Genomic DNA, 54,855 nt, shown 5'->3' with positions numbered 1-54,855 from the left:
CGTGCCGCCGCAGATCCGGATCGACGAAACTCTTGAGCACCGTGTCGGCGATCCCGCGGACCAGGGGCCGCAAGGCCCAGGGACTCTGCGGAGCCAAGCGACCGAAGACCAACTTCAGCAGCAGCGGCGGCATGGCCGAGCCCTCGGCGTAGTGCAGCCAATAGGTGTAGCACGCGCGTTCGGGCGTTCCCGGAGCGGGCACCAGGGCGCCGCCGGCCCGGTCGGTCAGGTAGGTGACGATGGCGCCGGTCTCGGCCACCACCGTTTCGTCCTCCGTGATGATCGGCGCCTTGCCCAGGGGATGGATAGCGATGAGGTCCGGGGGCGCCCGCATGGTTTGCGGATCCCGATCGTACCGCTTCACCGTATAGGGGAGGGCAAGTTCCTCCAGCAGCCACAGCACGCGCTGCGAACGGCTGTTCTCGAGGTGGTGGACCGTGATCATCGTGGAGGCTCCGTGGCGGGTGCCAACGCGCCGCGCCGCCGCCCGTGCCACGGCGGGTATGCGCCATGAGCATCGCCGTCGACGTCCAGCTCCGGCGGGGCGCCTTCGCGCTCGATGCGGCGTTCACGGCGGGCCCGGGACTGACCGCTTTGTTCGGGCGCTCGGGATCGGGGAAGACGACGCTGATCGACCTGATCGCCGGGCTGGCCCGGCCGGATCGCGGCCGGATCGACGCCGGCGGGGCGACGCTGGTCGATACCGCGGCGGGCATCTTCCTGCCGCCCCACCGGCGGCGGGTCGGTGTGGTGTTCCAGGACGCGCGGCTGTTCCCGCATCTCAGCGTGCGGAGCAATCTCGGCTACGGTCGCGTGTTCGGGCGCCGGCCCGCCGACCCGGCCGGCTTCGCGGCGGTGACCGAGATGCTGGGGATCGGCCACCTCCTCGACCGCCGCCCCGCCGGCCTGTCGGGGGGCGAGCGCCAGCGGGTGGCGATCGGGCGGGCGCTGCTCGCCAAGCCGCGCTTGCTGCTGATGGACGAACCACTGGCGGCCCTCGATGAGGCCCGGAAGGCCGAGATCCTCCCGTATATCGAGCGCCTGCGTGACGAGGCCGGCGTGCCGGTCGTCTACGTCAGCCACGCGGTGGCCGAGGTGGCACGGCTCGCGACCACGGTGATCGTGCTGGAGGAGGGGAGCGTGGCCGCGTCCGGTCCCGCCGAGGCGATTCTGCGCCGGGCCGATCTGGTGCCTGTCCACGAGGCGGAAGCCGGCGCGCTCCTCGACATGGTCGTAGAGGGGACTGATCCGGAGACCGGGCTGACCCGCCTGACCGGCACGGCCGGTCAGCTGCTGGTACCCGGCCTGGCGGCGCGCCCGCCCGGAACGCGGCTGCGCGTGCGGATCCCGGCCCGTGACGTGCTGGTGGCGACCGAGCGGCCCCGGGGCCTGAGCGCCCGCAATATCCTCCCCGGCCAGGTCGCGACCGTGACCCTGAGCGGCGCCGAGGTCGCGGTGGAGATCGATTGCAACGGCGCACTGGTGGCCGCGCGGGTCACCGCGGCGGCATACCGCGAACTGGGGTTAACCCCCGGACGCCCCGTTCACGTCGTGATCAAGAGTGCAGCGTTCGACCCGTCGGGAATTGGAACGCTGCGACCGACGGTAGAAATCTAATCGACCGTATTCGCCTGGAAACACTGGAATTCGGATGGTGATCACAACCTTTGATTAGAGGATCGATGCCACCATGGGTTGTGCAGCCGCCGCGGCGGCTCGGCACCCGGAGGGCGTTTCGATGGGCTGGGTCCAGAGGCTTCGGTGTGGCGGTCGGCCCGGTCTGGCCTGCCGGAGCGGCAGTTCGGCGGTGGAGTTCGCGCTCGTCGCGCCGCTGCTGCTGATGCTGTTTGCCGGCATTACTGCCTTCGGCATTTGTCTGGGCGCCATCCACAACCTGCGCCAGATTGCGGCCGAGGCGGCCCGCGCCTCCATCGCGGGCGTCACAGACGTCGAGCGCGCGACCCTGGCGCAGACCATGGTGAACCGCAGCCTCAGCGGCGGCGCGATGTTCCGACCTGAGACCATCAAGGTCCTGGTCGGCCCCGATCCGAGCGATGCCACGCTCTACACGGTCACCGTCACGCTGGACGCCAACGCACTGGGGATCAACGTCTTCTCCAAGCTGATCCCGATGCTGCCCAGCGTCCTGCGCAGCAGCATCAGCGTCCGGAAGGGCGGCCTGTGAACCGATGGCGCGCGGCCATCTGGGCGCGGCGCTTCGGCCGGGCCCGAGGCGGCAACGTGGTGATCCTGGTGGCGCTCGGCAGTTCCCTGCTGATGGGGGCCGGCGCCGTCGGTATCGATCTGGGTCAGGTGTTCCAGGCCCGTCGTAAGGCACAGGGTGCGGCCGACATCGCCGCGATGCTCGCCGCCGTGGACCCGGCCAAGGCGGACACGGTGGCGCGCCGCTCGCTGGGCGATAACGGCTATGCCACCGCGCAGGCGACGGTGGCGACCGGCGGTTACGACGCCAGCGCGCCCAATGTCGCGCCCGGCAGCCGGTTCAACCCCGGCGTGAGCCCGGCCAACGCCGTGCGGGTCGGGCTCGCGACCACGGTCCCGGTGACCTTCGGCCGGGCGATCGGGCTGCCCGGCAGCGTGCCGATCCGGGTCACCGGCACGGCGGCCAGCGCGCAATTCGCGGCCTTCACGATTGGCTCGGGCACCGTGGGCCTCAGCGGCGGGATCGCCAACGCCGTCCTCGGAGCCCTGCTCGGGGCCAAGCTGACGCTGGGCGTGAGCGATTACAACGCGTTGGCCAGCGCCAAGGTCGACGGCCTGCGCGTCCTCGACGCACTGGCGGCAAGCCTCAACCTGCAGGCGGCCAACTACACCGATATCGTGAAGGCCAACGCCAGCGTCGGGCAGATCCTGATGGCGATCCGGGTTGCCGCGCAGGGCAGTTCCGCCACCGTGGCGGCCCTCTCGAGCATCCTCAACGCGCTGCCGAACGCCGGCAACCTCGTGCCGCTCGGCCAAGTCGATGCGCTGGGCGACGTGGCGGCCCTCGCCCCCGGACGCGGCTTGGCCGGCCCGTCCTTGCAGGTGATGGACATCCTGGCCGCCACCGCGTCCCTGGCCAACGGCCAGAACCAGGTGGCGATCGATCTCGGCGCCACCGTGCCGGGGCTGCTCTCGACCCGGCTGACCCTGGCGATCGGCGAACGCCGCCGCAGCTCCGGCTGGGTCCGGCCGGGAAGCCCGAACGTCACGGTAAAGACGGCCCAGACCCGGCTGCTTATCGAGGCCACGGTCTCGGCCCCGCTCGGTCTCGGAACCGTCTATCTGCCGGTCTATGCCGAGGTTGCGTCCGCCCAGGGGACGCTGCGCACGCTCACCTGCTCGGGAGCCAACGGCGGACGCCAGGCCACCATCGAGGTGCAGACCGGCGTCGCGACCCTTGCGATCGCGGCGGTGAACCGGGCTTCGATCAACGGGGGCACCACAAGCCCGGACCTGTCGCAGCCGGCCGTGCTGATTGGGCTGCCGCTGATCAATATCGGCGGCCGGACAGTCACCAATATCGGCGCGACGACTCAGACGCTGACCTTCACGGAGGCCGATATCGCTAACAACACCGTACGCACCGTGTCGTCCGGCAATATCGCGCAATCGCTGACCGGCAGCCTGCTGAGCAATCTCAGCCTGAACCTGAACGGCTTCGGCCTGACCCCGCTGCTCCAGACCTCGCTGGCCACGACGCTCAGCCTCGCCGCTGCGCCCCTCGATCTGGTGCTCGATCAGGTCCTGCGCAGCCTCGGCGTGCGGATCGGCTACGCGGATGTCGAGATGGACGGTACCATCTGCAGCCAGGCCGTACTGGTGCAGTGACGATCAGGAGTGACGGCGAACCGCGTAGCGGTAGCGGCGCCCCTGCTCATCGAGCAGTTCGCTGTCCGAGCCTTCCTGCCAGACGACCTCGTCCTCCGGCGCCTTGGCGTTCGTGAGTGTCGCGCCGCGGACGATGTCGAGGTTCAGGCCGAAGCCGTAATTGGTCGCCGCGGCCTCGGTGATCGCGGCCGAGATGTCGGCCTCGTCGGGCAGGCAGGCGAACAGCACGCCGTCGGCAATCGCGAGGGTATAGGTTTGCACGGAGGGGCTCCGGGGATCGACACGAGTGGGGGCCGGCACGCGAGCGCTCCAACCTAGGAGGCCCGCTCGGAACGAGAAGCGCGTTCTCTGAAATGCTGCATTGCAACATGGGGAGAGCGTTGCTCACCACAAGGTGCCGAGCCCCGGGCTCTCAGCGGGCCAGATGCGCGTCCGGGAGCCGGGCCATCGCGCCGATCATCGTCTTGGCTTCCGGAGCACCCGGGGCCGTGAGGTGCTGGGCTTGCAACGTGCCGTCGATCCGCTGAAGACCGGCCTCGATCCCGGCTGCACGCATTCCGCGGTGACGGCGTAGGCTTCCGCAAGCCCGGAAAAATTCCCTCATCTTCCCCTAAATCATCACACCGTTGCCCGGGGCAGGGAGGCCGGGCATTCCGGCTCCACGACGACGGTGGCCGGCACGGTTCCGTCGCCGACCAAGGCATCCGCCACGGCGTCGGGCGAGATCGCGGCCTCGGTGGTGGTTCCGCCGGGCTCGGCGGTGATCCTTGCGGTCTCGCGGCGCGGTGGGGTGTCGGCGCCGGCATGCTCGTCGGCGACCCGGGCGACCGCGTCCGCGGTGATCAGCCCAATCCCGGCCGCGTGCTCCGCCATGGCGACGCTGTCGGCGGCGAGCACGAGGCTGGAGCCCGCCCGGGCCACGGCGCCGGCCAGCCGGACGATCTCCTCGACCCGGGTGGCACCGTTGGAGACGTTGCGGATGTAGACCGCCAGCACCCGCCCGGGATGCTCCTCGACGATCTGCGCATAGACCTCCGGATCGTGCTGGCCGCTGTCGCCGATCAGCACGAAAGGCAGGTCGCGGTAGAGCGACAGCATGTGCCGGATCAGCGCCTGTTTGTGGTCGGTGGCCCGGCGCGGCAGCGGGTGCGTCCAGGACAGGCCCCATTCCCGCAGGAACAGCACCGGGCCAACCGGGATGCCGTGCCGCTGGAAGAACTCCGACAGCATCTCGTAGAGGCCCCAGGGCGCACGGGAGACGTAGAGCATCGGGTTGCCCTCGGCTCCGCCGGCACCCGCGTGCAGGGCCCGGTACAGGGCGGCGACACCCGGGAACGCAACCCGGCTGTCGGCATCCTCCACAAACAGCCGCCAGAGCATCTTCAGCTTGTTGGCGACGCCGGTGTGCATCACCGTGTCGTCGATGTCGCTGATCACCACGCAGCGGCAGCCGTCTGGCGGGATGAACACCGCGCCCTCGGCGGGGATCGGTGTCGTATCTTCGAGGACGAGGTCCACCGGATGCCATGCGCCAGGCTGCCCCGGCAGGTCGCGCGGTTGGAGACGCAGGCGGAAATAGCCATCGCGGTCAGTCTCGACCCGGGTCGCGTCCCCGCCGAACCGGGCCGTGATCGCAGCGCCCGCCACCGTGCGCCGGGCGATGCGGCGGCGTAGGTCGCGCCACTGGGCCCTGAAGGAATCCGGGTCCTCTCCGGGGATGCCGGGCGATTGCCGGAACACCCGGCCGATCAGGAAGATCTCATCGCGCGAGCCGTAGCCGCGATAAGGCTCGACCACGAGCCCGCCGAGGCCGGAGCCGCCGTGCCCCTGGGCGCGACGGACCGGGCGGGTGAGGACCCGCAGCGCCTTGGTGGCGCCGCGGCGAACCCGTGAAGCCATGGGGCCGGTCTCCGTCGAGCGGCTCAGGCTTGCGGCAATTCGGGGGTCAGCCCCATCGCGTCGAGGCCCTCCTCCAGGAGGTCGCCGGCATCGGGCGCTCCCAGCAATTCCTTCACGGCGCCTTCGCCCGCGGCCTCACGCTCGCGGGCGAAGCGGACCGCCTCGCCCCACTCCTCCGGCTCCATGTCGCCGCGGCCGACATACAGGAGGGCGAGCAGTTCGGCCCGGGCGTCGTCGTCGAGGCCCGCGATGGCGCCGCGGACCTCGGATTCCGTTGCGTCGTCGGTGCCCGAGATAAGTACGTCGGTGGAGCCGTCGTCGATCGGGTTCGAGCCCGAATCCGGATCGGTGTTGCCCTCCTTCACCTCGATGGCGCGCAGCCGCAGAACGATGTCGGTGACGGTCTCGACGGCGATATCCATGCGCTGGTCTCCGGACGCTGACTGGGTCGGACGTTTCCGCCCTCAAGCCGCGACAACGGGCGAGTGGCCGCCGGGTTCGCCTCGCCGAACGCGACAGGTGCGACGCCGGCCCCGGCATGCGTGGTCCACGCCACTTTCCGCTTGCCGGACCATAGGCTAGAGGCTGCCGATCCTTTCCAACAACCCGAACGACAGCGGCGATAGACGTGACATCTTTGAACGCCGCCGCGACGACGCCTGCCGATACCGTCGATTGTCAGTCTAACAACCACGACAAGCCCTGGTGTTTGCCGTCGCGGACCGCGGCGCTGCTCGGTGCCCTGGTGCTCGGCTTCGTCGCAGCACCGCCTCCGGCCGAGGCTCGGGCCGCCGAGGCCAGCGCGCCGAGCTGCTACGTAACCGGGGGCGGCGGCCTGGAGATCTGCCGCGACGGGACCGAGGCAGAGGGCGTGCTGATCGCGCCGGCGCCCTGCGCATTCGTGCGCGGCGTCCAGATCCTGCGGCTGCCGCGCGCGGAGACGCCGGGGCCGCTGCAGATGATCTTTCAGGGCCAGAGCCCGCTGGCGTCGCGCCGGCGGGACGAGCCCTGCCCGGAGCGGCGCGCCACCGACAGCCGCGACGGTGGGTCCCTTCGCACCGGGCGCAGCCCGGAGGCGCTGGCCACGACGCTGCCGCCCTCGGCCGACCGGTTCTGGGTCGATCTCCCCGAGGAGCGTGCGCGGGGCCGCGGCTGGTCCGAGCCGCTTCCGACCGCCGAGGGTATCGGCCCCCGCGACCCGATCGCGGTCTCGGGCCGCGATTGGGCCGGGGAGGCCTACAGCTACGTCTTCCTGCTCGGGCAGGAGCGGGTGAATGTCGGCGGCGACCCGGAACCCGAGTCGGCGGGCCGGCGGCGCGGGCGCCGCAAGTCCGCGCGGGACGAGGCCGCCGACCAGCCGGCCGACATCAGGCGACGGGTGCAGATCGCGGCCCGCACCCTCGACTTCCAGACCTTCGAGATCCGCACGCGCAGCCCGGACGGCTACGGGCTTGCCTGGACGCCGTTCACCCCCGGCGGTCGCGGCACGCCGCCGACCCCCGCCCCGGTGGCCGACGAGGCCGGCAAGCCGATCGCCTCGTCCTGCCCGGCGCCGGCCTTCGAGACCCACGGGCTCGCGGGCTCGATTAGCGTGGTCGACCGCACCTACCACTACGTCTACACGGACGTAGTGCCCGAGGATTGCGGGCTCGCCCCCGAGAAGCGCCGCACAGCGCTCTACCTGCGCACCTCGAAGGACCTCTCGGCCGCGAAGGTTTGGTCGGCGGCGAAAAGTCTCGCCGGGCCGCTGCCGCCCGGGAGCATCGTCCGGGTAGCGCGCGCCAAGGGCATGCAGCGCTGGGCGGTGTCCTACACCTGCCAACGCCCGGCCAACGCCCCGGGGGGGCCCGTGGCCGATATCTGCCTGCAATACACGCCCGACATGAACCTCGACGGGATCGGGGCACTCACCCTCTACGCTGACCCGATGGCGGCCGGCCGCTCGCCGGCTTATCTCGGGCTCCGCTCAGGGGGCGACGGCACCGGCCGCTACGACCGCAGCGCGCATTTCTGGATGACGGATGCGCAGGGCAATCTCGACACCCCTGCGATCTATCCGGGCAAGGCCGGGTTCCTGACTTGGCTCGACCGGCTGGCACCGACGGCCTCAGGGCGCGACGCCTCGACCCTGTACGGGCGGCCGGTCTACTGGGCGACGTGGACGGTGCGCCGGATCGGCGCGCAATAACCCGAACGAGACGCTATATGGGCGGCCTTCCTGCCGCCCGAGTCGTGCCTCTTGGAACCGATGGACACCCATATCGACCTGTGGTTCGCCGCGAGCATCGTGGTGATCTCACTGCTGCTCTCGGCCTTCTTTGCGGGCGCCGAGACCGCTTTCACGGCCGCCTCCCGGGCGCGGATGCACGCCCTCGAACAGTCGGGCGACCCGCGGGCGGCGATCGTCAACCGCATCCTGGCGATCCGGGAGCGCTTCATCGGCGCGATGCTGATCGGCTACAACATCGTGGCGATCGGCGCCTCGGCCTTCACCACCAGCGTGCTCACCGCCCTGTTCGGCAAGAACGGCGTGATCTACGCGACCGTCGGCATGTCGGTGCTGGTCATCGTCTTCGCCGAGGTACTGCCGAAGACGCTGGCCATCTCCAAGCCCGACAAGGCGGCCCTGCTGATGGCCCGGCCGGTAGCCTTCGCGGTCGCCATCATGGGCCCGGCGGCGATCTCCATCGAGCACTTGGTTCGGCTGATGCTGAAGCCGTTCGGCATCACCATCGGCGAGCACCAGTCGATCCTCACCGCCTCCGAGGAGCTGCGTGGGCAGGTGGCGCTGATGCACCGGGAGGGTGGCGTCGCCAAGGCCGAGCGCGACATGCTCGGCGGTCTGCTCGACCTATCGAACCTGTCGGTCTCGGACGTGATGGTCCACCGCACCAAGATGCGGGCGATCGACGCCGACCAGCCCTCCGAGGACATCGTCCGGGCGGTGCTGGCCTCGCCCTATACCCGCATGCCCCTCTGGCGCGGCACGCTCGAAAACATCGTGGGCGTGCTCCACGCCAAGGATCTGCTGCGGGCCCTCGACGCGGCGGGCGGCGACGCCTCGGGGCTGAAGGTCGAGGCCCTGGCGCTGGAGACCTGGTTCGTGCCGGGAACGACGTCGCTGCGCGCCCAGCTCAAGGCGTTCCTGACCAAGAAGACCCACTTCGCCCTGGTGGTCGACGAGTACGGCGAGGTCATGGGCCTCGTGACCCTGGAGGACATCCTGGAGGAGATCGTCGGAGAGATCGCCGACGAGCACGATGTCACCGTCTCGGGCGTGCGCCCGCAGGGCGACGGATCGGTCAATGTCGATGGCGGCGTCCCGATTCGCGACCTCAACCGGGCGATGGACTGGAACCTGCCCGACGACGAGGCCACCACCATCGCGGGCCTGGTCATCCACGAAGCCCGGACCATCCCCGACCAGGGCACCGCCTTCAACTTTCACGGATTCCGCTTCCAAGTGATCCGAAAGGCCAAGAACCGGATCACCACCCTGCGGATCACGCCGTTGACCGCCACGGGCATCCAGACCACCGCGCAGGCGGAGGCTCAGCGCGACCCGGTGTGAGGGGTCGTCGGAGGCATTCGATGAACACGCCTCCGCCGACAGCGGGGGAATCGAACGAACGACCAAGCCGTTGCCGCGTCATCCCGGGCCCGCCTGCGGCGCCCCGGGATGACGCGGCGGGTCACGGAAGCGCCGCTGCGAGGATCCCGGCGTCGCACGACAAGCGGGACAGGTCGCGCCAAACACCTCGATAAGGCTCGGTTCAGACCCTTAGCCTACCGCCTCCAGCCCCTCGGAGCGGATCCAGTCGCGGGTGCGGTCGAGCGCCCGGCCGAGCCGGTCGAACAGCGCGTCGATCTCGTCGGGGCTGATGATCAGCGGCGGGCAGACGGCGACCCGGTCGCCGGTGAGCGCCCGCACGATCAGGCCCTCGGCCTGCGCGAAGGCGACGCAGCGGGCGGCCACACCGGCCTTAGGCTCGTACTGGCGCTTGCTGGCCTTGTCGGCGACGATCTCCAGCCCGCCGATCAGCCCGATGCCGCCGGCCTCGCCGACGATGTCGTGCTCGGCCAGCGCCGAGAGCCGGCGCTGGAAGTGCGGCGCCTTCTCGGCCGCGCCCTCGATCACCCGGTCGCGCCGGTAGATCTCGATCGCCTTCAGCGCCACCGCGGCCGCGACGGGATGTCCGGAATAGGTGGTGCCGTGCCCGAAGGTGCCGAGCTTCTCGCTCTGGCCGATCATCGCCTCGTAGAGCGGCTCGTCGATGCTGACGCCGCCGAGCGGCATGTAGGCGGAGGTCAGTGCCTTGGCGAAGGAGATCGAATCGGGCCGGATCCCCAGCGCCTCGCTGCCGAACCATGTGCCGAGCCGGCCGAAGCCGCAGATCACCTCGTCGGCGATGAGCCGGACCTCGTATTTCGCCAGCACCGCCTGGATCGCCGCAAAGTAGCCGCGCGGCGGCACGATCGCCCCGCCGGCGCCCATCACCGGCTCGGCTATGAAGGCCGCGACCGTCTCGGGGCCCTCGCGCAGGATCGTCTGCTCCAACTCGTCGGCGAGGCGGGCCGAGTAAGCGTCCTCGGTCTCGCCCAGCTGGGCGCCCCGGTAGAAATGCGGGCAAGCGACGTGCAGGAAACCGGGCAGCGGCAGGTCCCAGTCGGCGTGGTTCGCCGTGAGGCCAGTCATCGAGGCGCTGGCGACGGTGACGCCGTGATAGCCCTTCTGCCGCGCGATGATCTTCTTCTTCTGCGGCCGGCCCACCGCGTTGTTGTAGTACCAGGTCAGCTTCACCTGCGTGTCGTTCGCTTCCGACCCGGACGATGTGAAAAAGATCTTCGAGGTCGGGACCGGCATCAGCTCCTTGAGGGTCTCGGCCAACTCGATCCCCGGATCGTGGCTGCGACCGGAGAACAGGTGGGTGAAGGGCAGCCGGCCCATCTGGACCCGGGCCGCCTCCACCAGTTCCGCATTCGAGTAGCCCAGCGCGGTGCACCACAGCCCCGACATGCCCTCGATGTAGGACCGGCCCTCCGTGTCGTAGACGTGGACGCCGTCGCCGCGCTCCAGGACCAGCGGGCCGGTATGTCGGTGAGCCGACAGGTTGGTGTAGGGGTGGAGCAGGGTTTCTACGTCGCGGGTCGCGAGATTCGAGAGCATCGTTTGCACCGTCCTCATGCCCAGGGGATCCGCCACACTACCGACCCGATGCCCGTGCAGGTAGTCCCGCGGCCCTGCGCCCGGCCTTTGCCGGATGCATGCCCCCGTGTTTGACCCGCGCGACGCACGATTCATGCTCACTTCCGGTCCTTCACCCGTCCTCGCGCCCGAAACCTTCGTGGCGCAGCCGGCCCCAGGCCGCGCCTGCGGCGCCTGCACCCTGTGCTGCAAGGTTTACGACGTGCCGGCGGTGGAGAGCGTCGCGGGCCAGTGGTGCCGCCATACCAAGGCCGGCCAGGGCTGCGCGATCCACGCGACGCGCCCCGACCATTGCCGGGCGTTCCACTGCCTCTGGATGACCGAGAGCTGGCTGGGCCCGGAATGGAAGCCCGACCGCGCCAAGATGGTGCTCACCCTGGACCCCCTGTCCCGCAACATGAACGTGCAGGTCGATCCCGGCCAAGCGAACGTCTGGCGGCGGGAGCCCTATTACGGCCAGCTCAAGCGCTGGGCAGCGGCCTCGGTGCCCCTCCGGCGCCACGTGCTGGTGCACGTCAACAAGACCACCACGGTCGTCCTGCCCGACCGCGACGTCAGCCTCGGGGTGGTAGGGCCGGACGAGCGGATCGTCTCGCACGATCGGATGACCCCGCAAGGTCCGAGCTTCGACGTGCAGAAGGTGAAGGCCGCGTAACACCCTTGCGGCATCCGGCCATTTGCCCGACTGATCGGGCATGACGACGATCCACGATTTCACCGTGCCGGCGGCGGACGGCAGCCCTTATCCCCTCGCGCAACATCGCGGCGAGGTACTGCTCATCGTCAACACCGCGTCGCGCTGCGGCTTCACCCCGCAATATGCCGGGCTGGAGGCCCTGTGGCGGGCCCATCGCGCCGAGGGTCTGACGGTATTGGGCTTCCCCTGCAACCAGTTCGGCGCCCAGGAGCCGGGAGACGCGGCCGAGATCGCGAGCTTCTGCGCGCTGACCTATGACGTCAGCTTCCCGGTGCTCGGCAAGGTCGCGGTGAACGGGACTGACGCCGACCCGCTGTTCGACCACCTGAAGCGGGCACGCTCGGGGCTGTTCGGCACCAGGGCGATCAAGTGGAACTTTACGAAATTCCTGATCGCGCGGAACGGCGAGGTGGTCGCCCGGTTCGCGCCGTCGGCCAAGCCCGCCTCGCTTGAGGGGAAGGTCCGGGCAGCGCTGGCGCAGCCGGCGGGGTGAGGATTTTCGAGACCGTTGCCGCTTTTCCGGGGTCTCGTCTCAAACCCGTATCCCGACGATATCTGCGTCCCTCACTCTGTCATCCCGAGTCGCTTCAGGCGAGCCCGAGATCCAAAGCCGCCTGTATTACAAAGGCTTGAGCCGTCGGCGGCTATCAACTTCGAGCTCCGTTTCGCGGCCCCGGGATGACAAGGGGGGTATCGAACACCTGGGACACTCTAAGATCCCAAGGCGCCTTGCATGTCTCCGGGATGGCGCAGCGGCCGGATTTGAACCCGGCCTCAGGCCGGGTCGGCCTCCGCGAGTGGTCGGGTCTCCCCCGCCAGCCGCAGCAGGCTCCGCAGGGGCGCGATCCGCGACGGGCGCATCGCATCGCGCAGGATACCGACCAGGAATCGGGCCTCGGCGATCTTGTGCAGAGTGGTATCCGCGGCGCCGGCGATCAGGGCCTGCCGCTCCAGCCGTGACAGGGCCGCGAACAGCGCCTCGCGCACCGACGCGTCGTCGGAAGACTGCTTGTCGGAAAGCAGCGCCGTCAGTTCGCCTTCGAAACGACTGTCTTGGCAAGGATCGACGCGCATGGATGGTCCGAAGGCTGGAATATCCGGACTCTAAGTCACTCTTCGCAGCCTGTCAGCCGGTTCTGCGCCCTGGTGGCAGCGAGTCCGGGCATGTTGCGCAAGCGCATCTGCGCAATCCACCCGGGCCCTCCCTCAGACGCTGGCGATCAGTTCGGCTGCGGCCTCGAACTCCGCCCGGCGGATCGCCAGCCGCGCCTCGGCCTCAGCATCCCGGCCCCAGACGGCGGCTTGATAGGTCTCGTCCACGTGGGCAGCATCCCAGGCCTCGGCCGGGCTGAGGCGGCCGCGCAGGACCGCGAGCGCGATCAGCAGCGAGCCGGTCAGCGTGGTCAGCGTGTGCAGGCCGGCCAGCCGGAACGGGCTCTCCACCGCGGCGACCGCCTCAGATAGCGACCGGACCGTGTCGGGCGGCTGCTCGACATGCATCACGCCCTCGCTGAGGATCACGCGGGCGCCGAAGGTGTCCCGAGCCCAGTCGAGCACAGGGTCCCACGCGGCGGCCTGAGCCGAAACCAGACGCTCCGGATCTCCGGCGCGATACGCGATCAGGTCGGTGCCCGCATAGGCGCAGAGATCCTCCACCACGGCCGCGTGCCGCGGGGCGACACCGTCGATGCTGGTATTGGCGATCCGAGTCAGCGGCATCTTGGCCGGATCAATCACCGTGTCCTGCGCCGCCCATTCGGCCGCGACCTTCTCAGCCAGCGCCCGCGTGGGCAGACTCAGCGGATTGCGGGCGGGCGTGTTGGCCGGACGGCCGTCGAGGGTCAACCGGAACCCGTCCGGCCCTTCCGCGAAGCCGGCCTCCTTGTAGAACCGGCGGGGGAGGGCGGGCTTGGCATGGCCGCGGGCCGCACGCACCGGGTCGGGACGTTCCCCATCGCCCGGTTCGCCGAGCCACTCGTTCGTCACATCGCTCATGGATGCCAGATAGGATCTTTCCGGTGCGTCTGCGAGCCTCGTTGCAAGGCTAGGTCTCACCCCTGGAGAACAACCCCTCCAGCGCGCCCGCGCTCGACACGACCGTGACCGCCCCGGCCCCGTAAAGGGCGCCGGCCGGGTGGTAGCCCCAGCCGACCCCGATCGCCACGGCACCGGCCGCGACGCCCATGCCGATGTCGAAGGTCGTATCGCCGACCATGATGGTGGCGTCCGGGGTGCAGCCGGCCTCCGCCATCGCCTGCTGCAGCATGGTCGGGTCGGGCTTGGAGGGGGCGTCGTCCGCGCTCTGCGTGGTGGCGAACCAATCGGCCCAACCGTGATGGGCGATCAGGCGATCGACCCCGCGCCGGGACTTGCCGGTTGCGAGGCCGATCAGCACGTCGTCGCGGGCATGAAGCCGCGCCAGCAGATCGCCCATCCCGGGAAACAGCGGCTCCTCGTAGGCGGGGTCGATCCGAAGGCGGTTATAGGCCTGCTTGTAGCTCTCGGAGAGGTCCGCGATCGGCCCGTCCTCACCGACGAGGCGCCGGAACGCCTGCGGCAGCGACAGCCCGACCACCGAGAGCGCCTCGCGCCGTCCCGGGGCAGGCAGGCCGTTCTCCGCGAAGGCGAGCCCCTGGGCGGCGACGATCAGGTGCTGGCTGTCGACCAAGGTGCCGTCGACGTCGAACACGATGAGCTTCATCGCCGTGTCACGTCCGGCACGGGACGACCGGTCACGGCTTCCGGCCCGGCTGTACCGGTTGGCCGGGATTCTGCTGCGCCGGCTGGCCGTGCGTGCGCTCGTAGCCGAGCCGGCAGCGGATCAGGAACCGTCGGCGCTTGCCGCCGCGTAGGCCGCGCTGGTGGGAGGCGCGGTTGCAGGCCGCATAGGACCGCCGGCGGCGCTCGGCCCGGGCGCTCGAGGCCGGGCGCTGGGCGGCCTGCGGCGTGGTTGCGGATGGGGCGGCCGAAGGGGACATCGAAGGGGACAATGGAGGAGCGGCCGGAGGCGCCGGCTGTGGGGCCTCGCCCACCGGCGCGGGCTGCGCCGACTTCGGCACGCTGGCCGCTGGGGCTGGGCTCGCCGGGACGGCCGGCTTGGGCGGATCGCCCGGCGCGGCGTAGGCGGCCGGCCCGACCAGGCAGAGGACAGCGAGGCAGGCCAGCGTCGCGAGCTTCATGCGTCAGGGTCTCGAACCGCGGGAAATCGGCCCCGCGGCGGAACGGCGGGTCGCGGATCAGCATATGAGGCGAGGCGGCCAATTGCCAAGGCGTGCCGGTCGGGAGACTTTCAGGCTGCGGTCCGCGCTTCACCGGGGAGGCGCGCGCCGCATCTCGAAAGAGGGGCGCCGCTCGGACACCGACGATGCGCCGGGCCACCGAGGATCACGACCGCGCCATGCCCCTCGTTCTGCTTCCCGGCTTCATGACCGATCCGGACCTGTGGGCCGACATGGCCCCGAGCCTCGCGCCGTTCGGGCCGATCCTGCACGGCGATCTGGGCCGGGACGACAGCATCGCGGCGATGGCGCGGCGGGTCGTCGAGGAGGCGCCGGACCGTTTCGCCCTCATCGGCTTCTCGATGGGCGGCTACGTGGCGCGCGAGATGGCCCGCATCACACCGGAGCGGGTCGGAGCGCTCGTATTGATCGCCACCTCGGCGCGGGCGGACACACCCGCCCAGGCGCGCCGGAAGGATGCGGCCGTCGGGCACGTGCGCCGCCATAGTTTCACCGGGCTCAGCCGGTCCGCAATCCGTGGATCGGTGCATCCGGACCGGGCCGGTGACGACGCCCTGATCGCCCGCATCTGCCGCATGGGCGACCGGCTCGGGGGCGACGTGTTCCTGCGCCAGGCCGGACAGACGCGGGCGAGCGACCGGGACAGGCTCGGCGCGATCGCCTGCCCGACCCTTGTGGTGGCAGCAGCCCAGGACGGCCTGCGCAGCCTCGACGAGGCGCGGGAGCTGCGAGACGGCATCCCCGGCGCCGCCCTGATAGTGATCGACGGCTCCGGCCACATGCTTCCGATGGAGGCCCCCGAGGCGCTGGCAGAGGCCATCGTACCGTGGCTGCGCGATCAGCTCTCCGGCGCCTCGACGATCGGATCGTAGCGGGAGGCGTCGAAGCCCAGCAGGTTCCAGCTCTGGGCCATGTGCTGCGGCAGCGGCGCGCTGACATCCACGGGCCGGCCGGTGCGCGGATGCGGGATCACGATCCGCCGGGCGAGCAGGTGGAGCCGGTTCTGGATCCCGCCCGGAAGCTCCCAGTTCTCCACGGAAAAGTATTTCGGATCGCCGACGATGGGGTGGCCGATATGGGCCGCGTGAGCACGCAGCTGATGGGTCCGCCCGGTGACGGGCTTGAACGACAGCCACGACAGCTTCTGGGCGGCCTGATCGACCATCGCGTAATAGGTCAGCGCGTGGCTGGCGCCCTCGTCGCCATGCTTGGCCACCCGCATCCGCGCATCGGCGTCGGTGGGCTCGTCCTTGGCCAGGTAGGTCGAGACCCGCCCCTGCCGCACCCGCGGCACGCCCGCGGTGAGCGCCCAGTAGATCTTGCGCGCCGCCCGCGAGCGGAAGCTCTTCGCCAGCGTCGCGGCCGCCAACCGGGTCTTGGCGATGATCAAGCAGCCGGCCGTGTCCTTGTCGAGACGGTGGACGAGGCGCGGCTTCTGGCCGTCCGGGCCGGTCAGCGCGGCGAGCAGCCCGTCGACGTGGCGGACGGTGCCCGACCCGCCCTGGACCGCAAGGCCGAACGGCTTGTTGAGCACCATCATGTCGGCATCCTCGTAGAGGATCAGCGAGCGCAGGAACTCGGCATCGTCCTGCTCCCGCGCGGCGCTGCGCGGGCGCTCGGTCGGCTGGTCGAGGCGCAGCGGCGGTACGCGCACGCTCATGCCCGGCTCCAGCCGGTCATTCGGCTTGGCGCGCTTGCCGTCGACCCGTAGCTCGCCCTTACGGACGATGCTCTGCACCCGTGTGAAGGGCAGGAGTGGAAAGCGCGCGGTGAGGAAGCGGTCGATGCGCATGCCGGCCTCGTCCGCCTCGACCGTCAGGGTCTGCACACCGGAGGCGAGGGTCGCGGAGGCGGCAGCGCGCTGCTCGCGCCTTGTCGGGCCGGCCGGCGGGGCGGGGGCGAAGGCTGGGCAGCCGGCCGCGTCTCGACGGGTTTGGCATACGCCTTCGCGGCCGGCCTGGCGCTCGGCCGGGGCGGGCCTTGCGCGGGGCGCGGCATCGTCGCGCTCGACCCGGCAGGCCGCGGCCTCGGTTTCGCGGCGGCAGCGGCGGCGGCCGCAGCCGCAGCCGCCACAGCGTGGGGCGTGCCCGGTGCGGTCCAGGGATCGCGCGCGCCGGCATCGTCGCCGCGGTTGCGGGCCGCGCGCTCGGCCGCGTCGCGGGCGCTGGTGCGCGGGCCTGTGCGGGCGCGATCGCCATACGGCTGAAACTTACCGGACGGGGGCTTGCGTCCCTTCGGGCCGCCGCGGGGAGGTGGTCGTGTCGTCATGATTCCGCCAGCACCCGTCTCCGCTTCGGACGGAACGTCCGGGCGCATCGGCCGCGGCGTCGCGGAGGACCCGGACCGATGGGGTCACCCGGCTCTAGCATCGCGGGGGCGCAGCGGCAAAGGCGGCGATGGCCGACGCCACAACCATCAGTATTTGAGGCCGCTGTCGCACAGCACCGTCACGGCGACCGCGTCTGCCGGCAGGCGACCGGAAATGAGCAGGGCGGCGGCGACGCAGACATTGGCGGCGGCCGAGTAGCCGACATGCAGACCCTCCCGCGTCGCCAGCAACCGGCGCCATCGCACGACCTCGTCGTCGGTCACCGCGACGGCCAGATCCATGAGCCCGGGATCCCAATGCGGCGGCACGCTGCCGTACCCCGTCCCCTGCAGGACATGACGCGGCTTGGTGACAAGCTCGCCCGCCAGCGGCCGGCAGCCGTCGGGCTCCACAGCCACACAGACGACGCGCGGATCGCGCGCCCGGAGCGCTGCAGCGACACCCAAAAACGTCGCGCCCGTCCCGACCGAGGCGACCCAGGCATGACCCGCCCCTCGGATTGCGCCCAGACCTCCGGCCCGGTCGTATCCCGGTGGATCGCGACGCCCTCCGGGGCATGGAACTGATCGACATAGAAGCCGCCGCGTTTACCCGCCAGGCGTTGCGCCGACTCGACGGCAGCCGCGACATCGGCCCCGGTCACCTGCCCCGGCACCCCATCGACCTGCGGCACCAGCACGACCTCCGCGCCGAGCGCCTCCAGCATCCGTGCCCGCTGCGGGCTGTTCCCCGCCGACAGGGTGACGAGCAGCGGATGACCGAGCGCCGCGCAGGCCAAGGCGAGGCCGGCCCCCATATTGCCGCTCGACATCTCCACCACCGGGGCCGCCGGTGCCAAACGGCCGTCCGCCCGCGCGGCGAGCAGGATGGCGCGGGCGGCACGATCCTTCACACTCCCGCCGGGCTGCATGAATTCGGCCTTGGCCAGGATGCGGCCCGGCCCGGGATGGACGCGATCGAGGGCGATCAACGGCGTGCCGCCGATCAGATCGAGGGCGGACGCGGCGATGGGGTAGGGCACGGACGCGGGCTCGGCGTGGGTGATTCCACCGCCGTCGTTTAGCAGCCGCACCGTGCGCCCGGCAGGGAAAGCGCCCTTCGGCACAGGTACGCGCGCCTACGATCGCCGCTCGGCCAATAGCCGCGCCTTCAGTCCGACCGGGTACAACGCGGGACCGCCGTCGCGATCGAGGACGTCCAGATCGTACCAGCGGGCGACGCACGGCGTGCCGCAATCCTCGTGGAAGACGACGCATTCCCGCGTATCGAGCGGGCCCGGCGGCAGGCCAACCGGGAACAGAAACAGCACCTCGTGGCCCGGGCTGCCCTCGTGGGTGTAGAGGTTCTCCGTCACGAACGGGACGCCGAGGATCCGCACCGTGAGACCAAGCTCGTCCCGGAATTCCCGAACGAGCGCCGCCTCGGCCGGCTCAACAAATTCGACGCTGCCCCCGAGCTGCCGCACGCCCTTGAGGCGCCCGTCGTCGATATAGACCTCGGCGACGAGCAGCTGGCGCCCGCGCCAGGCCAAGCCCAGCGCCTTCACGCGAATCTCTGGTGGGGGGCGCTAAACATTCATGCGGCCTGGTATGCTGCGGCTCGTAAACCGACAACGGCCCGGGGTGCAGGGTCCGTGACTCCCGGCGGCGGCGCGCAACGCCTCGTTGTCGGCCGTACACTCTACAAGATGGGTCCAACGTGCCGAAAGCTTCGTCGAGCGGGTGTTCTATTTCACCGCTGCTTCATCGAACGCCGACGCAGCGGGCGTCGCGAGCCCTTGGACCCCCTCCGGGCCTACCCGGGCCTATCGGCTGCTCGGACTATTCTGTCGAACAAGTGGAGGCTTTGCAGGGCGAGCATACAGTCCCGCCCTCGGCTGCGACAGCTTCGGTCTCCATGATCCCTAGATCTGCTCCCGAACACGTTGCGATCGGGAGCAGTTCTAAAGCCTTGATTTAACGCGCTCGCGTATGCCGAACCCGCCTCCGACTTCGGCGGCGATCGCTCGAGCCGAGATCCGATAGGTGCAAACGTTAGGCGAAAGCGTGCTTCCGTTCGGACGTATGAGCCCGTGTCTGCGCAACCTGGAGCCGTGTCGCGGCGACCTGGGACCAGGCCTTGGACATTGACTCGTTTCGAACATTCCGCTCGCGCCTGCGCACGGCGGCGATGTCGAACTGCTTCTGCATCTCCATCATCATTTCCATGCTGTACCCGAACGCCTGCTCGATCTGGAAAGCCAGATCGGCTGTCAAAGGCGTCTTCTCGGTGAGAAAGTCGGTGAGCGCGTGACGCGTGACGCCCAGAAGACCGGCAGCCTCCATGATGGTCAGGTTGCGCGGCTCGAAGACCTTGCGGCGAACAAACAGACCGGGATGACACGGATTTGCCGGTTGATGGACAGCGTTCACCTGGGACTCCTTCATCGATTGACACAATCGTTTTCGGATGAGCGTTTTGATCGACTGATCGGAACTGCGGCAGACCTCACGGGCACATGGGCGCAAGCAGCGCTCCATCAGCAGCATCAGAATCGCCGACTACCTCAGCTACCCACAGTCTTACTTTATTTTGCCGGTTATATATTTTATTGTCTTGCAGATCCGGGCAAATCGCCGATATCAACCGGATTGCGGCATGTCAATCTCATCGCTATTTACAAATTTATATCGAATAGATCAGAAATTCGACTGTATTCATCTGCAAAAATTCAGAAATATGCATGATAATTTTGATCGCAATACATCCTGAGCAAATGTCTCCGATGAAACACGATCAGGGTCGCGTGCGCGGTACCGTCCGATCTGGAGAATGCCGATCGCCTTGGCCCGTGACGACGAACGATATCAAGGCATGGGGACTGGTCCCCCTGCAATCGTCACCCGGTCCCGCGCGGAAACGCGCCGAGGTGTTTTCAGGAGCCGTCCATCATGCGTCGCAAAGCGGTGCGTCCCGGCCAAGAAGCGACGACAAGGCGTGGAGGCCCGATCAATGCGCGTTCACCCCGCGTCGCGCAGGGGAGATCCGGTAACGTTCCGGCATCCCGGAGAACCGGTCGCCACGAATTGAGCTCACCCAAACGCGTAGACGCGCTTGACGATTACCTGAGGCCTTTCGGTCGGGGTCTGGACGCCGGTCCGGCCCGCGAGTTCCCTCTCGACCTTCTGTTCGAGTTTCCGCGCGCGCGAGATATCGTAGTGGGTCTGCATCTCCATCAGCATCTCCATGCGGGCCCCGAACACCTTCTCGACCCGCAGAGCCAGTTCGGCCGTAAGAGCGATCTTCTCGTTCAAGAAGTCGGACAGCGTTTGGCGCGTCACGTTGAGCAGGCTGGCCGCAGCCATGACAGTTAGGTTACGCGGCTCAAGGATATTGCGGCGAACAAACCCGCCAGGATGACAGGGATTCCCTAATACATAGGATGAATTCATAATGATTCTCCTACCAGGTTTTGCAAATTTGGCGAATAAGCGATAGAACGAAAACCACTATTTTAGCCGATGCGCCGTCTTAAAACACCTCCGATTTCGGCTCGCAAATCTTACGTGACAGCTCAAAAAAAGTTCCTGAGTTGTCTAAAAGTAAAATAAGTAGATTTTAATTTGCATCGCGCGAGGCGATCGTGCGCCTGATCGCAGGCCGCCCACGCAGGGGGCCGGATATCCACACGCTTGACGTTCCACCGGCATACAGCCACGCTAGTCGGCGACGGTTCCCCTCGGGGATCAAAAGGGAACGCGGTGAGGGGCCTGCCCTGAAACCGCGGCTGTCCCCGCAACTGTGAGCGGCGAGTCCTTCACCACCACGTCACTGGGTCTCAAGCCCGGGAAGACGGTGCGAGGGCGGCGACCCGCGAGCCAGGAGACCTGCCGTCAGCCGTGGTCACACGCGAAACGCGTCAGGCGGGGTGTCCTGGCGGGTGTCGAGACGGCCGTGCGCGAGCGCGGTCGGCGAGGCCTCGTTCGCGGTGACGTGCCACAGCAAGCGCGCCCGCGTCCCGGTTCCCGATGCTTTCCCTTGTCGTGCCGATCCCGGCCGCGTTTGCACGCGGCCCGATCCTTCACCCGGGCCGCCGCGCGTGGACCGGACCGGATCAGACACGCATCCGCAATTGTAATGTTATTACATTGCTATTAGGGCATCTGAACCGGCGGCCGCCGCGCTCGGACCTATCCTCACCATGTCGCGATCCAAACTTCCTCGTCGCAGCCGGCGTAGACCGCTCTGCGGTGCCATGCTCACGCTCCTGGCAAGCCCGGCCGCAGCCCAGGAAACCGTGACCCTCGATCAGCTCTCCGTCGAGGGGGAGGGCGGCGTCAGCCTGACCCGCGCTGCACCGACCGGGCTGAACCTGCGCACGCCCGACCGGACCGCGAGCCGGCTCGGGCTGACGCCGCTGGAGACGCCGGCGAGCGTCGATATCGTATCGGGCGAGACCGCACGGCTGCGCGGCCAGGACACGATCGCCGAAGCCGTGACCCAGGACGCCACCGGCATCACCACGATCGCGGCGCCGGGCAACGGCAACGGCGCCTTCACGTCGCGCGGTTTCGCGGGCCCGAACTCGATCCAGCAGCTCTACGACGGCACACGCTTCTATGTCGGGGCCAACACGGTCACGTTCCCGTTCGACACCTGGAACGTCGAGCGTATCGAGGTGCTGCGCGGCCCGTCCTCGGTGCTCTACGGCGACGGCGCCATCGGCGGCGTGATCAACGTGGTGCCGAAGAAGCCGGTCTTCGTGCCGATCAACACCGCGCGCGCGGTGATCGGCACCGACGGCGTCGCGCGGCTGGCGCTGGATTCGGGCGGGGCGCTCGGGCGCGAGGAATTCGGCGACACCTTCGCGTACCGCCTCAACGTCAGCGGCAACCGCGCGGATGGCTGGATCCGGCCGGAGGGCGATTTCCGCAACCTCGCCGTCTCGGCCGCCCTGCTGTTCCAGCCGAGCCCAGACCTCGCCGTCACGGTGAGCCACGACCTCGGCTACCAGGAGCCGGCGCGCTACTGGGGCACGCCCCTGGTCGAGGGTAGGATCCCGGACCTGATCCGGTTCAACAACTACAACGTCCGCGACGCGAAGATTACCTGGTCGGATAACTGGACCCAGTTCAAGACCGAGTGGACGCCCTCGGACGACATCATCGTGCGCAATACGGCCTATCGGCTCACCAGCCGGCGGCATTGGCTCGATACCGAGCAATACACCTACAACCGCGGCACCGGGCTGGTCGACCGGGGCAGCTACACCGAGATCTACCACAGCCAGGAACAGGTCGGGAATCGCCTGGACGCGAGCGTCAAGGGCAACCTGTTCGGCCTGCCGAACGCGTTCGCGGTCGGGTTCGACGTGAACCACATCGACTTCCGCCACACGAACAATTTCACCTTCGACCAGACCACCAGCGTGCCGCTGATAGGCTATGATCCAGGATACTTCCCGCAGAACGGGCGGGCGCAGCCGGCCTACGCGACACAGACCAGCCAGGCCTCGGTCTTCGCCGAGGACCGGGTGATCCTGTCGGACAAGCTCTCGTTCCTCACCGGCGTGCGCCTGGACGTGCCGACGCTCCGTCGCGAGGATTTGCAGAGCGGATCGCAGTTCGAGAAAACCTATCAGGCGCTCGGCTACCGGTTCGGGCTGGTCTACAACCCGACGCCGGACAGCGCGCTCTACGCCCAGTACAGCTTCGCGACCGACCCGGTGAACAGCCTCATCACCCTGACGCAGTCGCTCTCAGGGTTCCAGCTCGCCACCGGCACGCAGGTTGAAATCGGCGCCAAGGGCCTCGCATTCGACGGCGCACTGGAATGGACGGTTGCCGGATACCGGATCGTCAAGGACAACCTGATCTCGACCGTGCCGGGTCAGCCGACCGTGTCGACCCAGGTCGGCCAGCAATCCTCGCAGGGCTTCGAGCTGGCGCTTGGCTGGCACCTCGCCCCGGGCTGGCGGCTGGACGGCAACCTCGCGCTCCTGCACGCGCAATACGATACGTTCAATCAGAGCGTGAACGGCGCGACCGTCTCGTATGCCGGCAACCAGCCGATCGACGTGCCCGAGCGGGTCGCCAACCTGTGGCTGACCTGGGACTTTGCCCGCGCCTGGACGGCACGCGTGGGGCTCCAGAACGTCGGCCAGGTCTACAGCGACTTCTCCAACACGGCCCGGCGCCCGGCCTACAACCTCGTCAACCTCGTGCTCGACCATCAGGTGACGGCGGATTCGCGCCTGAGCCTGCGGGTCTACAACCTGTTCGACAAGGTCTACGCGATCAGCGGCAACGCCGTGAACGGGGTCGGCACCAACTGGCTGCTCGGCCGGCCGCGCTCGATGGAAGTCGCCTACACGGTGACTTGGTGAGGCAGCGGGTCGGCAAAGCCGCGCGTCGCGGGCTGCTGCTGTTCCACCGCTGGGCCGGGATCGCCACGGCCCTGTTCTTCGCCATGTGGATCGGCTCCGGACTGGTGATGCTCTACGTGCCGTTCCCGGCACTCACAGCGGCCGAGCGCCTCGCGCGTCTCGCCCCGATCGTCTGGGAGACCGTCGCGGTCCCGCCGGACGCGGCGCTCGCCGCCGGCGACCTTGCGGGCGTGCCGGCGGCGTTCGCCCTGGAGATGCGCGGCGATGAGCCGGTCTACCGGATCACAGGCCGCGACGGGGGGCGGGCGACCGTATCGGGCCGTACCGGCGCGCGGCTCGGCCCGGTTGGTGCGGAGGCGGCCTTGCGGCTCGCCGCCGGGGATCGGCCGGATGCCCGCGTCGATCCGGTCGAGCGGGACCAGTGGACTGTGACCGCTCGCTACGACCCGCTCCGGCCGTTCCACAAGGTCGTCTTCGATGACCCAGAGGGGACCGAGCTCTACGTCTCCGCGGTAACCGGGGAGATCGCCCTCGACACGACCCGGTTCGAGCGGGCCTGGAACTGGCTCGGTTCGGTGCCGCACTGGATCTACCTGACGCCGCTGCGCGCCCGGGCGGAGCTGTGGCGGACAGTGCTGCTCTGGCTCTCCGGATTCGCCGCCCTCGGGGCGGTCAGCGGCTTGGTCGTCGGGATCTGGCGCCTGCGCCTGCGCCGCCGCTATGCGCACGGCGCCGTCACGCCCTATCGCGGGCTGGCGCGCTGGCACCACCTGTTCGGCCTAGCGGGCGGGCTGGGGCTCGGGGCGTTCATCCTGAGCGGCTGGATCTCCATGAACCCGAACAGCTGGTTCGCATCGAGCGCGCCGCCGACCGCGCTGCGCAGCGCCTACGCTGGAACGCCGGGACCGCTCGGGCTCGATGTCGGGCGGCTGCGCGATCTCGCCGGCCCGGACACCCGGTCGCTGCGCTTCACCACGGTCGGCGGTCGTTGGTGGGTGGTCGCCGAGGCGGCGGACGGCCCCCGCGCTGTCGCACCGGACGGCGGCCCCGGTCCGGACGCGACGGCCCTGGCCGCCGCCGCCGCGGACGCGATCCCCATGGGACATCTACGGGCAGCGGGCCTGCTCGGGGCGTACGATGCCTACTGGTATCCGCATGGGGTGGACCCGCGTCCCCTGCCGGTTCTGCGCCTGCGCTTCGACGATCCGGACGCAACCTGGCTCCATATCGACCCGCGCGACGGCACCATCCTGCAGCGCCTCGACCGCTCGGGTCGCATCAACCGTTGGCTGTTCGATGCGCCCCACCGCCTCGACTTCCCGTTTCTGAGCGGACGGGCCGCCCTGCGCGACGCGGCGCAGTGGCTCCTGAACCTGCTCGCCGCCGGGATCGCGGTCACCGGGATCGTCGCGGGCTGGCGGCGCCTCGGCCGGACTGTTTCGACGCGGGCTCGCTGAGCGGAATGGGGCAGCTCTTGGCAACCGCCCCGGCAGTCCAGGGCCGCGGAGCGGAGCCCGGATGACGGGGCGGTTGCTCGGTGGACGGCTGCCTAACGCTCTGCCGCCTCGAAGAACCGCGTCCAGGTGAACCACCGCGACTTGCGTTCGCCTGCGCCCTTCGACCTCAGACGTGTGGCGATGGCAGGTCATCCTCCGCGAACTGGGACGCGGATCGCTCCTCCGGCACGAGCGGCAGCGCCACCGTCGTCCCGGTCCGCGCCGAGGTCAAAGCCGCGTCGATGCAGGCCATCACCTGGAGGGCCTCCAGCGCCGGCGTATGGTCGACGGCGCCCCGGGAGATCCCGTGAGCCACGTCTTGGTAGAACCGGCGCTGGTCCCCGGCCAATGCGGGCAGGCACCTCACGCTGCCGCGCCCGTCATGGACCGCGATTCCGTCCGGATCCTGGCCCCAACCCGGGGCGCCCGGAGCCATGCCGGCGAGAAGCTGCTGCTCCTGTCCGTCGAGGTGTTGCTTGACGAGGCTGCCGCCCTCGCCGTGGACGACGAAACGGGGCGATCCACCGGCGACCACCATGCTGGCGTGCAGGACCACGCGCACGTCCGGATAGTCCAGCACCACGTGGGCCCAATCGTCGGACAGCGCACCTTTGCGCAGCCGAGCCAGGTTCGCGGTCACCCGGTCCGGCAGACCGAAGAGCTGGAGCGCCTGGTCGACGAGGTGCGGGCCGAGATCGTACCAGATCCCGCTTCCCGGTCCGGCCCCCTCCCGCCACCGGTCACGGACGCCGGGGCGGAACCGGTCGAAATGCGATTCGAAATGCCGGACCTTGCCGATGACCCCGTCCGCGATGGCGGTTCGGACGCTGAGGAAGTCGCTGTCCCAGCGCCGGTTGTGGAACACCGACAGCCTCCGGCCATAGCGGCGCGCCAGCGCGACCAGGCTGCGCGCCTCGGCGAGGTCGAGGGTGAAGGGCTTGTCGATGACGACGTGCTTGCCGGCCGCCAGGGCGATCCGAGCCAGGGGCGCGTGCGTGTCGTTGGGGGATGCGATGACCACGAGATCGACGCTGTCCGAGGCGGCGACCGCACCGGGATCGGCGATGACGCGCATACCGGGAAGGTCGGCCTGGACCTTGGCCTTATCCCGCGAAGCGACCAATCGGAGGTCGAGCGCCGGAACCGCACGGATCAGCGGCGCGTGGAAGGTCTTGCCGGCATAGCCGTAGCCGATCAGGCCGACTCGGATCGGTGCAGTCACGCTCGCCATGCAGGTGTCGTCCGGTCGGAATCATCGGGGCCACGCGCTTATAGCCCCGCGGCCGACACCGGTTCACCACCTCCGGAGCGCGAAACCTCCGATGCTGTCCAGACGGAGGCCACCGTGAGCTTCCTTCACCGTCATCACGCGCGCAACGAAGCGACCCAGGGCGGCGCGGCACGTCCGAGGATGGCGCCTTACTGGGTTGCGTCGCTGCACTCGCGCAGACGGAGGCGCTCGCAGGCCACCGCGTGAAACCATATCCGGAGCGGCCGGCGTCTCAGCCCGCCCTCAGAACCGCGCGGTCAGGAACAATCGCACGTTCCGCCCCGGCAGCAGAATCTCGTCCTTCTTGAACGAGGTCGAGTTGCGGATGTCGGTGTCGAGCAGGTTCCGGCCCTGGATCCCGAGGGTGATCGCGCTCGCCCCGTAGACCGCCGGATCGACCGCCTTGGTGTAGCTCAGCTCGGCGCGCAGGTCGTCGTAGCCGGGGGTGGGGGTCTCGAACAGGGCGGTCGCCTGGTGGTCGAAGGCATGGAGCAGGTTCACCCGGGCGAACCAGCCATCGGCCCGCAGGTAGACGCCGCCGCCGAGCCGGTAGGGCGGGATGCGCGGCACGTTGGTACCGTTGTCGAACTGCGCGCGCACGAAGTCGAATTGGGCCTCGATGCCGGCGAAGCCGTTGCCGACGGGCAGGATGTCGTACTGGCCGATGATCTCGGCACCGTAGAAGGTGGCGTTCTGCTGCTGGTAAACGATCTGCCGATTCTCGGTGCCGGTGCCGCAGGACGCGAAGTCGTCGTCGCAGGCGAGCCCGGTGAAGTTGCGGTAGATGAAGCCCGTGTAGCGCGTGTAGTAACCGGTGGCGTCGAGGCGCAGCGGGCCCTCGGCCCGGCGGATGCTGGCCTCCACAGTTCGGGCGCGTTCCTTCTTGAGGTCCGGGTTGCCGATCTCGAAGGTCGCGGTGGCGTCGTGCGGCCCCTGCGAGAACAGCTCGTAGCCGGTGGGTCCGCGCTCGACATAGGAGCCGTTGAGGCTCGCCACGAAGCCGAGGGGCAGGTCCTGCAGGGCGCCGATGCTGGCGCTCTTCGGGGCGAAGCGCCGGGTCCGGGCGTACTGGAACGGATCCTGCCCGTCGACCGGGGCGTAGTCCGCGGGGAACTGCGCCGCGATGCTCGACAATCGGTCCACCTCGTAGCGGCCGGCCGCCTGCAGCCGCGTGCCGGGGCGCAGCTCCAGCTCCTCGAACAGGTAGACTGCGTTGGCCCGGGATTCGGTCTTGGGCAGGAACGATTCGAGCTGGGTGTTGATCACCCGCCGGTCCGACTGGAAGCCGAGCGCCCCGGTCAGCACGCCGAACGGAGTCTCGACCGGGACGTGCTGGAGTTCCAGCCGCCCCTCGGCCTCGCGGTTCTTGAAGATCGCCTGGACACCCTCGATCCCATCCTCGCCGATGCCGACCTCGTTGTGGCGGTAGACCGAGTATCCCGCCCAGTAGCGGATCACTTCGAACGGGCCGTCGAGGGGCCGGTACTCGCCCCGCGACAGGACCCGGTCCTGGTTCGGGGTCAGGCGGGTGCGGTTCTGCTCGGCGACGCCGCCCGGGATCGCGTAGATCGCGTCGTAGTGGCTGAACGAGATGCCGACGAAGCCGCGGTCGCCGATCGCCGAGATGCCGACCGCGCCGCCCTGCGACTCGTTGTAGGAGTTGCGCTGGATCCCGCCCGGGATCGCGTAGCTGTCGTTGGCGGTCCTGAAGCCGTCGGCGTGAACCGCAATCCCGTCGCCGCCCGCATCCACGGTGGCGGCGCCGAGCCGGCCGTTGTCGACGCTGGAGAAGCCCGTGGTGACCTGACCCTGCACGCCGTTCGCCGGGATGAAGGTCGGCACCCGGTTGTTGTCGGCCGAGACCACGCCGCCGATGGCACCGGAGCCGTAGCGCAGGGTCGCGGGTCCGCGGATCACCTCGATCCGGTCGGAGACCAGAGGGTTCACCGGGACCGCGTGGTCCTCGCCGAGATCCGAGACGCCGCCGTTGACGATACCGTTCTCCTGGATGCGCACGCGGGCATTGTCGAGGCCGCGGATGATCGGCCGCGAGGCTGCGCCCGGCGCGTAGGTGGTGGACGAGATACCCGGCCGGTCGAACAGGGCGTCCCCCAGGGTCCGGGGCTGGTCGCGGGCGATCTGGTCCTGGGTGACCACGGTGACCGGCGAGAACGTGTTGGTGGCCACCGGGAGAATGCCGGTCTGGAGCGGCGCCGCGGGTCCGGCCGCAGGCTGGCCGGTCTGGATCGGGCTCGGGCTGGTGACGCTGATCTCGTCGAGGGCCACGGCCTTCTGCGCCTGCGCCGGCACGGCGAACAGGACGGCGTAGACGGGCGCCGACAGAATCGTGCCGGCCAGGAAAGCAAGGCGTCGCGTCGAGGTCATCGAAACTCACACAGTGTTATATCGTTTCATTCAGGCCTCGGAGCGGATCGATGCAAGGGCCGATCATGCGGCTTCTCGTGATCGTTTGGAAACGTTACATCGTTACAACACCCAGAACGGTGGGCTTCGACGGGACGGCGTGCCGAAGGTTGATAATGCAATGTTATAACGTTTTTCTCATGACATGACCAAACTCCATCGACGCCTTCCCGTCACCGTTCTCTCCGGCTTTCTGGGAGCCGGCAAAACGACGCTGCTCAATCACGTGCTCAACAATCGCGACGGCCGGCGGGTCGCCGTCATCGTCAACGACATGAGCGAGGTGAACATCGACGCCAACCTCGTGCGGACCGGTGGCGCCGGCCTGTCTCGAACCGACGAGACCCTGGTCGAGATGACCAACGGCTGCATCTGCTGCACCCTGCGCGACGACTTGCTGGACGAAGTCCGGCGCCTGTCCGAGGCGGGACGATTCGACTACCTGCTGATCGAAGGCACCGGGATTGCCGAGCCGCTGCCGATCGCTTCGACCTTCGCGTTCCGGGACGAGGCCGGGCGCGCGCTCTCGGACGTCGCCCGCCTCGACACGATGGTGACGGTGGTCGATGCCGTGAACCTGCTGAAGGATTACGGCTCGGCCGCGTTCCTGCGCGAGCGCGGCGAAACGGCGGGGGCGGAGGATACCCGCACGCTCGTGGACCTGCTGGTGGAGCAGATCGAATTCGCCGACGTGGTGGTGATCAACAAGGCGCATGACGTCTCGGACGCGCACCTGGCCCTGGTCCGCTCGGTGGTGCGCGGGCTGAACGCGGATGCGCGCATCCTTGAAATTGATTACGGGCGCGCACCCCTCGACGCGATCCTCGATACCGGGCTGTTCGAGGAGGAGAAGGCGCAACAGCATCCGCTCTGGTTCAAGGCGCTGTACGGCGCGCACGAGCACGTGCCAGAAACCGAGGAATACGGGATCACGTCCTTCGTCTACCGAGCGCGGCGGCCGTTCGATCCGCAGCGCTTCAACGCTTTTGTCAACGAAACCTGGCCGGGGCTGATCCGGGCCAAGGGCCATTTCTGGCTGGCGACGCGGCCGGACTGGGTCGGGGATTTCTCGCTGGCCGGCGCTGTGGCGCGGGTCTCGGCCATGGGCTTCTGGTGGTCGGCAGTGCCGCGCCGACGCTGGCCGGAAGCGCCCGAGTTCCGGGAGCGCCTCGACGCGGTCTGGAGCGAGATCTGGGGCGACCGGCGCCAGGAATTGGTGTTCATCGGCACCGGGATGGACCGGGACGCACTCACCGAAGCCCTGGATGCGTGCCTCGTGGCGACCGACGACGCGAAGACGTTTGACCCCAAAGCCTATCGCGACTTGCCGGACCCGTTCCCGGCCTGGCGCCGGGCAGCCTGAGCCGGCAGCCCGTCAGACCGGGATCGCCTCGACCTCGTCTTCGGCCTCTGCATCGATCTCCGCGTCGACATCGGTGAGCTGGCCGGAGGCGCCGGCCGCCTCGGCGAGGCCGCGGGCGGCCTTGCGGAGGAGCTTGCGGAGGCGGCGCCGGTCGGTCTTGTCGAGATGGTCGAGCAGCTCGGCCTCGACATCCTCCTGGATCCGCTCGATGGCCTCGGCCTTCGCCAAGCCGGCCTCGGTGAGTTGCACCCGCACGACGCGGCCGTCACCCGATTCGGTCCGGCGCTCCACGATGCCGAGAGCCGCGAGCCGGGTGACCGTCTTGGACGCGGTCGGCGGGCGGACCCGCAGGAGGGCGGCGAGGTCGCCCATCGTCATGGTGCCGGCGGCGGCGAGCGCCTGGACCACCTGTTCCTGCCCGGCGAACAGGCCGAGCTTGGCCAGCCGGTCACCGGTGCGCGCGCGGTGCAGGCGCGCGGCCTGCACCAGGGCCCAGCCGACGCTGCGCACGCCAGGTGGCCGCATCTTCTTGGACGAACCTTCGGACGCACCCGCGTCCTTGGTCTCGCGCTCACGTTTCTGCTTGTCGCCCACCGGAGCGCCCGCATCTATGCCGGCGGCCGCCGGACCATCCTGAACCTGCACCGTCCACTCCCGTCCCAAGGCCGCCCGGCTTCCTGTGGCGCGCGCGGGTGACGGTGCGATGACGGGGGCCGAAAACGCCCTGCACTCAACAGGGCATCAAGCGCTTCAGCCGGTCAAGGATGTCCTCGCCCGTGCACGGACGGGCGATGAAGTCGGCATGGGCGGGCATCCGGGCCGGATCGGGCGCGGCCCGCCCGGACACGATGAGAATCGGCAGTTGCGGGCGGGCCTCAGCCACCGCGCTCGCCAGGTCGAAGCCGTCGGTCTTTCCCGAGAGCTGGACGTCCGTCACCAGGCCACAGATGTCAGGCCGCGCCTGCAGGATGCTGAGCGCCCGCTCGGCGGAGGCACATTGCACCGTGTCGTAACCGCCATCCTCCAGCACGTCCCCGAGGTCCATGATCGTCAGCGCCTCGTCCTCGACGAGGAGGATCACCGGCCGATCGCCGCCCGAAACCGTCTGCTCGCTCGCCACTGTGTACTCCCTCCGGCAGCGTCCGACCGCGAGGGCCGCCGCACGCGTTGTCAGCGGTGAGCCAACGGCAGAAACGGTTCCAGGTTGCAGGGCGGCGTGGCGACGGCTCGCGGGATCGTGTGGCGGATGCGCTCAGGCGAGCGCCGCGGCCCGCTCGGAGACGACGCCGACGACGGCCTCGATCAGTCGGTCGAGATCGGCGTCCGGAATGGTCAGGGCGGGGGTGAGATAGACGATGTCGCCGAACGGCCGCACCCAGACATCCCGGTCGAGGAAGCCCGCCTTGAGGGCGGCGAGGTCGGGCGGCGCGGTGAACTGCACCGCCCCGAGGGCACCCAGGACCCGGACATCCGCCACGCCGGGCAGTCCCTTCAGGCCGGACAGCCCATCCGCGAGCCGGCGGGCGATGGCACCGGCCTGTTCGAGGCGCGGCTCGGTCGCGAACAGGTCGAGGCTGGCATTGGCCGCCGCGCAGGCCAGCGGATTGGCCATGAAGGTCGGGCCGTGCATCAACGCTGCCGCCGGATTCTCGGACCAGAACGCCTCGAACACCTCCGTCCGGGCGACCGTGGCCGCCAGCGCCATGGTGCCGCCGGTGAGGGCCTTCGACAGGCACAGGATGTCCGGCACGATCCCGGCCTGCTCGCAGGCGAACAGGCTGCCGGTGCGCCCGAATCCGGTGAAGATCTCGTCGGCGATCAACGGCAGGCCGTGCCGGCGAGCGAGGCGGGCGACGGTCGCCAGCACCTCCGGCGGGTGCAGGACCATCCCACCCGCACCCTGGACGAGGGGTTCGACGATCACGGCTACCAGCGTCTCGCGGTGGGCGGCCAGAGCCGCATCCAGCGCCTCCGTCTCGGCCAGGCTCCGCGGCAGGTCACAGAACACCTGGCTGGGCAGGTAGGCGCCGAAGCGGCGATGCATGCCCTCCTCGGGGTCGCAGACCGACATCGCGCCCATCGTGTCGCCGTGATAGCCGCCCCGGAAGGCCAGCACTTTCGTCCGGCCGCTCACCCCGCGATTGAGCCACATTTGGGCGGACATCTTCAACGCGACCTCGACGGCGACCGAGCCCGAATCGCTCAGGAACACGTGGTCGAGATCCCCTGGCAACAGCGCGGAGAGCCGTGACGCCAGCCGCTCCGCCGGGGCATGGGTCAGGCCGCCGAACATCACGTGCGGCATCCGCGCCAGCTGGTCGGCCACGGACCGGGCGATGTGGGGATGGTTGTAGCCATGCACGGCCGTCCACCAGGACGCGATCCCATCTACCAGCTCGCGGCCATCGGCCAGCACGATGCGGCTGCCATGCGTCGCCACCGCCTCCAGGGGCGGAGCGGCCACGCCCATCTGCGTATAGGGGCGCCAGAGAGTCTGTTTCAACGGTCGATCGGACGTCATGGCGGAGGGATGGGCGGCAAGGCCGGAGTGGTCAAGCAGACGCGCGATCCGGCGTGTGAACGGACTGAAGCCGCTATGTCCGCCGGCGGCGGTAAGACAGGCGAATCGCGATTAGTATTTGTTCTGTGCCGACGAGGGACGCCACGCCGGGGCGCTCCGAGTACCCCACGCGCAACTTCCGCAGCTCCGCGCCGGTCGCCACCTTGACATCCACCGCCCCCGCGGCCCCATCACGCACCTGATGGACAGCCTCGACGCCTTCGCCCGCACCAAACTCGACGCGCTGGAAGCCGGCAGCCTGCGGCGGCGGCTCACGCCAACCAAGCGCGGCACCGGAGCCGCGGCGTCGCGCCGGGGCAGGGCGCTCGTCTCGTTCTCATGCAACGACTATCTCGGACTGTCGCATCACCCGCGGGTGATCGCCGCCGCGCAAGAGGCGGCCGGCCGCTATGGGGCCGGGGCGGGTGGCTCGCGCCTCGTCACCGGCGACCATCCCTATCTGGGCGCCCTGGAAGAGGGACTCGCCCGCCACAAGGGCGCCGAAGCCGCCCTGGTGTTCGGCAGCGGCTATCTCGCCAATCTCGGCATCACCCCGGCGCTGGCCGGGCGCGGCGACGTCGTGGTGCTTGATGAACTCTCCCATGCCTGCATGTGGGCGGGGGCGCGGCTGTCGGGCGCCGCAGTGCTGACCTTTCGACACAACGATCCGGCCGACCTCGCGGACAAGCTCGCGGCGCACCGCCCGCACCACGCCCGCGCCCTCGTCTTGACCGAGCGGGTGTTCAGCATGGATGGCGACCGGGCGCCGCTCGGCGATCTGCTGGGTGTCGCGGAAGCCTTCGACGCCTGGACGCTGGTCGACGACGCCCACGGGATCGGGGTGGTCGAGGACGGGCCGCGGGCACCGCTGGAAATGGGCACGCTGTCGAAGGCGCTCGGCTCTTACGGCGGCTATCTCTGCGCCTCGCGGCCGGTGATCGACCTGATGACGAGCCGCGCCCGGAGCTTCGTCTACACCACCGGCCTACCCCCGGCCTCGGCCGCTGCAGCCCTGGAAGCGCTGGCGATCCTGGAGGAGGAACCGGCCCGGCGCGCCCGGCCGCTGGCGCTGGCCCAACGCTTCACCGCCCGCCTCGGCTTGCCCGAAGCCGAGAGCGCCGTGGTGCCGGTCCTGGTCGGCGACGCGCAGGCGGCGCTCGAAATCTCTACGGCCCTGGAGGCTGCCGGCTTCCTGGTCGTGGCCATCCGCCCCCCGACCGTACCGGCCGGGACCGCGCGGCTGCGGGTCGCGTTCTCGGCGGCCCACACGGATGCGCAGGTCGACGCCCTGGCCGACGCGGTAGCGGCGCTGACCGGCCGCGCTTCCCGTCCCTGAGCGCCGACCCTATACCTCGTCGCCGACGCTCCCGCACAAGAGGAGCCGGCCGGCACAGATCAACCCTGAGGACGACGCCATGGACGCCACCGCTCTGCGAGCCCTCCAGGCTCCGATCAAGGACCAGTACCGCACGGCGCCGGATTCGGCGGTGATCACCCTGAAGGCACGGGGTACCCTCGACGACACCAAGATCGCCTGCAAGGTCGAGACCGGCCGCGCCATCGCGGAAGCCGGGCTCCACCCGGCGACCGGCGGCTCCGGCCTCGAACTGTGCTCCGGGGACATGCTGCTCGAAGCGCTGGTCGCGTGCGCGGGCGTGACCCTCAAGGCAGTGGCGACAGCGCTCGCGATTCCGCTGCGCTCCGGCACGGTGAGTGCGGAGGGCGACCTCGATTTTCGCGGAACGCTCGGCGTCGACAAGGAAGCGCCTGTGGGCTTTCGCAGCATCCGGCTGTTCTTCACTCTGGATACCGACGCCTCGGAGGACAAACTCGCAGACCTGCTCAAGCTGACCGAGCGCTACTGCGTCGTGTTCCAGACCCTGAACCACAAACCCGCGCTGTCGGTCGCCGTCACGTCGGCCTGAGGGAACACGACGATGGCCGGCGACATCACCCAGACGGAGTATTGGAACGGCGAGGTCGGCACCCGCTGGGCCCGCAATCAGGCGGTGCTCGACGCGGTGTTCGCACCGCTCACCGAGGCGCTGTTCGCGCGCCTGACGCTCCAGCCCGGGCAATCCGTGCTCGATATCGGCTGCGGCTCGGGCACCACGACGCTGGAGGCCGCCCGCCGGGTCGGTCCGCAAGGGAGCGTGACCGGCGCGGACATCTCGGCGCCGCTGCTCGCGGTCGCCCAGGACCGGGCCGAGGCGGAACCACCCGGTGCCGCGCCGATCCGGTTCGTCGAGGCGGACGTGGAGAACGCCGCTCTCGGAACCTATCAGCAGGCCTTGTCACGGTTCGGCGTGATGTTCTTTCCGGAGTCGGCCCGGGCCTTCGCCAACATCCGCCGGATGCTCCAGCCCGAGGGACGGCTGACCTTCCTGTGCTGGCGGGCGCTGCCGGAGAACCTTTGGGTGACGGTGCCGCGCGATGCGGTGCTGCCGCTCCTGCCCGAGATCCCGCCGCCGCCACAACCGGATACGCCCGGTCCGTTCCGCTTCGCCGACCATGAGCGGCTGGTCGCGCTGCTGCGCGGCGCAGGTTTCGGGACCGTGACCTGTAACGCGATCGACCGGGACGTGGTGCTCGGCCGCGGCGCCAGCGAGACAGAGGCGGCGGAGGCCGCCGCCCATGTCGCGCTCAATCTCGGGCCGACCGCGCGTCTCCTCCGCGAGGCCGAGCCAGATCTGCGTGCCCGGGCCGAGGCCGCCGTCACCGCGGCCCTGCACCCGCACGCGGAGGGCGGTATCGTCAGTCTGCGCGCCTCCTGCTGGCTGGTCCAGGCAAGCTGACGACCTGCACGATCACACGGGCTTCCTGTCGGAGTGCCTGCGGCGGCCTGCACCGTCCCCGGATGAAGCGCGCCCCTTTTCCGGGCCGCCCGGAATGTCAGCGGACGGTGATCCGGGAGCCAGAGCCGCGGAGCGGTCCAATCGCGAAACGACGCGCTAACCCTCGGCCGCTTCGCGTCACCGCGTGCTGGATCCCGGGTCGCAGTTCGCTGCCGCAGGATCGGTTTCGATTCAGAACCCCAACGCCCCGCCGTCGGAACGCGGGTCGTGCATCGCCTCGATCCGCCCATCGCGGGCCCGGCGGACGAGCATGCCGGCATGGCCCAGCGTGTCGCTGTAGGGTACGCCGACCGGCTCGATCTGGTGGCCCATGCGCTCCAGAGCCGACAGGATCGCCGGATCGAACCGATCCTCCACCTTCACGCTGAGCGAGGGCGCGCCCCAGGTCCGGCCGTAGAGCAGCCGGGGGGCATCGACCGCATCGGCGACGGAAAACCCGTAATCGGCGTAGCGGCAGAAGATCTGCGCCTGAAATTGCGGTTGGCCGTCGCCGCCCATCGCTCCGTAGGCCATGACCCGGCCGTCATCGAAACAGGCCAGCGCCGGGATCAGGGTGTGGAACGGGCGCCGCCCGGGCTCCAGCGGGTTCACGGCGTCCGGGTCGAGGGAGAACGAGACGCCCCGGTTGAGCCAGTCGATGCCGGTGCGCGGCAGAACCACCCCGGAACCGTATTCCCAGTAGACCGACTGGATGTACGAGACCGCCAGCCCGTCGCGGTCGATCGCCCCCATCCAGACGGTGTCGCCGGGGGAATCGCGCAAGGGAACCGTTGCGGCGCGCTTCATGTCGATACGCGCGGCTTCCGTGGCGAGGAAAGCCGGCACCAGGAACTCCTCCATGTCGTGCCGCAGGCGGCCGAAATCGGTCACCACCCGGTCGCGGATCGCGAAGGCGCGCTTCGTCGCCTCGATCAGCCCGTGATAATGCGCCGTGCTCTCCGGGGTGGCGACATTCAGGCGGTCGAACAGGCCGAGGATGATCAAGGCCGCGAGCCCCTGGGTCGGGGGCGGGAAGTTGAACAGCGTGGCGTCGCGCCGACGCATCGCCAAGGGCCTGCGCTCGACCGCCTGGTAGGCCTTGAGGTCGGCCCGGGTCACCGGCGCGTCGAGGCGTTCCAGGTCGGCGCCGATCTCGTGGGCGACATCGCCTCGATAAAAGTCGTCCAGCCCGGCATGTGCGAGCTGCTCGAGGGTCGCCCCGAGGGCCGCGAGCTTGCGGATCTCGCCCGCCCGGTAGGGCTTGCCGTCGTTAAGAAAGGTCGCGGCGAAGTTCGGGGCCTCATGCAAGGTGTCGCCCGGTTGCGGCTTGTAGCGCTCCTCGCTGGGTGAGACCGGGACACCGTCGCGGGCCTGGGTGATCGCGTCGGCGAGCAACACGTCCAGGGGCAGGCGGCCGCCGAGCGCCTTGGACAGCGCCAGAGCGAGGTCCCAGCCGCCGACCGCGCCGGCCACCGTCACCATGGCGTCGGGGCCGCGCGACGGGATCGTATCGTAGCCCTTTTCACGGTAGCGCTGGATCGTCGCGAGGCGCCCGGCCGGCCCGCATGCCTCGATGCCGCGCACCCGGCCGCCGCGCTCGCGAACCAGCCAGAATCCATCGCCGCCGATGCTGTTCATGTGCGGGTAGACCACGGCGATCGAGGCCGCCATCGCCACCATCGCCTCGATGGCGTTGCCGCCCTGTGCCAGCACGGTCCGGCCGGCCGAGGCCGCGAGATGGTGAGGGGCCGCAACAGCGCTGTCGGAGAAGACGGGGGTCTCGAGCATCGAAGATCCTGTGGTGTTCCAGCCGCAGCGTTAGGCAAGTCTGCGGCCGCTGCAAGGGACCACGGTTCGCCACGCCCGTCCCATGCTAGGAACGCCGATGCCCATCGCGCAGAAGCGGCCGATGTCGTTCAAGAGTTTACCTCCGTTGGCCCTCGGCCTCACCTTGGCCGCCCTGCCGGCCGCGGCGCAGCAGCGGGTGCGGACCGTCTACGAGGGTGCGGGCGCCGATCCGCGGATCTCGGTCTCGCAGCCGGAGAGCACCAGCCAGGCGTCCGGCGGCTATGTCCGGTCGATCGAGCCGTCGTTGGGCGCGCTTGGCGATCCCCTGGGGTTGCGCCCGGTGCTGAAAGCGCGTGGCATCGAGTACAGCGTCACCTACATCGCCGACCTATTGGGCAACCCGACCGGCGGTCTTCGTCAGGGGGCGATCGTCGAGGATCGCCTGAACCTGCGGCTCAACCTCGATCTCGACCGGCTGGCCGGCTGGGAGGGCGCGACGATCCACGCCAACGCCTACTTCATCCACGGCACCGGCTTGTCGCGCTACTATGTCGGCGACCTGCTCACCACGAGCGTGATCGAGGCGCTGCCGTCGAGCCGGCTGTACGTGCTGTGGTTCGATCAGAGCCTGATGGACGGGCAGCTCGGCCTCCGGATCGGCCAGCAGGCGGCCGACACCGAGTTCTTCGTCAGCCAGACCGCGACTTTGTTCGTGAACTCCACCTTCGGCTGGCCGGCGATCACCGGGCTCGACCTGCCGAGCGGCGGTCCGGCCTATCCGCTCTCGGCGCCCGCGATCCGCGCGAAGTACGCGCCGGGCAATGGTTTCTCCCTTCAGGTCGGGCTCTACGATGGCGATCCCGCGGGGGCGAACCGGCCAGGCCCGGATCCGGAGGCGCAGCGACTGAACCGTACCGGCACGAACTTCCGGACCAACGACCCGGCCCTGATCGTCGCCGAGGCGACCTACGCGTTCAATATCGAGCCGGGAGCCGAAGGCCTGCCCGGCGACATCACGTTCGGCGGCTGGCAGCATTTCGGCCGGTTCGACAGCCTGCGCTTTGACATCACCGGGGTGCCGCTGGCCGACCCGAACGCCACCGGCATCGGCCGCCCCCTGCGCGGCAATGCCGGATTCTACGGCATCTACGACCAGACCCTGTACCGGGAATCCGGCAAGGACGACGAGGGCCTCGGCTTCTTCGTGCGCACCGCCTACTCGCCGACCCGCTCAAGCCTGATCGACGCCTACGTCGATGCCGGCCTCGCCTACAAGGGCCTGTTCGACGGCCGCGACGACGACACCGTCGGGGTCAGCCTCGCTCATGCCCGGATCAGCGACGACGCCCACCGGGCCGACCGGGACACGATCCTCTACACCGGCGTCCCGACGCCGCGGCGACGGGCCGAGACGGTGCTGGAGGCGACCTACCAAGCCGTGGTGGTTCCGGGCTTCACGGTGCAGCCCGACCTCCAATACGTCTTCCATCCGGGTGCCGGCATAGCCGGCCCGGATGGACGCCGCTTGCGCAACGCGGTGGTGCTCGGGGTGCGCGCCAGCGTGCAGTACTGAGCCGTCCGGCCTGGAACGGGCGCGGACCTGCCCTCTTTCAGGGCTATGGTAATCTTCGAGTGGGTTGTCGGCGTCCTGTTCGGCGCCGTCCTTTTGGCCGCGCTGGCGCGTCGGCTGGGTGCGCCTTACCCGGCGTTCCTGGCGCTCGGCGGCGTCGCGCTGGCCTTCGTGCCCGGGGTACCGAACCTGCGGCTCGATCCCGAACTGGCGCTCGCCCTGTTCCTCGCCCCCGTCCTGCTCGATGCCGGCTTCGACGCGTCCCTGCGGGACATGCGCGAGAACTGGCGCGCGGTGTTCGGGTTGGCGGTGGGCGCGGTGGCGGTCACGACGCTCGCCGTCGCGCTCGTGGCCCATCTCATCGTGCCCGACATGCCGATCGCGGCCTGCATCGTGCTTGGCGCCGTGGTCGCGCCGCCCGACGCCGTGGCGGCCCTGGCGGTGCTGAAGCACGCGCCGATGCCACACCGGCTCGCCACGATCCTGCGCGGCGAGAGCCTTCTGAACGACGCCGCATCGCTAATCATCTACCGCCTGGCGGTGACGGCTGCGATGGCGGACGGCTTTCATCCGGCCGAGGTCGCCCCGGCCTTCATGCTCGGCGTGGTGGCCAGTTTGGCCGCCGGACCCTGCCTGGGCCTGGCCTTCGTCGCACTGACGAAGCGCGTGACCGACCCGGCGAGCACCATCGTGATGCAGTTCGTCGCGGCGTTCGGGATCTGGCTCGCCGCGGAGCGTCTGGAGATGTCGGGGGTGCTGACCATCGTCACCTTCGCGGTCACGGTCGCCCGCCGGGCGCCCGGCATCACGGCCCCGCGCACCCGGGTGATCTCCTACGCGGTCTGGGACACGGCGGTATTCGTCCTCAACGTCCTGGCCTTCATCCTGATCGGCATTCAGATCGATCCGATCCAGGACCGCCTGACCGGTGCAGATTCCTGGCAGGCGATGTTCCTCGCCGCCGCGATCTTCGCCACCGTCGTGGTGACCCGTCTGGCCTGGGTCCTGCCCACGACCGGCCTCAAGGGCCTCGGCCTGCGTCAGGCCGGTGCCCGCGCGAAGTTCGGGCCGGGGCTCGCTCTGTCCTGGGCCGGGATGCGCGGCATCGTCACGGTCGCGGCCGCCCTGGCGCTGCCGATGGAGTTCCCGCACCGGGACCTCGTGGTGTTCACCGCCTTCTTCACGGTTTTGGGCACGCTGATCGTTCAGGGCCTGACCCTGCGTCCGCTGCTCGCGCACCTGAAGCTGGAGGATGACGATCCGGTTGGCCGGGAAGTGGGCTGGGCGCGCGCCGCCGCCTACAAGGCGGCCCTCGAGAGCCTGGCCGAATCCGGTGACGAGCCGGCGATCGATTCCCTGCGCGCCGAGTTCCGCTCGGCCCTCGAAGAGGCCGAGGCCCACGAGGAGGGCCTTGCTCCCGAGAGTCTCCCCTCGGATGCCGCCCGCCGCCGGTCGGTGGCGGCTGCGCGCAATGCGGTTCTCTCGCTGCGGCGGCAGGGCCGCATCGGAGACGATGCCTATTTCCTGCTGGAGGAGGAGTTCGACTGGGCCGAACTCAACGCCACGCCGAAGGCGGAGACCTGAGTCACAGCCTTCCTACGGCACCCGTTCAGACACCCTTGCGCGCTGCGATCCGGGATTCGATCGCGTCCCAGACTGCCACCGAGAGGTCCGGGCCGCCGAGCCGCTGGATGGCCCGGATGCCGGTGGGGGAGGTGACGTTGATCTCGGTGAGATGTCCGTCGATCACGTCGATCCCGACAAGGATCAGGCCGCGCCGGGCTAGCTCCGGACCGATCGTCGCGCAGATCTCGCGCTCGCGCTCGGTCAGCTCCGAAGCCGAGGCGGCCCCGCCGCGCACCATGTTCGACCGGATGTCGTTGGCCGCCGGCACCCGGTTGACCGCGCCCATCGCCACCCCGTCCACCAGGATGATGCGCTTGTCGCCCTCGGTCACCCGGTCGAGGTAGCGCTGGATCACCCAGGCCTCCCGGAAGGTGGTGGCGAACAGGTCGAACATCGAGCCGAAGTTCGGGTCCGTCTCGGTGACCTTGAAGACGGCAGCGCCACCGTGCCCGTGCAACGGCTTCATCGCGACGGTGCCGTGCTCCAACCGGAAGGCCTCGATCTCGGCCTTGTCGCGGCTGATCAGGGTCGGGGGCATCAGCTCGGGAAAATCAAGCACGAACAGCTTCTCGGGCGCATTGCGCACCTCGAAGGGATCGTTGACCACCAGCGTCTCCGGATGGATCCGCTGCAGCATGTGGGTGGCCGTGATGTAGGCCATGTCGAACGGCGGATCCTGGCGCATCAGCACCACGTCCGCCTCGGCAAGGTCGATCCGCTCCGGCGGCGTGAGCGTGAAATGCGCGCCCTCGACGTCCTGGACCGTCAGACGCTCGACCCGAGCCGTGACCCGCCGGCCCTGCATCGAGAGCCGGTCGGGCGTGTAGTAGATCAGGTCATGACCCCGCCGCTGCGCCTCGAGCAGCAGAGCGAAGGTCGTGTCCCCGGCGATCCGGATGTTCTGGATCGGGTCCATCTGGACGGCGACAGTCAGGCCCATCGAAAATGCCCTTCGCCTGCGGCGCGTATCTGGACCGGTGAAATGCTCAATCGTCCGACAGCGACTTGCTGCCGGTGCGCTTGTCGTAGTCGCCGATCGCCGAGCGGCACTCGGGCGAAAGGCGCTTGCGGTTGCGCGTCATGCAACGGTCGGCGTCCTGGCTGTTCGGATCGACGCCGGCGCAGAGACGGAAATAGTCGTTGGCACAGCCGAGTTGCAGGCCCTGGTCCTCACGCTGGGCGTAGGCCGGGCCGGTGGCGAGCGCGAACAGCACGAGCGCACCCGTCGCCAGGCCGCAGCGGCGGTTGGAGCGCAGGAATCGTTCCGGAACGAGTCGCATTCAGCGGTGTCCTCAAATCTCGGTCGCGCGGAAAATCGGTGCGGCGGTCAGCTCGTCCGCTTGCGCCCGGCATATCGGTCGCGCTGGGCGGTAGGCAAGCGCCACGGCTCTGCATGGGTTCCCCGCGCGCAACGCCGCGCCCACGCTTCGCCGCTGTGTGGCGCCCGGGCCGCATCGTCGGCCAAGAAAAAGGGCCCCGTCCAAGAACGGACAGGGCCCCAGTCAAAGGGAGGAAACGCCCGCCATGGGCGAAACCCGCATCGCAATTCGCGCGCCAGACCAGCCAAAATGCCGGCTCGATCCGGGACGGGATCCGGCAAGACTCCGTTAACCACGTCATGCTGAATGGGTTCTGTAGCCCTTGCCGACCCCCTCTGCAGGGCCCGGGCACTGCCGCTCGAGCCGCCGACAGGAGCCGGAGACCATGACCCCATTCAAGCCGCAGGTGACTGGCCAGACCCGCCTGCCGATGCCCGCCAACGATGCGGCGCGCGACGCACGGCGGGATCCGCCCGCGGTCCTGCTGCCGTTCCCCGGGCCCGACGCGCGCCGGACCCGCCAATTGCCGCGCACCGACGAGCAGCGCGGCGAGATCCTGTTCTTCCTGGGCGTCCGTTACGAGCGCCTTGCCTCCTGAACGCAGCGATAGCCGCCGACCGGCCCGGCCAGGCGACGTTTCCGACGGTTTGATCATGCCTGTTCCGGACCGCCATCGGCCGAGCGTCGCACCCGTTGGAGACAGGCGCGCGAGCCGCGCGCACAGGGCCACCATCGTCCTGGCCGCCGGCACCGCGCTGGCGCTGCTCGCCGCCTGCACGCAGAGCGGCGATTTCGGCCGCCCCCGCACCGGCGTTTGGAATGGACTGATCGACACCACCGGCAGCTTCTCGTCGCGGGATCGCGGCCGGCTGATCCTCGATTCCGGCCTGACCGACGACGAGCAGGCGCTGCGCGACCGCGCCTGGCGCTTCGTCCAGCCGGCCAGCACCCTCACGGCATTCCAGGATGCCCTCTTCGGACTGGCCAGCGCGCACGCGACGCCGACTTGGCGGTTCGACGAGGTCGGCGCCTATTACGACACGCTGACCGCAGAGCCGTCGCGCTCCCCGGTCTCCCGCTACCGCCAGCTCGCCGACGACGCCACGGCCGATGCCCGCCTGATCCCGATCTTCACGGCGCTCGCCGCGCGGGTGATCGACGCGGATGCCGCGCGGCTGCGCAGCTTGCCCTTCGCCAAAACCCTCGACGACGCGGATATCCGCCTCGCAGCCCAGCATGTCGCCGAGAACCGCTGCCTGATCGCCTGGGTGCGGATCGAGGCCGGCCTGCGGCTGGCGCGCTACCGCTATGCCCTGGAGCATCTCTTCGCCCAGGCTCCGGCCAAGGAGTCGGTCGCGGCCGAGCGCTCGCTGGCCATGCTCGCCGCGCGCCGCAACCTGCTCGACCCGCTGCTGCCACCGGACGCCGCGGCCCGATGCGGCCTCGAAGCCGCCATCGTGCCGGTCGCCGAGGCGCCGCCACTGGTCGTCAAATATTGAGTTGACCCGGCGTTACCGCCCAGCGGGCTTACCGCCGGCATCCTTGCCGCCGGCATCCTTGCCGCCGGACTCATCCGCAGGCATGTCGGTGGTGCACGAGACGGCTTGGACGGCGGCGTTTGCGCCGGGTCGCTGGCTCGGCAGGCCGGCGATCACCCGCACGACCACGACGCCCCGCGTGTCCGGCGCGACGATGCGCACGTCACGGCTCGGGTCATTCTCGTCGTCGTCGGCCAGAGCCTCGTCGTACTGTGCCCGGGTGAGGATCACGAGATCGAGGGCGCCGCGCACGGCGGCCTGATCGGTCACCGCGTAGAAGGCCCCCCGCCGGGCATGCGCGGCGAGCGACAACGACAGCGGCCCGGTCCGCGCAGAGACGCGCATCGGCCCGTCGGCGAGATCGTAAGCGCAGACGCCCACCGCCACGGCCGGATCCGGGATCGGCAGCCACGCCTCGGGTGGAGAGGGGTCGTCGCCGGTGGCGACCGTGTAGATCGGCTGCGGGTGGTCCAGGTTCTCGCTGGTCCGGGCGCGCGAGACGGCGTCCGTCTCGGACAGACGCGGGATCGCCAGCACCGCCGCGATGTGCACGATCCCGGCAAGCACCAAGCCGATCAGCGTGGCGAAGACGAAGCGCGGACTCACGAGGCGCATCCCAGGCGGGTGATGGCCGGCACCGAGGCTCGGTCGAGGGATCCGACGCTGGCGGCGACCGGCGTGTCGTAAAGGCGCAGGGCCAGGCGCACAGGCCCGCTGTCCCGGGGGCTCGGCAACCAGTTCCCGGGCTGGACGTCGGGGGCGAGGATCACCGAGAACCGCCCGTCGGCCGAGCGCAGTACCTCCGTGGAGGTGAAGCCCTCGCGCATGGCCGGACGCCCGGGATCGCGCGCACCGCGACCCGCGACCGTGAGGGTCCAGGCCCTGGCCGGCGGCGTCCCGCCGCCGATGCGATAGGCGCAGGTCGCGTCGAGCGCCTGGCCCTGGTCGTCGGCCGCCGCGGTCAGCAGCAGGCCCTCACCCACAGCCAGGGGGATCTCCCCCCGGCGGGCGTTGACGGCACGGGTATAGGGATCGGCATTCCCGGCCCCCGCCCGGGGCCAGGCCGTCCAGGCGCCGACCGGCACGCCGCCGAACGGATAGCCGCCCCGCGTCGCCCAATCGGCGCTGGCGAGGCCGAGCACCCCGCCGAGCGCCAGGGCGTAGACCGCGAGGCCGGCGACCGAGCTCTTGCGCCAGACACGGGCGAGGAACCGGCCGGCGCCGCCGAGGGACCGGACCTTCGGCGCGGGACGGGGTTCTCCAGCCGCAGCGCTGCGGCCGGGACTAGCGGGGATTGCGAACCTCATTGGGTCACCGCAGCTCGATGCGGCCGCCGACGGACCGTGCGCCCTCGGCGACCTCGCGCGGCTGGGCCGGGGGTGCCGCGGCCCGGTCGCCGGGCTTCCGGTCGGTCTTCTGGGTCGCCTTGTCGACGCCACCAGCGGCATCCGGCCGCGCGTCGCCCGCGGGCGGGCGCTCGACGGTGCGGAACAGGCCGTTCAAGCCGCCGATCACCTCGAAGGAGCGACGCGAGAGCTTGCCGTAGGCACTGGCATTCGGATCGATCGGTGCGGTCGGACCGCCGGACGCCTGCTGCTGGGCGGCCCGCGGGCTTTCCTTCAGGCCGGGCAAACCCTTGATCTCGATGCCCTGGTGGGCCGGCTCCATCACGTCGTGCCAGAGCTGGGCGGGGAGCGAACCGCCGGTCAGCTTGTTGGTCGAGGTGTGGTCGTCGTTCCCGAACCAGACCGCGCCGACGTAATTGCCGGTGTAGCCGACGAACCACGCATCCCGGTAGGCGTTCGTGGTGCCGGACTTACCGGCGACCTTCACGCCCTCGAGCTGAGCGCGCTTGCCGGTCCCCTCCTCGACCACCTTGTTGAGCATGAAGTTCATGTCGGCGACGACCTGGGGCGGGAGCACCCGATCGGGCGCCTCGTCGGCGTGGCGGTAGATCACCTCGCCGGACGAGTTCTTGACCTCCATGGCGGCGTAGGGCTTGGCCTTGTAGCCGCCGTTGGCGAACACCGCGTAGCCGGCGGCCTGGTCGATCACCGTCACCTCGTCGGAGCCGATCGGCATCGAGACCGTGTCGATCAGGTTCGAGGTGATGCCCATCTTGTGGGCCAAATCGGTGATCTTCGCGCGGCCGGCCTTCGCGGCGCGCGCCTCATGGCTGATACCCATGGCCTTGCCGAGCGAGATCGAGATCTTGATCGGGATCGTGTTGATCGATTTCGCCACGGCGAGCCACATCGGCACCCGGCCGGCATAGGACCGGCCGTAATTCTGTGGGCACCAGTTGCCGATGCAGACCGGGCTGTCGACCACCGTGGTCTCTGGCTTGAACAGCCCCGATAGGAGGGCAGCGGAGTAGACGTAGGGCTTGAACGACGAGCCGGGCTGGCGCAGCGCGTCGGTGGCGCGATTGAACTGGCTCTCGCCGTAATCGGCGCCGCCAACCATGGCGCGCAGTGCCCCGTCGGGATCAAGGATGACCATGGCGGCCTCGTCGACGTCGAAGGCGTCGCCGGACTTGCGCAGGATGTCGGCCACAGCCTCGTCGGCCCGCTTCTGGATCGCGAGGTCGAGGGGTGTCTTGACCGTCAGGACGCGGTCGTTGCGGAGCTTGCCCGCATCGGCCATGGCCTTGATCTCGCCGAATGCCCAATCGAGGTAATAATCGGCGGTGATGTCGCGGGTGCGAGTTACCGGGGTCGCCGGGTTGCGGAGGGCGGTCTGTATCTGCCCTTCCGTGACGAAGCCGGCTTCTACCATGTTGTGGAGCACGTCCGCGGCGCGGGCGCGGGCGGCGGGCAGGTTGACGTGCGGGGCGTATTTCGTCGGCGCCTTGAACAATCCCGCCAGCATGGCCGCCTCGGCCAGGCTGATGTCTTTCAACGGCTTGCCGAAATAGTAATCCGCCGCCGCCACGGCGCCGAACGTCCCGCCGCCCATGTAGGCCCGGTCGAGGTAGAGCTTCAGGATCTCGTTCTTGGTCAGGTGGCTCTCCAGCCACAGGGCCAGGAATGCCTCGTTGATCTTGCGCTCCAGCGACCGCTCGTTGGTCAGAAACAGGTTCTTGGCCAGCTGCTGCGTGATCGAGGAGCCGCCCTGCGTGCCGCCGCCGCCGCGCGAGTTGTTGACCAGGGCCCGCAGGGTGCCGATCGGGTCGATGCCCCAGTGCTCGTAGAAGCGCCGGTCCTCGGTGGAGACCAGCGCCTTGATCATGATGTCGGGAAACTCGTCGAGCTTGAGCGAGTCGTCGTGCTTGATGCCGCGCCGGCCGACCTCGGTGCCGTACCGGTCCAGGAACGTGACGGCGAGGTCCTGCTGCTTCAGCCAGTTCTCGCTGGTCAGCTGGAACGCGGGCTGCGCGAAGGCGAGCAGCAGAACCGCGCCACCGGCCCCCAGGGTGACGGCCTCGCTGGTCAGGTCGAGGGCGATCCGCTTCCAGCCGTGGACGGCGAACCGGCCCATGACCCGCTGGAAGCGTTCGTAGGCCGCGCCGGTCGAGCGACCGCTGTCGTAGAGGCCGGCATTGACCCAGGCATCGAACGCCAGCGCGGCGCGCTCGATGCGGATCTTGATCTCGGTGAGCGTCGGCAGGCGCACGTTGTCGGACCCGGCTTGTCGAGCGCCTTCGCGGCGGAGGATCGAGCGCCCGCGCCGCGGGCATGGCACCGCGCGGCCGAGACACCGCGCGGCGTATCCATCCTTAGCAGGATCCGGAACGGTCGGCGAGGCTCTGCGCGGTCCCGTGATTCGCCGCAGGTGCAGCGCCTTGCCCCGCGGCACCAGCTCGGGCAGAGACAGACACTTCCCGATCGCGAGATTGACCGATGTCCAAGCCCGAGGCGCTGCGCCACGGGGTCGCCGAGCCGTTCTGGCGGACCAAGACCCTCGAAGCCATGACGCCGTCCGAGTGGGAGAGCCTGTGCGACGGGTGCGGTCGGTGCTGCCTGATCAAGCTCGAGGATGACGAGACCGGCGAGGTCCATCATACCGATATCGGCTGCACCCTGCTCGACGGCCTGACCTGCCGCTGCCGCGATTATGCCCGCCGGCAGAAGCGCGTGCCCGACTGCGTCCGCCTCACCCCGGAGGCGGTGCGGACGATCCCGTGGCTGCCGCCGACCTGCGGCTATCGGCTCGTGCGCGACGGCGAACCGCTCTATCCGTGGCATCCCCTTGTCTCAGGCCGGGCCTCCAGCGTGCACGAGGCCGGCATCTCCATCCGCGGCCGGCTCGCCGGCAACGAGGAGGAGTTCTCCGACGACGAGTTGCCGGACCGGATCGTGGCTTGGCCGGGGGCGGATCCGGACGAGCGCTGACGCTCAGCTCGAGTTGACCCGGCTGCCGAGCAGCCGGCCGCCCGCGAGGCCATTGAGCCCGATCACACCGAGCACGGCGACGGCGTGAATCAGCAGATCCGACGCGGTGGCGTCGTGCGGATGGAACGGCATCAGCAACGCCGCGGCCGCGGCCGCGGCCGCGAGTCCGCCGAGCGCTGCCGTCAGGTTCGGCCGCAGCGGGCAGGCGCGGCGCAGCATCACGACGATCAGCACGGACAGCGGGACCGAGACACAGACCAAGAAACTGAAGCAGCCGGCGACTTCCTGGGGATTCGGCCGGTCGGTGCCGGGGGCGATCCAATCGCGCAGGCAGCCGAAACCGCTCGCCCCGATCCAGAGGGCCAGGGCCGGGAGCGGCAGCATCGCCCAAGCCCGGGAGCGGCCCGGCACGCTCGTGGCGAAGGCCGCGAAGGCGGCGCCGACCGCCGTCAGCACCGCCCCGAGTGCGGCGCAGACGAGATCCGGCACCTGCATCCGCTGCATGAAGCCGGTGCTATCGATCCGGCTCGCCAGGACCAGCCCGACGATCAGCGCCGCACCCAGCCACAGGGCTGCACGCAGGGCCGGGGAGGGCAGCGGCCGCACCGGCTCCAGGCCGAAAGCGAGATCCTCGACCAGACGATCGTGGCGGCTGAAGGCCTGCGGACCCGGGTCATGGCCGGCCAAGTCGGCCATCAGCGCCGCTCCTGCATCAGGTTGGCGCGCAGGGCCTTGAGCGCCCGGTGAAGGTTGACCTTGAGCGCGCCCTTGCTGCGCCCGGTCAGGGCCGCGGTCTCATCCAACGACAGCTCCCGCAGGCCGAGATGTTCCACGGCCTGCCGTTGCCCGTCCGGCAGCGAGGCGACCGCACGCGCAAGGGCGGCGGCGCGGTCGCGCGCCTCCAGACCCTGGCCCGGCGCGGGACCGGGATCGGCCTCCGCCTCGTAGGCGATCGGATCGTGAACCTCGCGGGGCCGGCGCCCGGTCCGGCGCAGGCGATCGATCGCCCGGCGCTGGGTGATGGCGCGCAGCCACGGCAGGAACGGCCGCGCGGGATCGTAGCTGGCCCGAGCCCGATGCACGGTCATCAGCGTGTCCTGGACGACGTCGTCCACGGCCTCGCCGCGCACGCCCTGAGCACGGGCGATCGACGAGACCACCGGCAGGCACGCCTTGAGCAAGGCGCGATATGCGGCCGCGTCGCCACCCTGCGCCGCCGCCATCAGAGCGGCCAATTCACCTTCGAGCGCCATCCGGGCTCCGCCGCCGATCCATTCCCCGGCATGGCCGGAGTCTAGCGCGGGGTTGGAGTCGGGCGCCAGGGCCCATCCGCATCCCGCGACGCCGGGCATCGCCAGCATCATTGCGGCATCTCCGCGGCGCTGGCGACGCGTTCGCCCAGGCGGGCCGCGCCCAGGATACGGCCGTCGGTCGCTTGCACCAGGAGGGCCGCCGTCTCACCCGCAGGTGCAGCGGCCTCGAACATCATGGCGGCGCCGGACCACGCTCCGAGATCCCGGATCGAGCGGACGACGTTAGCATGTTCGAGCGTGCGGCCGGCATTCTCGCCGCGCAAGACCCGGCTGGTATGGCTCGGATCGAAGCCAATTAGCAGGACCCGGCCTGTTCCGCTTCCAGCTCCGACCCGGACGGCGAGGCCGGCACCGTCGCGGGACAGCGTAACTCCGACCGCCATCCCGGCACGCCGGGCCTGTGCCACGGCGGCCCGCAGGCCGGCCTCGTCGGAGCCGACAACGGCCGTGCGTCCGTCGATGACGGCCTGCGGGGTGTAGTTCGAACTGCCCAACCGGGCTGCGTAATCAGCCTGCCGCTCGGTGGCGGCGGGCAGGGAGTAGGGATCGCGCCAGTCGAGGTGGTTCCAGTAGGTGATGTGGAAGGCCAGCGGCAGCACGTCCGCACCTTCATGCGCGAGCCGCCCGATCAGCGCTTCGGCGGGCGGGCAGGAGGAGCAGCTCTGCGAGGTGAAGAGTTCGACGACGACGGGCCGCTCGAGCGCCGCGGCCGGACGTCCGGCGGCGAGCAACAGGGCGACGGAGATCAACGCGACGACTTTCATGGCCGGGCCTCTCGGCGCCGGCATATGCTGCACGGCGCGTAACGGACCTTTCGGCGGCACGTCCGCGCCGGTTACGCCGGATCCAGCTCGAACCGCGCCACGTCCCGCAGTAGTTCCACGAAAGCGGCGGCGCCGTGATCAAGGGCCACGTGACCGGCCTCGGCACTGCCGAGCCGGGCATCCCCCATGGCTCCGGACGGGTGCAGGTCGCCTGCCTTCCAGGCGAAGGCGGCTGGCCGGCCGGCGCGGAGATGGGTGAAATCCCGGATCATCGCGCGGCTGCGAGGTGGAAAATCCGCGATCCGGTCAGTCCGCACCAGATCCGGCCGCAGCGCCAACATCAGTGCGGTCTCGATGCCACCGGCATGGATGCCGTGGGCGATCTCGTCAGCGGGAAACAGGCCGTCGGGATAGCCGAACCGGGCCCAGGACGTCGTGACCGCGACCATGTCGAATCGCGCGCGCAGATCACTGGTCACGAGATCAATGAGGGCGCTGTTGCCGCCGTGGCTCGTGACGATCACCAGCTTGCGGCAGCCGGCGCGATGGATGGCGGTGCCGATCCCGGTCCAGGCCGCCAGGGCCGTCCCGGTATCGAGCGAGAGCGTGCCGGGAAACGCGTCGTGTTCGTCGGACTTGCCGATGACCTGCACCGGCAGCAGCAGCACGTCGAGGTCGTGCGGCACACGCGTGCGCACACGGTCGAGGTAGCCGTCGGCGATGATCGCGTCGGTGCCGAGCGGGAGGTGCGGCCCATGCTGCTCGATGGCGGCCACCGGCAGCACCGCGATCACCCGCCGCATGTCGCGCCGGTTGAGGTCGTCCGTCGTCAGCTCGGACCAGTTTTGCGCCGCCATGCCTTGGCCGGAACTTTCCTTCGACACCGCCCTCGGCATCAGGTTGCCGAGGGCGATCTAACCCGCCCGACCGACTCGCGTCGATGGGCGCCGGACCGACCGGGGCCGGAGCCGGAGCCGGTCAGGCGAACAGGGCGTCGATGTCGTTCTGGGACGGAGTTTCCTCGACGGCCTGGGGGCCGTTGAGAAGGAGGTCCTCCGCGCGGGCGCGGCGAGCCGTTTCGGCCGGGTCGGTGGAGGATGCATCCCGGGCCTTCACGGCGCCGACAAAGCGGGCGAGCCGCTGTTCGAACAGCCGCAGGGCCTCCACGACCTTGGCGATGCGCTGGCCGGTGATGTCCTGGAAGGCGCAGGCTTCGAAGATCGTGTTGATTCGCTCTTCGACGGCATCCCGGTAGCCAGGCCCGTCCGGGAGGCCGAGCATCGCCTCCGCGGCCTCCATGATCGTGTTGGTGGCCCCGGCGGTCGCGACCACGACGCTGCCGAGTTCCTCATGCGCCATGGGAATCCGGTCGCGGCTCATCTCGTTCGCCCGGAGCGCACCGATCTCTTCGCGCAAATGGGCGATGTAATCCGCGATCTCGATTAACTCGGAGATCACGGCGTGCGGTTCACGGAACCGCATATCGGGCTGTCGCGCGGCGGCTGACGACATGCTCTCCTCCTGGGATCGGCGAGCAGCGATGCCGGCGGCATCGCTCTTGGGCGCCTTCCGGCGTGCCGGCGGCTTTGCCGGAGGGCGCGTTGGACGTGCCACGGAAATCATCAGTTCCCGCAGACCGCCTCGATCTTGGACTTGAGCGTCGCCGCATTGAACGGCTTGACGATATAATTGTTCACGCCAGCCTTCTTGGCGGCGATGACGTTCTCGGTCTTCGATTCGGCGGTCACCATGATGAACGGCGTCGTCCGAAGATTTTCGTCGGCCCGCACGTGCCGGAGCAGCTCGTAGCCGGTCATTGGCTCCATGTTCCAGTCGGAGATGACCAGGCCGTACTTGCGGTCCTTGAGGCGAGCCAGTGCCGCCGTACCATCCGATGCGTCATCGACCTCTTCGAAGCCAAGCTGCTTCAATAGATTCCGAATGATTCGGACCATCGTCTGGTAATCGTCGACAACGAGGATCGGCATGCTCAGATCGAGAGCCATAGACCAACTGCTCCGTATTGCCCGGCGGGAAGCCGCGGCGGCTCCCGGAAAGATGAACGCTTCACTAACGCCGCAAAATAGCCGCGCTGCACAGCATTTAAAATAGGCCCGCCGCATTGCGAAGCCGTTAATCTGCGGGTGTGTCTTTCGCAGACCGCCCCTGCGTCGTCACAGGGCGGGGAGGTCGCTTGACCCTCCGGACGGCTTTCGGCAGGGTCCGGCGCTGTCGGGCCTGACGCGAACCGCGCAGGCGCCTCTTTCTCATCCGACCCTTCCGAGTCTCCGACCCCGAATCGATGGCCTCAGGCGACAAACCGGCCATGCGGCCTTTCACGATTTGCGGCATCGATACGCCGATCCCACCGGCCCTCGCCGGAGCGGTCGCGGCGATCGGCAATTTCGACGGCGTCCATCGTGGCCACCGCGTGCTGGTCGAGAACGTCCGGGCGGCGGCGCGCGAGGTGGGCCGGCCGTCCGCGGTGCTGACCTTCGAGCCGCATCCGCGCGCCTATTTCGCGCCCGATGCGCCGATGTTCCGCCTCACTTCGCTGGCGGCCAAGGAGATCGTGTTCGCGCATCTCGGCCTCGACGGGTTGGTCGTGCGCCGCTTCGACGGGGCGCTTGCCGCCACGGGCGCCCGCGCCTTCGTGTTCGACTTCCTGAGAGGGTCTCTGGGGCTGTCCGGCGTGGTGGTCGGGCACGATTTCCATTTCGGACGCAACCGCGAGGGCACGCCGGCGATCCTGGCCGAACTCTGTGGCGAGGCCGGCCTGGGCTGCCGGATCGTCGAGCCCGTCGCCCTGGCGGGCGAGACCGAGCCGGTCTCGTCCAGCGCGATCCGGGCTGCCCTGGCCGCCGGCGACGTCGCCCGGGCCAACGCGCTGCTCGGCTACCGCTGGTTCGTGCTCGGCCAGGTCCGTCACGGCGACAAGCGTGGGCGCCAGCTCGGCTTCCCGACCGCCAACGTGATGCTTCCGGATTGCGGGCTGGCCCACGGCATCTACGCGGTGCGCGTCCGCCTCGGCCCCGGCGAGATCCGCGACGGCGTGGCGAGCTACGGGCGCCGTCCGACCTTCGACGACGGCGCACCGCTTCTGGAAGTCTACGTGTTCGATTTCGCCGGGGACCTCTACGGACGGGAGATCGCCATCGAATGCGTCGGCTACATCCGCGGCGAGGAGCGCTTCGACAGCGCCGACGCGTTGATCGCGCGCATGCACGTCGATTCCGACGCGGCGCGGGCCCTGCTGGCCACCGATACCGCCCCGTCGATGCTGACCTGAATCCGCGGCCAGCGTGCACCATTCCGGGCGATGCTTGCCGGCGTTCGGGAAAATGTGATGCGGATCAGACCGCTAGACCCCTGTCGCGGATCCGATATCTAGGGCGGCAGGATCGATCAGGAGGCGGATGTGCTGGGTCGCTACGAGCGCGGACATAACGGCGAGGCGGTCGTCCAGTATGGGGACGGCACGATGCGGGTGATCAAGCCGGGCAGCTTCGTGCGCTGCGCGGTCACAGGCGACCCGATCCCGCTGGACGAATTGCGCTACTGGAGCGCCGCCCGGCAAGAGGCCTACGTATCACCCGAGGCGATCCTGTCGCGGCTCAAGGAAACCGGGCGCCCGTAGCGTCACAGGGCCCGGCGGATCTGCTCGCGCAGGGCCTCGGGATCGTCCGGCACGAGGCGCACGGGCTGGACGTGGACCCGCGCCACGAACGCGCCGGGCAGGCGGACCGCGTCCTTCTCGGTGGTCACGAGTTCCGCACCGAGACAGTCCGCCTCGGCCGCCAGGGCGGCGAGTTCCGCCTCGCGGTAGGGATGATGATCCGGAAACGGCCGAGCAGCCGCGATGACGGCCCCGGTCCCGCGCAGCGTCGCGAAGAATTTCTCAGGCCGACCGATTCCCGCGAAGGCGAGACAACGCCGGCCGGTCAGGCCGACCGGATCCGGAACCAGCCGCGCCCGGTGGACCGGCAGCCCCCGCCGCTCCGCGGCCAGCGCCATCGCGACGCCGGGAGCCCCATCTCCGACCATGATCAGACCGGCGACATGGGACCATTGTCCTTCGAGCGGTGCCCGCAGGGGCCCCGCCGGGAACGGCCGGCCGTTGCCGATGCCGGCACCCCCATCAATCACCGCCCAGGCGAGGTCCTTCGCGAGCGTCGGATTCTGCAACCCGTCATCCATCACGATCACATCGGCACCGAGCGACAGGCACAGCGATGCTCCGGCGGGGCGGTCCCGGGACACGATCGTCGGCGCATGACGGGCGAGGAGCAGCGGTTCGTCGCCGACATCCGCGGCCCCGTGGCTGGTCGGATCGACTCGGACGGGCCCAGCCAGGCGCCCGCCATAGCCCCGGGACAGGAAGGCCGGCCTGCGGCCGAGTTCGATGAGCAGGGTCGCGACCGTGATCGCGGCAGGCGTCTTGCCGGCTCCGCCGAGCGTGAAATTCCCGAGGCACAGGACCGGGCAGCCCGCCCGGATGCCGGGGCGGTTCATGCGCCGGGCGCTCAGCGTTCCATAGGCCGCGCCGAGCGGCGAGAGGGCGCGCGCGGCCGGGTGGTCGGCCCCCGCCGTCCAGAAACGCGGTGGCCGCATCAGGCCCGCATGAGCGGGCGCGCGAGGTCGCCGCGGTCGAGCCGCTGAAGCTTCATCTGCGCCACGAACGGCTCCAGCACCGCCAGCGTTCGGCCGACCGCACCCTCGAACGGCTCCAACGCCCGGGGGCCGGCCTGCACCATGCCGGCCAGACGCGCCGGATCCCCCAAGAGTTCGCCGACCAGGACGGCCAACTCGACCCCGTCTCGCACCGGCAGGGCGGCGCCGGCACGGTCGAGCGCGCGATAGACCACATCGAAATTGGCGGTGTGTGCGCCGTGCAGGATCGCCGTATCGAGGCGAACCGGCTCGATGGGGTTCTGGCCGCCATGTGGAACCAGGGAGCCGCCGAGGAACGCCAGCGGGGCGAGGCGGTAGAACAAGCCCATCTCACCGATCGTGTCGGCGACGTACACTTCGACGGACGGATGCGGACGTCCGCCGCTGGAGCGCCGGGCGCTACGCAGGCCGTAGGTGGCC

At 69.7% G+C, this 54,855-nt stretch carries 54 protein-coding genes, 2 pseudogenes and 1 riboswitch (2 of these 57 running past the window's edge); of the genes and pseudogenes, 21 read left to right on the top strand and 35 right to left on the bottom strand.

Features of this window, described 5'->3' with window-relative positions:
* On the bottom strand, positions 1 to 445 hold the 5' portion of the coding sequence (locus FVA80_RS12045; protein WP_147910082.1) for a glutathione S-transferase. Its footprint begins 212 nt before the window's first position; only the first 445 of its 657 coding nucleotides appear in the window; its start codon is at positions 443 to 445; its stop codon lies beyond the left edge, outside the window.
* Between the two features lie 65 nt (positions 446 to 510).
* Between FVA80_RS12045 and modC the strand changes: the two genes are divergently transcribed.
* The 3 genes from modC to FVA80_RS12030 all read left to right on the top strand — a co-directional run bounded on the left by modC (position 511) and on the right by FVA80_RS12030 (position 3,831).
* Positions 511 to 1,617, top strand: coding sequence for a molybdenum ABC transporter ATP-binding protein (gene modC / locus FVA80_RS12040; RefSeq protein ID WP_147910083.1), 1,107 nt, complete (start codon positions 511 to 513; stop codon positions 1,615 to 1,617).
* 73 nt (positions 1,618 to 1,690) lie between these two features.
* Positions 1,691 to 2,185, top strand: coding sequence for a TadE family protein (locus FVA80_RS12035; protein WP_246692381.1), 495 nt, complete (start codon positions 1,691 to 1,693; stop codon positions 2,183 to 2,185).
* A complete protein-coding gene (locus tag FVA80_RS12030) occupies positions 2,182 to 3,831 on the top strand; it encodes a TadG family pilus assembly protein (protein ID WP_147910084.1) in 1,650 nt (549 codons plus the stop codon). The genes FVA80_RS12035 and FVA80_RS12030 overlap by 4 nt, the downstream gene beginning before the upstream one ends.
* Positions 3,832 to 3,834: 3 nt before the next feature.
* Here the strand turns inward: FVA80_RS12030 and FVA80_RS12025 are convergent, their stop codons facing one another.
* From FVA80_RS12025 to FVA80_RS12015, 4 genes are all read right to left on the bottom strand, one after another.
* Positions 3,835 to 4,092 carry a hypothetical protein gene (locus FVA80_RS12025; protein WP_147910085.1) on the bottom strand — a complete coding sequence of 86 codons (258 nt, stop codon included), beginning with the start codon at positions 4,090 to 4,092 and terminating at the stop codon, positions 3,835 to 3,837.
* 151 nt (positions 4,093 to 4,243) lie between these two features.
* On the bottom strand, positions 4,244 to 4,387 hold the full coding sequence (locus FVA80_RS30495; RefSeq protein WP_187193653.1) for a hypothetical protein: 144 nt from the start codon (positions 4,385 to 4,387) through the stop codon (positions 4,244 to 4,246).
* Between the two features lie 62 nt (positions 4,388 to 4,449).
* On the bottom strand, positions 4,450 to 5,730 hold the full coding sequence (locus FVA80_RS12020) for a phosphatase domain-containing protein (protein WP_147910086.1): 1,281 nt from the start codon (positions 5,728 to 5,730) through the stop codon (positions 4,450 to 4,452).
* A 23-nt stretch (positions 5,731 to 5,753) separates the two neighbouring features.
* The gene (locus tag FVA80_RS12015; RefSeq protein WP_147910087.1) at positions 5,754 to 6,152 is read right to left on the bottom strand and encodes a DUF3775 domain-containing protein; all 399 of its coding nucleotides are present in this window, start codon (positions 6,150 to 6,152) and stop codon (positions 5,754 to 5,756) included.
* 323 nt (positions 6,153 to 6,475) lie between these two features.
* Here FVA80_RS12015 and FVA80_RS12010 point away from each other — a divergent pair, with 323 nt between their 5' ends.
* Complete coding sequence (locus FVA80_RS12010; RefSeq protein ID WP_246692412.1) at positions 6,476 to 7,918, top strand: hypothetical protein; 1,443 nt, start codon at positions 6,476 to 6,478, stop codon at positions 7,916 to 7,918.
* A 60-nt stretch (positions 7,919 to 7,978) separates the two neighbouring features.
* Complete coding sequence (locus FVA80_RS12005) at positions 7,979 to 9,301, top strand: HlyC/CorC family transporter (protein WP_147910089.1); 1,323 nt, start codon at positions 7,979 to 7,981, stop codon at positions 9,299 to 9,301.
* Positions 9,302 to 9,511: 210 nt separating this feature from the next.
* Here FVA80_RS12005 and FVA80_RS12000 read toward each other — a convergent pair whose 3' ends face one another.
* Positions 9,512 to 10,897, bottom strand: a complete 1,386-nt coding sequence (locus tag FVA80_RS12000; protein ID WP_147910097.1) for an aminotransferase — start codon at positions 10,895 to 10,897, stop codon at positions 9,512 to 9,514.
* Positions 10,898 to 11,030: 133 nt separating this feature from the next.
* Between FVA80_RS12000 and FVA80_RS11995 the strand changes: the two genes are divergently transcribed.
* Positions 11,031 to 11,591 (top strand): hypothetical protein, encoded by a 561-nt coding sequence (locus FVA80_RS11995; RefSeq protein WP_147910090.1) that lies wholly within the window; start codon positions 11,031 to 11,033, stop codon positions 11,589 to 11,591.
* Between the two features lie 40 nt (positions 11,592 to 11,631).
* Positions 11,632 to 12,126, top strand: a complete 495-nt coding sequence (locus FVA80_RS11990) for a glutathione peroxidase (RefSeq protein WP_147910091.1) — start codon at positions 11,632 to 11,634, stop codon at positions 12,124 to 12,126.
* A 281-nt stretch (positions 12,127 to 12,407) separates the two neighbouring features.
* On the opposite strand, the gene FVA80_RS11985 is transcribed toward FVA80_RS11990, so the two are convergent.
* From FVA80_RS11985 to FVA80_RS11970, 4 genes are all read right to left on the bottom strand, one after another.
* Positions 12,408 to 12,707, bottom strand: coding sequence for a hypothetical protein (locus tag FVA80_RS11985; RefSeq protein WP_147910092.1), 300 nt, complete (start codon positions 12,705 to 12,707; stop codon positions 12,408 to 12,410).
* A gap of 132 nt (positions 12,708 to 12,839) precedes the next feature.
* Positions 12,840 to 13,628 (bottom strand): ATP12 family protein, encoded by a 789-nt coding sequence (locus FVA80_RS11980; RefSeq protein ID WP_147910093.1) that lies wholly within the window; start codon positions 13,626 to 13,628, stop codon positions 12,840 to 12,842.
* A 49-nt stretch (positions 13,629 to 13,677) separates the two neighbouring features.
* Positions 13,678 to 14,334 (bottom strand): HAD-IA family hydrolase, encoded by a 657-nt coding sequence (locus tag FVA80_RS11975; protein WP_147910094.1) that lies wholly within the window; start codon positions 14,332 to 14,334, stop codon positions 13,678 to 13,680.
* Between the two features lie 31 nt (positions 14,335 to 14,365).
* Positions 14,366 to 14,812 carry a hypothetical protein gene (locus FVA80_RS11970; protein WP_147910095.1) on the bottom strand — a complete coding sequence of 149 codons (447 nt, stop codon included), beginning with the start codon at positions 14,810 to 14,812 and terminating at the stop codon, positions 14,366 to 14,368.
* Between the two features lie 218 nt (positions 14,813 to 15,030).
* Between FVA80_RS11970 and FVA80_RS11965 the strand changes: the two genes are divergently transcribed.
* The gene (locus FVA80_RS11965; RefSeq protein ID WP_147910098.1) at positions 15,031 to 15,744 is read left to right on the top strand and encodes an alpha/beta fold hydrolase; all 714 of its coding nucleotides are present in this window, start codon (positions 15,031 to 15,033) and stop codon (positions 15,742 to 15,744) included.
* On the opposite strand, the pseudogene FVA80_RS11960 reads toward FVA80_RS11965, so the two are convergent.
* From FVA80_RS11960 to FVA80_RS11940, 6 genes and pseudogenes are all read right to left on the bottom strand, one after another.
* Positions 15,711 to 17,140, bottom strand: a pseudogene (locus FVA80_RS11960) (RluA family pseudouridine synthase). The gene FVA80_RS11965 and the pseudogene FVA80_RS11960 sit on opposite strands and share 34 nt — an antisense overlap.
* A gap of 147 nt (positions 17,141 to 17,287) precedes the next feature.
* A complete protein-coding gene (locus FVA80_RS31920) occupies positions 17,288 to 17,647 on the bottom strand; it encodes a pyridoxal-phosphate dependent enzyme (RefSeq protein ID WP_281408712.1) in 360 nt (119 codons plus the stop codon).
* A gap of 104 nt (positions 17,648 to 17,751) precedes the next feature.
* A pseudogene (locus FVA80_RS31915) lies at positions 17,752 to 18,222 on the bottom strand (pyridoxal-phosphate dependent enzyme); the annotation flags it as partial.
* A 96-nt stretch (positions 18,223 to 18,318) separates the two neighbouring features.
* Positions 18,319 to 18,747, bottom strand: coding sequence for an NUDIX domain-containing protein (locus FVA80_RS11950; RefSeq protein WP_246692380.1), 429 nt, complete (start codon positions 18,745 to 18,747; stop codon positions 18,319 to 18,321).
* Between the two features lie 487 nt (positions 18,748 to 19,234).
* A complete protein-coding gene (locus tag FVA80_RS11945; RefSeq protein ID WP_246692379.1) occupies positions 19,235 to 19,729 on the bottom strand; it encodes a HigA family addiction module antitoxin in 495 nt (164 codons plus the stop codon).
* Positions 19,730 to 20,272: 543 nt separating this feature from the next.
* Positions 20,273 to 20,632, bottom strand: coding sequence for a HigA family addiction module antitoxin (locus FVA80_RS11940; RefSeq protein ID WP_147907283.1), 360 nt, complete (start codon positions 20,630 to 20,632; stop codon positions 20,273 to 20,275).
* Between the two features lie 261 nt (positions 20,633 to 20,893).
* Positions 20,894 to 21,090, top strand: a riboswitch (cobalamin riboswitch).
* A gap of 345 nt (positions 21,091 to 21,435) precedes the next feature.
* Between FVA80_RS11940 and FVA80_RS11935 the strand changes: the two genes are divergently transcribed.
* Complete coding sequence (locus FVA80_RS11935) at positions 21,436 to 23,565, top strand: TonB-dependent receptor (protein WP_246692378.1); 2,130 nt, start codon at positions 21,436 to 21,438, stop codon at positions 23,563 to 23,565.
* Positions 23,562 to 25,022: a PepSY domain-containing protein gene (locus tag FVA80_RS11930; RefSeq protein ID WP_147907285.1), complete on the top strand. Its 1,461-nt coding sequence runs from the start codon at positions 23,562 to 23,564 to the stop codon at positions 25,020 to 25,022. The genes FVA80_RS11935 and FVA80_RS11930 overlap by 4 nt, the downstream gene beginning before the upstream one ends.
* 166 nt (positions 25,023 to 25,188) lie before the next feature.
* Here the strand turns inward: FVA80_RS11930 and FVA80_RS11925 are convergent, their stop codons facing one another.
* Together FVA80_RS11925 and FVA80_RS11920 are read right to left on the bottom strand one after the other, a co-directional pair.
* Positions 25,189 to 26,292 (bottom strand): oxidoreductase, encoded by a 1,104-nt coding sequence (locus tag FVA80_RS11925; RefSeq protein WP_147907286.1) that lies wholly within the window; start codon positions 26,290 to 26,292, stop codon positions 25,189 to 25,191.
* Positions 26,293 to 26,574: 282 nt separating this feature from the next.
* Entirely contained in the window at positions 26,575 to 28,716 is a 2,142-nt protein-coding gene (locus FVA80_RS11920) for a TonB-dependent receptor (protein ID WP_187193652.1), read from the bottom strand.
* Between the two features lie 184 nt (positions 28,717 to 28,900).
* Here FVA80_RS11920 and zigA point away from each other — a divergent pair, with 184 nt between their 5' ends.
* Positions 28,901 to 30,118: a zinc metallochaperone GTPase ZigA gene (gene zigA / locus FVA80_RS11915; protein WP_147907287.1), complete on the top strand. Its 1,218-nt coding sequence runs from the start codon at positions 28,901 to 28,903 to the stop codon at positions 30,116 to 30,118.
* Between the two features lie 12 nt (positions 30,119 to 30,130).
* Here zigA and FVA80_RS11910 read toward each other — a convergent pair whose 3' ends face one another.
* The 3 genes from FVA80_RS11910 to FVA80_RS11900 form a co-directional block, all read right to left on the bottom strand.
* Positions 30,131 to 30,763, bottom strand: coding sequence for a MarR family winged helix-turn-helix transcriptional regulator (locus FVA80_RS11910; protein WP_147907288.1), 633 nt, complete (start codon positions 30,761 to 30,763; stop codon positions 30,131 to 30,133).
* Positions 30,764 to 30,848: 85 nt separating this feature from the next.
* Positions 30,849 to 31,238 (bottom strand): response regulator, encoded by a 390-nt coding sequence (locus FVA80_RS11905; protein WP_147853788.1) that lies wholly within the window; start codon positions 31,236 to 31,238, stop codon positions 30,849 to 30,851.
* A 132-nt stretch (positions 31,239 to 31,370) separates the two neighbouring features.
* Entirely contained in the window at positions 31,371 to 32,639 is a 1,269-nt protein-coding gene (locus tag FVA80_RS11900) for an adenosylmethionine--8-amino-7-oxononanoate transaminase (RefSeq protein ID WP_147907289.1), read from the bottom strand.
* A gap of 241 nt (positions 32,640 to 32,880) precedes the next feature.
* Here FVA80_RS11900 and FVA80_RS11895 point away from each other — a divergent pair, with 241 nt between their 5' ends.
* The 3 genes from FVA80_RS11895 to FVA80_RS11885 all read left to right on the top strand — a co-directional run bounded on the left by FVA80_RS11895 (position 32,881) and on the right by FVA80_RS11885 (position 35,473).
* Positions 32,881 to 34,014, top strand: coding sequence for an aminotransferase class I/II-fold pyridoxal phosphate-dependent enzyme (locus FVA80_RS11895; RefSeq protein WP_147907290.1), 1,134 nt, complete (start codon positions 32,881 to 32,883; stop codon positions 34,012 to 34,014).
* 79 nt (positions 34,015 to 34,093) lie between these two features.
* Positions 34,094 to 34,603, top strand: coding sequence for an OsmC family protein (locus FVA80_RS11890; RefSeq protein WP_147907291.1), 510 nt, complete (start codon positions 34,094 to 34,096; stop codon positions 34,601 to 34,603).
* Positions 34,604 to 34,615: 12 nt separating this feature from the next.
* Entirely contained in the window at positions 34,616 to 35,473 is an 858-nt protein-coding gene (locus FVA80_RS11885) for a class I SAM-dependent methyltransferase (RefSeq protein ID WP_147907292.1), read from the top strand.
* A gap of 231 nt (positions 35,474 to 35,704) precedes the next feature.
* On the opposite strand, the gene FVA80_RS11880 is transcribed toward FVA80_RS11885, so the two are convergent.
* A complete protein-coding gene (locus FVA80_RS11880) occupies positions 35,705 to 37,300 on the bottom strand; it encodes a gamma-glutamyltransferase family protein (RefSeq protein ID WP_147907293.1) in 1,596 nt (531 codons plus the stop codon).
* Positions 37,301 to 37,421: 121 nt separating this feature from the next.
* Here FVA80_RS11880 and FVA80_RS11875 point away from each other — a divergent pair, with 121 nt between their 5' ends.
* Positions 37,422 to 38,873 carry a carbohydrate porin gene (locus tag FVA80_RS11875; RefSeq protein WP_147907340.1) on the top strand — a complete coding sequence of 484 codons (1,452 nt, stop codon included), beginning with the start codon at positions 37,422 to 37,424 and terminating at the stop codon, positions 38,871 to 38,873.
* Positions 38,874 to 38,918: 45 nt separating this feature from the next.
* Positions 38,919 to 40,454 (top strand): sodium:proton antiporter, encoded by a 1,536-nt coding sequence (locus FVA80_RS11870; RefSeq protein WP_147907294.1) that lies wholly within the window; start codon positions 38,919 to 38,921, stop codon positions 40,452 to 40,454.
* 25 nt (positions 40,455 to 40,479) lie between these two features.
* Here FVA80_RS11870 and gshB read toward each other — a convergent pair whose 3' ends face one another.
* Positions 40,480 to 41,436 carry a glutathione synthase gene (gene gshB / locus FVA80_RS11865; protein ID WP_147907295.1) on the bottom strand — a complete coding sequence of 319 codons (957 nt, stop codon included), beginning with the start codon at positions 41,434 to 41,436 and terminating at the stop codon, positions 40,480 to 40,482.
* Between the two features lie 46 nt (positions 41,437 to 41,482).
* The gene (locus FVA80_RS11860) at positions 41,483 to 41,776 is read right to left on the bottom strand and encodes a hypothetical protein (protein ID WP_147907296.1); all 294 of its coding nucleotides are present in this window, start codon (positions 41,774 to 41,776) and stop codon (positions 41,483 to 41,485) included.
* Between the two features lie 424 nt (positions 41,777 to 42,200).
* Between FVA80_RS11860 and FVA80_RS11855 the strand changes: the two genes are divergently transcribed.
* Together FVA80_RS11855 and FVA80_RS11850 are read left to right on the top strand one after the other, a co-directional pair.
* Positions 42,201 to 42,413 (top strand): hypothetical protein, encoded by a 213-nt coding sequence (locus FVA80_RS11855; RefSeq protein ID WP_147907297.1) that lies wholly within the window; start codon positions 42,201 to 42,203, stop codon positions 42,411 to 42,413.
* 55 nt (positions 42,414 to 42,468) lie between these two features.
* A complete protein-coding gene (locus FVA80_RS11850; RefSeq protein WP_246692377.1) occupies positions 42,469 to 43,314 on the top strand; it encodes a hypothetical protein in 846 nt (281 codons plus the stop codon).
* 12 nt (positions 43,315 to 43,326) lie between these two features.
* Here the strand turns inward: FVA80_RS11850 and FVA80_RS11845 are convergent, their stop codons facing one another.
* Genes FVA80_RS11845 through FVA80_RS11835 form a run of 3 tightly spaced genes read right to left on the bottom strand, consistent with a single transcriptional unit; the run spans position 43,327 to position 46,968 of the window.
* Positions 43,327 to 43,968, bottom strand: coding sequence for a hypothetical protein (locus FVA80_RS11845; protein WP_147907298.1), 642 nt, complete (start codon positions 43,966 to 43,968; stop codon positions 43,327 to 43,329).
* Positions 43,956 to 44,660, bottom strand: a complete 705-nt coding sequence (locus FVA80_RS11840) for a DUF1214 domain-containing protein (RefSeq protein ID WP_147907299.1) — start codon at positions 44,658 to 44,660, stop codon at positions 43,956 to 43,958. Before FVA80_RS11840 ends, FVA80_RS11845 begins: the two co-directional genes overlap by 13 nt.
* 4 nt (positions 44,661 to 44,664) lie before the next feature.
* On the bottom strand, positions 44,665 to 46,968 hold the full coding sequence (locus tag FVA80_RS11835) for a PBP1A family penicillin-binding protein (protein ID WP_147907300.1): 2,304 nt from the start codon (positions 46,966 to 46,968) through the stop codon (positions 44,665 to 44,667).
* A gap of 227 nt (positions 46,969 to 47,195) precedes the next feature.
* On the opposite strand from FVA80_RS11835, the gene FVA80_RS11830 reads away from it, so the two are divergent.
* Positions 47,196 to 47,687 (top strand): YcgN family cysteine cluster protein, encoded by a 492-nt coding sequence (locus FVA80_RS11830; RefSeq protein ID WP_147907301.1) that lies wholly within the window; start codon positions 47,196 to 47,198, stop codon positions 47,685 to 47,687.
* Between the two features lie 3 nt (positions 47,688 to 47,690).
* On the opposite strand, the gene FVA80_RS11825 is transcribed toward FVA80_RS11830, so the two are convergent.
* From FVA80_RS11825 to FVA80_RS11800, 6 genes are all read right to left on the bottom strand, one after another.
* A complete protein-coding gene (locus FVA80_RS11825) occupies positions 47,691 to 48,383 on the bottom strand; it encodes an NrsF family protein (RefSeq protein WP_147907302.1) in 693 nt (230 codons plus the stop codon).
* Positions 48,383 to 48,940: a sigma-70 family RNA polymerase sigma factor gene (locus FVA80_RS11820; protein WP_147907342.1), complete on the bottom strand. Its 558-nt coding sequence runs from the start codon at positions 48,938 to 48,940 to the stop codon at positions 48,383 to 48,385. Before FVA80_RS11820 ends, FVA80_RS11825 begins: the two co-directional genes overlap by 1 nt.
* A gap of 107 nt (positions 48,941 to 49,047) precedes the next feature.
* Entirely contained in the window at positions 49,048 to 49,764 is a 717-nt protein-coding gene (locus tag FVA80_RS11815; protein WP_147907303.1) for a DUF1223 domain-containing protein, read from the bottom strand.
* Between the two features lie 71 nt (positions 49,765 to 49,835).
* Complete coding sequence (locus FVA80_RS11810) at positions 49,836 to 50,621, bottom strand: creatininase family protein (RefSeq protein WP_147907304.1); 786 nt, start codon at positions 50,619 to 50,621, stop codon at positions 49,836 to 49,838.
* Positions 50,622 to 50,742: 121 nt separating this feature from the next.
* Complete coding sequence (locus FVA80_RS11805; protein WP_147907305.1) at positions 50,743 to 51,276, bottom strand: protein phosphatase CheZ; 534 nt, start codon at positions 51,274 to 51,276, stop codon at positions 50,743 to 50,745.
* Positions 51,277 to 51,386: 110 nt separating this feature from the next.
* Entirely contained in the window at positions 51,387 to 51,770 is a 384-nt protein-coding gene (locus FVA80_RS11800; protein WP_007560016.1) for a response regulator, read from the bottom strand.
* 296 nt (positions 51,771 to 52,066) lie between these two features.
* Between FVA80_RS11800 and FVA80_RS11795 the strand changes: the two genes are divergently transcribed.
* Together FVA80_RS11795 and FVA80_RS11790 are read left to right on the top strand one after the other, a co-directional pair.
* Entirely contained in the window at positions 52,067 to 53,053 is a 987-nt protein-coding gene (locus FVA80_RS11795) for a bifunctional riboflavin kinase/FAD synthetase (protein ID WP_147907306.1), read from the top strand.
* Between the two features lie 129 nt (positions 53,054 to 53,182).
* Positions 53,183 to 53,401, top strand: coding sequence for a DUF2093 domain-containing protein (locus FVA80_RS11790; protein ID WP_147907307.1), 219 nt, complete (start codon positions 53,183 to 53,185; stop codon positions 53,399 to 53,401).
* A gap of 2 nt (positions 53,402 to 53,403) precedes the next feature.
* On the opposite strand, the gene lpxK is transcribed toward FVA80_RS11790, so the two are convergent.
* Positions 53,404 to 54,375, bottom strand: coding sequence for a tetraacyldisaccharide 4'-kinase (gene lpxK, locus FVA80_RS11785; protein WP_147907308.1), 972 nt, complete (start codon positions 54,373 to 54,375; stop codon positions 53,404 to 53,406).
* On the bottom strand, positions 54,375 to 54,855 hold the 3' portion of the coding sequence (locus FVA80_RS11780) for a 3-deoxy-D-manno-octulosonic acid transferase (protein WP_147907309.1). It continues 851 nt past the right edge of the window; the window shows 481 of its 1,332 coding nt (coding positions 852-1,332); its start codon lies beyond the right edge, outside the window; the stop codon is at positions 54,375 to 54,377. Before FVA80_RS11780 ends, lpxK begins: the two co-directional genes overlap by 1 nt.

Source organism: Methylobacterium sp. WL1 (assembly GCF_008000895.1).
In the GTDB taxonomy this organism is placed as follows: domain Bacteria; phylum Pseudomonadota; class Alphaproteobacteria; order Rhizobiales; family Beijerinckiaceae; genus Methylobacterium.
This window is presented reverse-complemented; position numbering and strand designations above follow the sequence as displayed.

What these genes read in the sequence shown, in the direction of transcription:
- modC (WP_147910083.1), top strand. Translation starts at nt 511, where the DNA reads ATGAGCATCGCCGTCGACGTCCAGCTCCGGCGGGGCGCCTTCGCGCTC.
- FVA80_RS12035 (WP_246692381.1), top strand. Translation starts at nt 1,691, where the DNA reads ATGGGTTGTGCAGCCGCCGCGGCGGCTCGGCACCCGGAGGGCGTTTCG.
- FVA80_RS30495 (WP_187193653.1), bottom strand. Translation starts at nt 4,387, where the DNA reads ATGCGTGCAGCCGGGATCGAGGCCGGTCTTCAGCGGATCGACGGCACG.
- FVA80_RS12020 (WP_147910086.1), bottom strand. Translation starts at nt 5,730, where the DNA reads ATGGCTTCACGGGTTCGCCGCGGCGCCACCAAGGCGCTGCGGGTCCTC.
- FVA80_RS12015 (WP_147910087.1), bottom strand. Translation starts at nt 6,152, where the DNA reads ATGGATATCGCCGTCGAGACCGTCACCGACATCGTTCTGCGGCTGCGC.
- FVA80_RS12005 (WP_147910089.1), top strand. Translation starts at nt 7,979, where the DNA reads ATGGACACCCATATCGACCTGTGGTTCGCCGCGAGCATCGTGGTGATC.
- FVA80_RS12000 (WP_147910097.1), bottom strand. Translation starts at nt 10,897, where the DNA reads ATGCTCTCGAATCTCGCGACCCGCGACGTAGAAACCCTGCTCCACCCC.
- FVA80_RS11995 (WP_147910090.1), top strand. Translation starts at nt 11,031, where the DNA reads ATGCTCACTTCCGGTCCTTCACCCGTCCTCGCGCCCGAAACCTTCGTG.
- FVA80_RS11990 (WP_147910091.1), top strand. Translation starts at nt 11,632, where the DNA reads ATGACGACGATCCACGATTTCACCGTGCCGGCGGCGGACGGCAGCCCT.
- FVA80_RS11985 (WP_147910092.1), bottom strand. Translation starts at nt 12,707, where the DNA reads ATGCGCGTCGATCCTTGCCAAGACAGTCGTTTCGAAGGCGAACTGACG.
- FVA80_RS11980 (WP_147910093.1), bottom strand. Translation starts at nt 13,628, where the DNA reads ATGAGCGATGTGACGAACGAGTGGCTCGGCGAACCGGGCGATGGGGAA.
- FVA80_RS11975 (WP_147910094.1), bottom strand. Translation starts at nt 14,334, where the DNA reads ATGAAGCTCATCGTGTTCGACGTCGACGGCACCTTGGTCGACAGCCAG.
- FVA80_RS11970 (WP_147910095.1), bottom strand. Translation starts at nt 14,812, where the DNA reads ATGAAGCTCGCGACGCTGGCCTGCCTCGCTGTCCTCTGCCTGGTCGGG.
- FVA80_RS11965 (WP_147910098.1), top strand. Translation starts at nt 15,031, where the DNA reads ATGCCCCTCGTTCTGCTTCCCGGCTTCATGACCGATCCGGACCTGTGG.
- FVA80_RS11945 (WP_246692379.1), bottom strand. Translation starts at nt 19,729, where the DNA reads ATGCTGCTGATGGAGCGCTGCTTGCGCCCATGTGCCCGTGAGGTCTGC.
- FVA80_RS11940 (WP_147907283.1), bottom strand. Translation starts at nt 20,632, where the DNA reads ATGAATTCATCCTATGTATTAGGGAATCCCTGTCATCCTGGCGGGTTT.
- FVA80_RS11935 (WP_246692378.1), top strand. Translation starts at nt 21,436, where the DNA reads ATGCTCACGCTCCTGGCAAGCCCGGCCGCAGCCCAGGAAACCGTGACC.
- FVA80_RS11925 (WP_147907286.1), bottom strand. Translation starts at nt 26,292, where the DNA reads ATGGCGAGCGTGACTGCACCGATCCGAGTCGGCCTGATCGGCTACGGC.
- FVA80_RS11920 (WP_187193652.1), bottom strand. Translation starts at nt 28,716, where the DNA reads ATGACCTCGACGCGACGCCTTGCTTTCCTGGCCGGCACGATTCTGTCG.
- zigA (WP_147907287.1), top strand. Translation starts at nt 28,901, where the DNA reads ATGACCAAACTCCATCGACGCCTTCCCGTCACCGTTCTCTCCGGCTTT.
- FVA80_RS11900 (WP_147907289.1), bottom strand. Translation starts at nt 32,639, where the DNA reads ATGACGTCCGATCGACCGTTGAAACAGACTCTCTGGCGCCCCTATACG.
- FVA80_RS11895 (WP_147907290.1), top strand. Translation starts at nt 32,881, where the DNA reads ATGGACAGCCTCGACGCCTTCGCCCGCACCAAACTCGACGCGCTGGAA.
- FVA80_RS11890 (WP_147907291.1), top strand. Translation starts at nt 34,094, where the DNA reads ATGGACGCCACCGCTCTGCGAGCCCTCCAGGCTCCGATCAAGGACCAG.
- FVA80_RS11885 (WP_147907292.1), top strand. Translation starts at nt 34,616, where the DNA reads ATGGCCGGCGACATCACCCAGACGGAGTATTGGAACGGCGAGGTCGGC.
- FVA80_RS11880 (WP_147907293.1), bottom strand. Translation starts at nt 37,300, where the DNA reads ATGCTCGAGACCCCCGTCTTCTCCGACAGCGCTGTTGCGGCCCCTCAC.
- FVA80_RS11875 (WP_147907340.1), top strand. Translation starts at nt 37,422, where the DNA reads ATGTCGTTCAAGAGTTTACCTCCGTTGGCCCTCGGCCTCACCTTGGCC.
- FVA80_RS11870 (WP_147907294.1), top strand. Translation starts at nt 38,919, where the DNA reads ATGGTAATCTTCGAGTGGGTTGTCGGCGTCCTGTTCGGCGCCGTCCTT.
- gshB (WP_147907295.1), bottom strand. Translation starts at nt 41,436, where the DNA reads ATGGGCCTGACTGTCGCCGTCCAGATGGACCCGATCCAGAACATCCGG.
- FVA80_RS11860 (WP_147907296.1), bottom strand. Translation starts at nt 41,776, where the DNA reads ATGCGACTCGTTCCGGAACGATTCCTGCGCTCCAACCGCCGCTGCGGC.
- FVA80_RS11855 (WP_147907297.1), top strand. Translation starts at nt 42,201, where the DNA reads ATGACCCCATTCAAGCCGCAGGTGACTGGCCAGACCCGCCTGCCGATG.
- FVA80_RS11850 (WP_246692377.1), top strand. Translation starts at nt 42,469, where the DNA reads ATGCCTGTTCCGGACCGCCATCGGCCGAGCGTCGCACCCGTTGGAGAC.
- FVA80_RS11845 (WP_147907298.1), bottom strand. Translation starts at nt 43,968, where the DNA reads ATGCGCCTCGTGAGTCCGCGCTTCGTCTTCGCCACGCTGATCGGCTTG.
- FVA80_RS11840 (WP_147907299.1), bottom strand. Translation starts at nt 44,660, where the DNA reads ATGAGGTTCGCAATCCCCGCTAGTCCCGGCCGCAGCGCTGCGGCTGGA.
- FVA80_RS11830 (WP_147907301.1), top strand. Translation starts at nt 47,196, where the DNA reads ATGTCCAAGCCCGAGGCGCTGCGCCACGGGGTCGCCGAGCCGTTCTGG.
- FVA80_RS11825 (WP_147907302.1), bottom strand. Translation starts at nt 48,383, where the DNA reads ATGGCCGACTTGGCCGGCCATGACCCGGGTCCGCAGGCCTTCAGCCGC.
- FVA80_RS11820 (WP_147907342.1), bottom strand. Translation starts at nt 48,940, where the DNA reads ATGGCGCTCGAAGGTGAATTGGCCGCTCTGATGGCGGCGGCGCAGGGT.
- FVA80_RS11815 (WP_147907303.1), bottom strand. Translation starts at nt 49,764, where the DNA reads ATGAAAGTCGTCGCGTTGATCTCCGTCGCCCTGTTGCTCGCCGCCGGA.
- FVA80_RS11810 (WP_147907304.1), bottom strand. Translation starts at nt 50,621, where the DNA reads ATGGCGGCGCAAAACTGGTCCGAGCTGACGACGGACGACCTCAACCGG.
- FVA80_RS11805 (WP_147907305.1), bottom strand. Translation starts at nt 51,276, where the DNA reads ATGTCGTCAGCCGCCGCGCGACAGCCCGATATGCGGTTCCGTGAACCG.
- FVA80_RS11800 (WP_007560016.1), bottom strand. Translation starts at nt 51,770, where the DNA reads ATGGCTCTCGATCTGAGCATGCCGATCCTCGTTGTCGACGATTACCAG.
- FVA80_RS11795 (WP_147907306.1), top strand. Translation starts at nt 52,067, where the DNA reads ATGGCCTCAGGCGACAAACCGGCCATGCGGCCTTTCACGATTTGCGGC.
- lpxK (WP_147907308.1), bottom strand. Translation starts at nt 54,375, where the DNA reads ATGCGGCCACCGCGTTTCTGGACGGCGGGGGCCGACCACCCGGCCGCG.